Source organism: Saccharicrinis sp. GN24d3 (genome assembly GCF_052400645.1).
Classification (GTDB): Bacteria; Bacteroidota; Bacteroidia; order Bacteroidales; family Marinilabiliaceae; genus Saccharicrinis.
Window position 1 is genome coordinate 57,672 of sequence record NZ_JBQTGI010000018.1, and the last position, 57,671, is coordinate 115,342.

At 39.9% G+C, this 57,671-nt stretch carries 52 protein-coding genes (1 of these 52 only partly in view); 30 read left to right on the top strand and 22 right to left on the bottom strand.

What is annotated here, in order from left to right:
• The 5 genes from ACT29I_RS19440 to lipA all read right to left on the bottom strand — a co-directional run.
• Nucleotides 1-1,760, bottom strand: the 5' portion of a protein-coding gene (locus ACT29I_RS19440) for an ATP-binding cassette domain-containing protein (RefSeq protein ID WP_430932900.1). 1,351 nt of this gene lie to the left of the window's left edge; only the first 1,760 of its 3,111 coding nucleotides appear in the window; the start codon lies at nt 1,758-1,760; the stop codon falls past the left edge of the window.
• Between the two features lie 126 nt (nt 1,761-1,886).
• Nucleotides 1,887-2,720: a hypothetical protein gene (locus ACT29I_RS19445; RefSeq protein WP_430932899.1), complete on the bottom strand. Its 834-nt coding sequence runs from the start codon at nt 2,718-2,720 to the stop codon at nt 1,887-1,889.
• A 153-nt stretch (nt 2,721-2,873) separates the two neighbouring features.
• Nucleotides 2,874-4,607: a single-stranded-DNA-specific exonuclease RecJ gene (gene recJ, locus ACT29I_RS19450; protein ID WP_430932898.1), complete on the bottom strand. Its 1,734-nt coding sequence runs from the start codon at nt 4,605-4,607 to the stop codon at nt 2,874-2,876.
• A 150-nt stretch (nt 4,608-4,757) separates the two neighbouring features.
• A complete protein-coding gene (lipB, locus tag ACT29I_RS19455) occupies nt 4,758-5,462 on the bottom strand; it encodes a lipoyl(octanoyl) transferase LipB (protein ID WP_430932897.1) in 705 nt (234 codons plus the stop codon).
• 2 nt (nt 5,463-5,464) lie between these two features.
• Complete coding sequence (lipA, locus tag ACT29I_RS19460) at nt 5,465-6,325, bottom strand: lipoyl synthase (RefSeq protein ID WP_430932896.1); 861 nt, start codon at nt 6,323-6,325, stop codon at nt 5,465-5,467.
• A 600-nt stretch (nt 6,326-6,925) separates the two neighbouring features.
• On the opposite strand from lipA, the gene lysS reads away from it, so the two are divergent.
• The 3 genes from lysS to ACT29I_RS19475 all read left to right on the top strand — a co-directional run bounded on the left by lysS (nt 6,926) and on the right by ACT29I_RS19475 (nt 11,244).
• Entirely contained in the window at nt 6,926-8,647 is a 1,722-nt protein-coding gene (lysS, locus tag ACT29I_RS19465) for a lysine--tRNA ligase (RefSeq protein ID WP_430932895.1), read from the top strand.
• 229 nt (nt 8,648-8,876) lie between these two features.
• Nucleotides 8,877-9,872, top strand: coding sequence for an NAD(P)H-dependent glycerol-3-phosphate dehydrogenase (locus tag ACT29I_RS19470; protein WP_430932894.1), 996 nt, complete (start codon nt 8,877-8,879; stop codon nt 9,870-9,872).
• A gap of 34 nt (nt 9,873-9,906) precedes the next feature.
• Nucleotides 9,907-11,244, top strand: a complete 1,338-nt coding sequence (locus ACT29I_RS19475; RefSeq protein ID WP_430932893.1) for a glucose-6-phosphate isomerase — start codon at nt 9,907-9,909, stop codon at nt 11,242-11,244.
• Nucleotides 11,245-11,375: 131 nt separating this feature from the next.
• On the opposite strand, the gene ACT29I_RS19480 is transcribed toward ACT29I_RS19475, so the two are convergent.
• The 4 genes from ACT29I_RS19480 to ACT29I_RS19495 form a co-directional block, all read right to left on the bottom strand.
• Entirely contained in the window at nt 11,376-12,017 is a 642-nt protein-coding gene (locus tag ACT29I_RS19480) for a hypothetical protein (RefSeq protein ID WP_430932892.1), read from the bottom strand.
• Between the two features lie 99 nt (nt 12,018-12,116).
• Nucleotides 12,117-13,160: a DUF4097 family beta strand repeat-containing protein gene (locus ACT29I_RS19485; protein ID WP_430932891.1), complete on the bottom strand. Its 1,044-nt coding sequence runs from the start codon at nt 13,158-13,160 to the stop codon at nt 12,117-12,119.
• Nucleotides 13,161-13,331: 171 nt separating this feature from the next.
• On the bottom strand, nt 13,332-14,729 hold the full coding sequence (locus ACT29I_RS19490; protein ID WP_430932890.1) for a NupC/NupG family nucleoside CNT transporter: 1,398 nt from the start codon (nt 14,727-14,729) through the stop codon (nt 13,332-13,334).
• Nucleotides 14,730-14,762: 33 nt separating this feature from the next.
• Nucleotides 14,763-15,359, bottom strand: a complete 597-nt coding sequence (locus ACT29I_RS19495; RefSeq protein WP_430932889.1) for a bifunctional nuclease family protein — start codon at nt 15,357-15,359, stop codon at nt 14,763-14,765.
• 659 nt (nt 15,360-16,018) lie between these two features.
• On the opposite strand from ACT29I_RS19495, the gene rplU reads away from it, so the two are divergent.
• The 5 genes from rplU (at nt 16,019) to ruvC (ending at nt 18,925) form a co-directional block, all read left to right on the top strand.
• Nucleotides 16,019-16,333, top strand: coding sequence for a 50S ribosomal protein L21 (gene rplU, locus ACT29I_RS19500; RefSeq protein WP_430932888.1), 315 nt, complete (start codon nt 16,019-16,021; stop codon nt 16,331-16,333).
• A gap of 17 nt (nt 16,334-16,350) precedes the next feature.
• Nucleotides 16,351-16,614, top strand: coding sequence for a 50S ribosomal protein L27 (gene rpmA / locus ACT29I_RS19505; RefSeq protein ID WP_430932886.1), 264 nt, complete (start codon nt 16,351-16,353; stop codon nt 16,612-16,614).
• Nucleotides 16,615-16,721: 107 nt separating this feature from the next.
• Nucleotides 16,722-17,996: a serine--tRNA ligase gene (gene serS, locus ACT29I_RS19510; protein ID WP_430932885.1), complete on the top strand. Its 1,275-nt coding sequence runs from the start codon at nt 16,722-16,724 to the stop codon at nt 17,994-17,996.
• Between the two features lie 57 nt (nt 17,997-18,053).
• A complete protein-coding gene (locus tag ACT29I_RS19515; RefSeq protein WP_430932884.1) occupies nt 18,054-18,362 on the top strand; it encodes a DUF4286 family protein in 309 nt (102 codons plus the stop codon).
• 8 nt (nt 18,363-18,370) lie between these two features.
• Entirely contained in the window at nt 18,371-18,925 is a 555-nt protein-coding gene (gene ruvC / locus ACT29I_RS19520; RefSeq protein WP_430932883.1) for a crossover junction endodeoxyribonuclease RuvC, read from the top strand.
• Between the two features lie 9 nt (nt 18,926-18,934).
• Here ruvC and ACT29I_RS19525 read toward each other — a convergent pair whose 3' ends face one another.
• The 3 genes from ACT29I_RS19525 to ACT29I_RS19535 all read right to left on the bottom strand — a co-directional run bounded on the left by ACT29I_RS19525 (nt 18,935) and on the right by ACT29I_RS19535 (nt 20,996).
• Complete coding sequence (locus ACT29I_RS19525) at nt 18,935-19,357, bottom strand: acyl-CoA thioesterase (protein ID WP_430932882.1); 423 nt, start codon at nt 19,355-19,357, stop codon at nt 18,935-18,937.
• A gap of 42 nt (nt 19,358-19,399) precedes the next feature.
• Nucleotides 19,400-19,963: an L-threonylcarbamoyladenylate synthase gene (locus ACT29I_RS19530; RefSeq protein WP_430932881.1), complete on the bottom strand. Its 564-nt coding sequence runs from the start codon at nt 19,961-19,963 to the stop codon at nt 19,400-19,402.
• A gap of 214 nt (nt 19,964-20,177) precedes the next feature.
• The gene (locus ACT29I_RS19535; protein ID WP_430932880.1) at nt 20,178-20,996 is read right to left on the bottom strand and encodes a 2,3,4,5-tetrahydropyridine-2,6-dicarboxylate N-succinyltransferase; all 819 of its coding nucleotides are present in this window, start codon (nt 20,994-20,996) and stop codon (nt 20,178-20,180) included.
• 231 nt (nt 20,997-21,227) lie between these two features.
• On the opposite strand from ACT29I_RS19535, the gene ACT29I_RS19540 reads away from it, so the two are divergent.
• The 13 genes from ACT29I_RS19540 (at nt 21,228) to leuB (ending at nt 39,512) form a co-directional block, all read left to right on the top strand.
• A complete protein-coding gene (locus ACT29I_RS19540) occupies nt 21,228-21,989 on the top strand; it encodes a hypothetical protein (protein WP_444794180.1) in 762 nt (253 codons plus the stop codon).
• 7 nt (nt 21,990-21,996) lie between these two features.
• Entirely contained in the window at nt 21,997-22,809 is an 813-nt protein-coding gene (locus tag ACT29I_RS19545; RefSeq protein ID WP_430932878.1) for a hypothetical protein, read from the top strand.
• A gap of 167 nt (nt 22,810-22,976) precedes the next feature.
• On the top strand, nt 22,977-25,208 hold the full coding sequence (locus ACT29I_RS19550; protein ID WP_430932877.1) for a helix-turn-helix domain-containing protein: 2,232 nt from the start codon (nt 22,977-22,979) through the stop codon (nt 25,206-25,208).
• A gap of 58 nt (nt 25,209-25,266) precedes the next feature.
• Complete coding sequence (locus ACT29I_RS19555; RefSeq protein WP_430932876.1) at nt 25,267-26,154, top strand: AraC family transcriptional regulator; 888 nt, start codon at nt 25,267-25,269, stop codon at nt 26,152-26,154.
• 202 nt (nt 26,155-26,356) lie between these two features.
• Nucleotides 26,357-27,832 (top strand): ketol-acid reductoisomerase, encoded by a 1,476-nt coding sequence (ilvC, locus tag ACT29I_RS19560; protein ID WP_430932875.1) that lies wholly within the window; start codon nt 26,357-26,359, stop codon nt 27,830-27,832.
• A 682-nt stretch (nt 27,833-28,514) separates the two neighbouring features.
• Entirely contained in the window at nt 28,515-30,341 is a 1,827-nt protein-coding gene (gene ilvD / locus ACT29I_RS19565) for a dihydroxy-acid dehydratase (protein WP_430932874.1), read from the top strand.
• Between the two features lie 80 nt (nt 30,342-30,421).
• Entirely contained in the window at nt 30,422-32,155 is a 1,734-nt protein-coding gene (gene ilvB / locus ACT29I_RS19570) for a biosynthetic-type acetolactate synthase large subunit (RefSeq protein WP_444794181.1), read from the top strand.
• A 32-nt stretch (nt 32,156-32,187) separates the two neighbouring features.
• The gene (ilvN, locus tag ACT29I_RS19575; RefSeq protein WP_430932872.1) at nt 32,188-32,742 is read left to right on the top strand and encodes an acetolactate synthase small subunit; all 555 of its coding nucleotides are present in this window, start codon (nt 32,188-32,190) and stop codon (nt 32,740-32,742) included.
• Between the two features lie 190 nt (nt 32,743-32,932).
• Nucleotides 32,933-34,429, top strand: coding sequence for a 2-isopropylmalate synthase (locus ACT29I_RS19580; RefSeq protein ID WP_430932871.1), 1,497 nt, complete (start codon nt 32,933-32,935; stop codon nt 34,427-34,429).
• Nucleotides 34,430-34,540: 111 nt separating this feature from the next.
• Nucleotides 34,541-35,938 (top strand): 3-isopropylmalate dehydratase large subunit, encoded by a 1,398-nt coding sequence (gene leuC / locus ACT29I_RS19585; RefSeq protein ID WP_430932870.1) that lies wholly within the window; start codon nt 34,541-34,543, stop codon nt 35,936-35,938.
• An 18-nt stretch (nt 35,939-35,956) separates the two neighbouring features.
• A complete protein-coding gene (gene leuD, locus ACT29I_RS19590) occupies nt 35,957-36,541 on the top strand; it encodes a 3-isopropylmalate dehydratase small subunit (RefSeq protein WP_430932869.1) in 585 nt (194 codons plus the stop codon).
• 171 nt (nt 36,542-36,712) lie between these two features.
• The gene (locus ACT29I_RS19595) at nt 36,713-38,269 is read left to right on the top strand and encodes an alpha-isopropylmalate synthase regulatory domain-containing protein (RefSeq protein ID WP_430932868.1); all 1,557 of its coding nucleotides are present in this window, start codon (nt 36,713-36,715) and stop codon (nt 38,267-38,269) included.
• 184 nt (nt 38,270-38,453) lie between these two features.
• Nucleotides 38,454-39,512 carry a 3-isopropylmalate dehydrogenase gene (gene leuB / locus ACT29I_RS19600; protein ID WP_430932866.1) on the top strand — a complete coding sequence of 353 codons (1,059 nt, stop codon included), beginning with the start codon at nt 38,454-38,456 and terminating at the stop codon, nt 39,510-39,512.
• A 196-nt stretch (nt 39,513-39,708) separates the two neighbouring features.
• Here the strand turns inward: leuB and gnd are convergent, their stop codons facing one another.
• Together gnd and pdxB are read right to left on the bottom strand one after the other, a co-directional pair.
• Nucleotides 39,709-41,160 carry a decarboxylating NADP(+)-dependent phosphogluconate dehydrogenase gene (gene gnd, locus ACT29I_RS19605; RefSeq protein ID WP_444794182.1) on the bottom strand — a complete coding sequence of 484 codons (1,452 nt, stop codon included), beginning with the start codon at nt 41,158-41,160 and terminating at the stop codon, nt 39,709-39,711.
• 115 nt (nt 41,161-41,275) lie between these two features.
• On the bottom strand, nt 41,276-42,412 hold the full coding sequence (gene pdxB, locus ACT29I_RS19610) for a 4-phosphoerythronate dehydrogenase PdxB (RefSeq protein ID WP_444794183.1): 1,137 nt from the start codon (nt 42,410-42,412) through the stop codon (nt 41,276-41,278).
• 152 nt (nt 42,413-42,564) lie between these two features.
• Between pdxB and ACT29I_RS19615 the strand changes: the two genes are divergently transcribed.
• Nucleotides 42,565-44,745: a TlpA family protein disulfide reductase gene (locus ACT29I_RS19615; RefSeq protein WP_444794184.1), complete on the top strand. Its 2,181-nt coding sequence runs from the start codon at nt 42,565-42,567 to the stop codon at nt 44,743-44,745.
• Nucleotides 44,746-44,879: 134 nt separating this feature from the next.
• Here the strand turns inward: ACT29I_RS19615 and ACT29I_RS19620 are convergent, their stop codons facing one another.
• The gene (locus ACT29I_RS19620; protein ID WP_430932861.1) at nt 44,880-45,551 is read right to left on the bottom strand and encodes a DNA alkylation repair protein; all 672 of its coding nucleotides are present in this window, start codon (nt 45,549-45,551) and stop codon (nt 44,880-44,882) included.
• A gap of 47 nt (nt 45,552-45,598) precedes the next feature.
• Here ACT29I_RS19620 and ACT29I_RS19625 point away from each other — a divergent pair, with 47 nt between their 5' ends.
• Nucleotides 45,599-46,291 (top strand): SIR2 family NAD-dependent protein deacylase, encoded by a 693-nt coding sequence (locus ACT29I_RS19625; protein ID WP_444794185.1) that lies wholly within the window; start codon nt 45,599-45,601, stop codon nt 46,289-46,291.
• Nucleotides 46,292-46,353: 62 nt separating this feature from the next.
• Nucleotides 46,354-46,995 (top strand): porin family protein, encoded by a 642-nt coding sequence (locus ACT29I_RS19630; protein ID WP_430932859.1) that lies wholly within the window; start codon nt 46,354-46,356, stop codon nt 46,993-46,995.
• A gap of 54 nt (nt 46,996-47,049) precedes the next feature.
• Here the strand turns inward: ACT29I_RS19630 and ACT29I_RS19635 are convergent, their stop codons facing one another.
• A complete protein-coding gene (locus ACT29I_RS19635; RefSeq protein WP_430932858.1) occupies nt 47,050-47,565 on the bottom strand; it encodes a ComF family protein in 516 nt (171 codons plus the stop codon).
• 408 nt (nt 47,566-47,973) lie between these two features.
• Here ACT29I_RS19635 and ACT29I_RS19640 point away from each other — a divergent pair, with 408 nt between their 5' ends.
• The 4 genes from ACT29I_RS19640 (at nt 47,974) to ACT29I_RS19655 (ending at nt 51,728) form a co-directional block, all read left to right on the top strand.
• Nucleotides 47,974-48,327, top strand: a complete 354-nt coding sequence (locus tag ACT29I_RS19640) for a carboxypeptidase-like regulatory domain-containing protein (protein ID WP_430932857.1) — start codon at nt 47,974-47,976, stop codon at nt 48,325-48,327.
• 251 nt (nt 48,328-48,578) lie between these two features.
• A complete protein-coding gene (locus ACT29I_RS19645; RefSeq protein WP_444794186.1) occupies nt 48,579-49,040 on the top strand; it encodes a toxin-antitoxin system YwqK family antitoxin in 462 nt (153 codons plus the stop codon).
• Between the two features lie 157 nt (nt 49,041-49,197).
• Nucleotides 49,198-50,112: a DUF362 domain-containing protein gene (locus ACT29I_RS19650; protein WP_430932855.1), complete on the top strand. Its 915-nt coding sequence runs from the start codon at nt 49,198-49,200 to the stop codon at nt 50,110-50,112.
• A gap of 5 nt (nt 50,113-50,117) precedes the next feature.
• Nucleotides 50,118-51,728, top strand: a complete 1,611-nt coding sequence (locus ACT29I_RS19655) for a 4Fe-4S binding protein (RefSeq protein WP_444794187.1) — start codon at nt 50,118-50,120, stop codon at nt 51,726-51,728.
• 59 nt (nt 51,729-51,787) lie between these two features.
• Here the strand turns inward: ACT29I_RS19655 and ACT29I_RS19660 are convergent, their stop codons facing one another.
• Nucleotides 51,788-52,456 (bottom strand): DUF2461 domain-containing protein, encoded by a 669-nt coding sequence (locus ACT29I_RS19660; protein WP_430932853.1) that lies wholly within the window; start codon nt 52,454-52,456, stop codon nt 51,788-51,790.
• Between the two features lie 170 nt (nt 52,457-52,626).
• Here ACT29I_RS19660 and ACT29I_RS19665 point away from each other — a divergent pair, with 170 nt between their 5' ends.
• Complete coding sequence (locus ACT29I_RS19665; protein WP_430932852.1) at nt 52,627-53,298, top strand: 2-C-methyl-D-erythritol 4-phosphate cytidylyltransferase; 672 nt, start codon at nt 52,627-52,629, stop codon at nt 53,296-53,298.
• On the opposite strand, the gene ACT29I_RS19670 is transcribed toward ACT29I_RS19665, so the two are convergent.
• The 4 genes from ACT29I_RS19670 to ACT29I_RS19685 are packed head-to-tail and all read right to left on the bottom strand — an operon-like array spanning nt 53,279 to nt 56,174.
• Complete coding sequence (locus ACT29I_RS19670) at nt 53,279-54,109, bottom strand: metal ABC transporter permease (protein WP_430932851.1); 831 nt, start codon at nt 54,107-54,109, stop codon at nt 53,279-53,281. The genes ACT29I_RS19665 and ACT29I_RS19670 overlap by 20 nt on opposite strands.
• 10 nt (nt 54,110-54,119) lie before the next feature.
• A complete protein-coding gene (locus ACT29I_RS19675; protein ID WP_430932850.1) occupies nt 54,120-54,860 on the bottom strand; it encodes a metal ABC transporter ATP-binding protein in 741 nt (246 codons plus the stop codon).
• A 2-nt stretch (nt 54,861-54,862) separates the two neighbouring features.
• Nucleotides 54,863-55,747, bottom strand: coding sequence for a metal ABC transporter solute-binding protein, Zn/Mn family (locus ACT29I_RS19680; protein ID WP_444794188.1), 885 nt, complete (start codon nt 55,745-55,747; stop codon nt 54,863-54,865).
• A gap of 4 nt (nt 55,748-55,751) precedes the next feature.
• Entirely contained in the window at nt 55,752-56,174 is a 423-nt protein-coding gene (locus ACT29I_RS19685) for a Fur family transcriptional regulator (protein ID WP_430932848.1), read from the bottom strand.
• Between the two features lie 169 nt (nt 56,175-56,343).
• Here ACT29I_RS19685 and ACT29I_RS19690 point away from each other — a divergent pair, with 169 nt between their 5' ends.
• Nucleotides 56,344-56,781, top strand: coding sequence for a DUF4395 domain-containing protein (locus ACT29I_RS19690; protein ID WP_444794189.1), 438 nt, complete (start codon nt 56,344-56,346; stop codon nt 56,779-56,781).
• Here the strand turns inward: ACT29I_RS19690 and ACT29I_RS19695 are convergent.
• Nucleotides 56,778-57,635: a LytR/AlgR family response regulator transcription factor gene (locus ACT29I_RS19695; RefSeq protein WP_430932846.1), complete on the bottom strand. Its 858-nt coding sequence runs from the start codon at nt 57,633-57,635 to the stop codon at nt 56,778-56,780. The two genes, ACT29I_RS19690 and ACT29I_RS19695, sit on opposite strands and share 4 nt — an antisense overlap.
• Between the last annotated feature and the right edge of the window lie 36 nt (nt 57,636-57,671).

A 57,671-nucleotide genomic window follows, 5' to 3' on the forward strand; every position in this document is an offset into this window, starting at 1 on the left:
CATTTGGATAGGCTGTCGCGGTAAGTATAGATTAAAAACTGGCGTATCCTGCCAGGAATATTGTAAAGGTTATGTGGTAACTTCTCTCGTTCGTCAGGTTCCTCGGATTTTTTCCAGTCAAACTTGCTTTCAATGTCACTTATATAGTTTTCGTACCATTCTACCGGCTTAATCTTTCTTTCACGAATTAATCTACCGTTAGGGTTAACCATCCTACCCTCGATAATTCGCAATGGCTGTTCAACCTTTACATTACCACATAAATAGCATTCACTGTCTTCGGGATTAACATAATTCGCTTTTTGCTTAAAATATACGATGGCGTCCATAGGGTTTCCGTTGTATATAATATAACCGCCCTTGTCTATGATCAGCAGCTTATCCAATAATTTATAAAGATCGGACGATGGCTGATGTATATTAATGACCACCAGTTTCCCTTTTAATGTTTGGCGTTTTAGCAATACCATCACCTTTTCCGAGTCCATAGAAGAAAGGCCCGAAGTTGGCTCGTCAACAAACAGTATAGAGGGTTCCCGAATAAGTTCGAGGGCAATATTCAATCGTTTTCGTTGTCCTCCGCTTAGGATTTTATTTAGTGGATTGCCGACTATCAGGTCACGGGCTTCGAGCAGGTCAAAGTCTTTGATAGCATTGTTTACCAGCTCATCGATTTCTTCCTTACTGAAATCGCTAAAGCACAGTTGGGCATTAAAGTACAGGTTTTCGAAAACGGTGAGTTCTTCAATCAAAAGATCCTCTTGTGGAACGTATCCGATAACGCCTTTCAGCTCTTCCTTGTGCAGGTGCACATCAAGTCCATTAATGCGTAACGATCCGCCAGTAAGCTTGTAAGTGCCGTTAAGCACATTTAGCAGGGTGGATTTCCCGGTTCCGCTGCCTCCCATAATGCCAACCAATTGCCCCGACCTGCCGGTAAAACTAAACCGATGGATGCCGGTCTGTTTGTCGTTAAACTTGTAAACAACATCTCTGGCTTTTAGTATGATCCGGCCTTTTTCGGATTTTTGTACAAAAACCTCCGCTACCTTACTGTAATATACAGGTGACATCCGTGAAGTTTTTATAACAGAACCTACGGACAAAATATATGAGTTGTTTCTTTCAACTTTATGGCCGTTCAAATAAAGGTTTCTATCACCGGAATATCTGAAAATAAAAGTATGTGTGCTTTTAATATATAATACCCAAACATATACTTGTTGTTTAGGATTGTACAAATGTTTGAATCTAGGCATGGGAGGTTCCTCCTGGCCACTAATTACAAGTACCTTTTCCGGATCATTAACTTCCATGGGGCCTTGCAGTATAAAGGATTTTAATAACCGATAATCAACCGGGTCAATCATCATACCGCTTGATAGCTTGTCCACTACCTCGTTGGCAATTGTACTTATTTTCTCTTCTTTGCGCATGAACTCAAAAAGTTGAACGAAAAGCCATATTTTGGATTCGCTTTCAAGTTCCTTGTTTAATTCATCGCATATTGAGCTCAGCTGATTATAATTGTCTGTGGATTGTTTTTCGGCTTTGGACTTTATAGGGCTATATGTATATTTATGAAAGGACTGGATATAAAAATTGAACCGCTGCAGATATTGGTCCACGTATTCCTTATTAAAGTTGCGGAGCAATTCCTGTTCAATTAATTTCCTTGCACTATCTAACCTGCTCTCCTTGCGCACATTAGTAAGCAAAGCGTACAGTTTCATTAATGCATCCAGTAAAGTTTCACTCATAACATTATGATACTTGATTAACCGAAGTCCTTAGGTATAAAAATACAAGATACCTATAAATATACAGGTATTCATAAAAAAAAGCGACCTAAGATGATCGCTTTTAGGATATTCCGTGCGTCTTGCTTATTTGGTAGCAATAAATTTCTTTCTGATCTTTAATGATTCTTCTGCAATTTGAATCATTTGTTCTTGTGTTATGGCGGTGCTTTCTATGCCGGCATAAATATTTGCCATAGTGGATAAGTCGGCAATGGTTTCAGCAACACCCTGATCTGACTTATACTTCGCAAGAATTTCCATTAGTTTCAGTAACGGATCCTTCTGCTTTAAAACAATTTCAACCATCTCCTTGCTGTTGAAGGTCTCTTCAGAGATGTGGGTGGCAATGTAAAGTCCTTCTACCCAGGCTCCTGACATTATTAAAGCAGATACGGGAGCTCTGTTGGTTTTGTGCAAGAAATCATAGGTGTCGTAAAACGAGTTTGTTATCAGTTCCACCAACGCTTCCTTATCGTCCTCATTCGCCTCAACTTGCTCAGGTAAATCTTCACTTATTGCTGCAGACAAGTCAAGGCCTTCCAGCATTTTTCTGGACGCTTCGATAAAATTGGCAGTTTCTTGTTTCTGATTGTAAGTACTGGCATAACTTAAGTCGCCACCAAAAACGCCCAGATTAAGGGCCAACGATTTTTCGGTTGAGTACTTATCGGCATTGGCCGGATTGTTTGTCAAATCAAAAATATAGGATGCCTCGATCTCATTAAGCATTTCAACAATTTCGTAAGAGGTAGGAAGAGGATAAACGAATTCTCTAACCTTAGTTTCAACTTCAGCCTTTTCAATTTGAGCAGTTTCGGTCTGTTTGCCTTTTTTAGATGAGCTGTTGCACGACGCAAATCCAATAATTAGGGCTAATAACAATGAGGTAGCACCCCAAAATTTTAAACTATTTTTCATAAGTGTAGGTATTACTTTTTAAGTGTATCAGCTTATTCTAACTGTGGTTAACAGATGTTGAATAATTCATTTATTGCTGTCAATGGCTACAAATATAATTTATTTCAAAAAGAAATTGATTTTTGTTGTTTTATTTTTCTAACAAATTGTCAATTAATCTGAATATTCTCCCGCATAAGGGAATTTCATATCCTTAAGCATCATTTGCAAGGTTGAGCGACCGTTGTACACATTTTCCTCTATGGTGTAACATACGTCGAACGGGTTTCCGGTTTGCAGTTGATCCAGGTAATCACCCATTGAAAAAGCAATACCTTGCTTAATAGAACCTGATTTTTCTTCGATAAGTTCCACTTTAAGGTGATCTTGATCTTTGCCCACCTTTTTGCTTGTGCCGTAATCAAAAACACGCTTGGTCACAAATACCGGCCTTAGGTTACCTGGTCCAAAAGGCCGAAACTGTTTTAAAATCCTAAAGAATTTATCGTTGATGTCCTTTAGGCCAATCTCTTCGTCCACTTCGATTTGGGGTATAAGTTGGTCCGGGGTGATGTTTTCCGCAACATACTCCTCAAACCTCTTTTTAAAGGCTGGGATGTTTTCTGGTTTTAATGTGAGCCCGGCCGCATACATGTGTCCCCCGAAATTTTCGAGTAGGTCACTGCACGAATCGATGGCCTTGTACAGGTCGAACCCTTCGACTGAGCGGGCAGAGCCTGTTGCAAAACCTTTTGACTCGGTTAGGATTACCGTGGGGCGATAGTAGGTTTCGGTGAGTCTGGAAGCTACTATCCCAATCACGCCCTTATGCCACTGGGGCTCAAAGAGCACAGTTGACTTTTTGTTTTTAAACTCCTCGTTATTGGCTATTAAGTCCAGGGCCTGTTGGGTAATATCCCGGTCAAACCCTTTGCGGGTATCGTTGCACTTGTCGATGTCGATACTCATGCTGGAAGCATTTTCTTCGTTGGTGCTAACGAGCAAGTCAACGGCGTCGCCACCTGAATCAATCCTGCCGGCAGCATTAATTCTAGGCCCAATCTTAAACACGATATCGCTAATGGTGATTTCCCGGCCCTGCATTCCGGCCACCTTAATAATATGCTTAAGTCCTATGCCGGGATTCGTATTTAGCTTCTCAAGTCCAAAGTGAGCTAATACCCTGTTTTCGCCCGCAATGGGGACAATGTCGGAGGCAATACTTACGGCTACCAGATCGAGATAATCGTATAATTTGGAATGATCCAGATTTCTTCTTTTGCAAAAAGCCTGTAAAAATTTGAATCCTACGCCGCAACCGGAAAGATTTTCGTCGGGATAATTGCAATCCGGCCTTTTAGGATCGAGACATGCTGCTGCATCCGGCAGTACATCTCCCGGGGTATGGTGGTCGCAAATGATAAACTCTATGCCTTTTTTTTTGGCGTATTCCATTTTATCCACCGCTTTAATCCCACAGTCCAAAGCAATTACCAGTGTGCATTTTTCCTCGAAAAAATGATCGATACCCTTATATGAGATTCCGTAACCTTCTTCGTAACGATTAGGGATATAGAAGCTAATTTTTTTAAAATAAGGCTTCAGGAATGAGTAGACTAAAGCTACCGAAGTTGTCCCGTCAACGTCGTAGTCGCCATAAACAACTACCTTCTCCTCCTTTTCCATGGCCTGTTCCAGGCGATCAATGGCCTTGTCCATATCTTTCATCAAGAACGGGTCGTGAAGGTGCTCGTAAGCCGGACGGAAAAACGCCTTTGCCTCATCGAATGTCTCAACCCCTCTTTGCACCAGTAAATTAGAAAGGAACCTGTCGATATTTAAAACCTTCGACAGGTGTTCGACCTTTTCGTCGTCACCAGTTTCTTTAATATTCCATCTTTTCTCCATATTGTTTATGAGGCCTTTTTTGCGAGGTTAAATTTTCCCAAAAAAAATGGATTTTCAAAACCCTGTGCCGCTATTTATGCTTTATGAACTGTATAATGCGTGAATATGCTATCGTGAACAAATGCAGTATCAGCTGTTTAAGGTAAAGTACTATTTGTTTACATTTAACTGGAATACTTTTTCGAGATGTCCCAGCAAATTCTTCTTTACATTTTCAAAGTCTTGTTTTCCACCCAATTCCTTTTGCATGGAAGTTACCCCTTTGTCCACAAAGCCGCATGGGTTAATATGGTTAAAGTACGTTAGGTCGGTGTTAACGTTGAGCGCAAAGCCGTGCATGCTAACATAACGACTTGCTTTCACCCCGATGGCACATATTTTTCTTGTTTTGCCGGGCAGATCTTTGTCTATCCAAACACCTGTTGCACCATTTAACCTGGCACCATGGATACCGTATTCAGCAATGCAATTAATAATAGCCTCTTCCAGCTTTTGGATATAGGTTTTTACCGTTAGGCCCATTTCTTCCAGATCGAAAATAGGATAGCCAACAATCTGACCTGGTCCATGGTATGTAATATCTCCCCCTCGGTTGCTTTTGTAATAAGTGGCGTTAATCTGTTTTAAAAAAACATCGTTAATCAAAAGGTTGTTAACCGCTCCGCTTTTCCCTAAAGTATAGACATGTGGATGCTCGCAAAACAAAAGTTTGTGTGTAATAAGTTTGGGATTTTCGGTATTTTCCCGGTTGAAAAGCTTTGAATCGATAATGGCGTTGAAGTTTGCCTCCTGATAGTCCCAGGCTTTTTTATATTCAATCAGGCCTAAATCCTCAAATATGGTGTTTGTGTTCATGGTCAGTCTTTTAAAGCATTAATATGTTTTTCGGCATGATACGATGATCGTACCATGGGGCCACTCTCTACATATTTAAAGCCCATCTCTAATCCTGCTTTTTCGTATTTTGCAAATTGTTCTGGTGTAACGTATTCTTCAACAGGCAGATGATCTTTACTGGGTTGCAGATATTGGCCAATGGTAAACACCTTTACGCCTGCTTTATGAGCGTCCTGCATGGTTTCAAGTACTTCTTGTTCTGTTTCGCCTATGCCCACCATGATGCCCGTTTTTGCCACCACGCCTGCATCGGCGATATATTTTAGCACATCCAGACTAATATCGTATTTTGCCCTGCTTCGGATAATTGGAGTTATTCTTCTGGTAGTTTCCAGGTTGTGCGAAACCACTTCTGGTTGAGCATCAATTACTTTCTGTATTAAATGATGAAGCCCGTTGAAATCAGGAATCAGTACTTCTTGCGTTGTCTCTGGATTCATCTCTTTTACTTTCAATATCGTTTCGTGCCAAATACCGGCGCCGCCATCTTCCAAATCATCCCTATCAACAGAGGTAATTACCGCATGCTTAAGTTTCATTATTTGAATGGAACGCGCAATTCGCACAGGTTCTTTAGTGTCTACAGCTAACGGTTTTCCGGTTGCCACGTTACAAAATTTACACGCCCTGGTACATATGTTACCCAGTATCATAAAAGTGGCCGTGCCCGCTCCCCAACATTCCGCCGCATTTGGGCATTTCCCACTAGTGCAAATGGTGTGTAATTTGTTATCCCGGATAGTCTGATTCATCCATTTGTAATCAGCTGTGTTGGGGAGTTGTATTTTTAACCAGTCAGGTTTCCTTCTTGTTATTTTCATGTTCTATATATATTTTACTAAAAGTGCTGATAAGGGTCATATTTTAATCTCCAAACCATGTCTGGAGCTGGCTGTTTTTTCAGAAACAAACTATTTCACTCTTACCACGCAAATTATTACTTGTATAAATTAACTTACAATATTACATAAAATTGTCTGGTGCAACCTATGAAATTTGTTAGTTTTGACAGGATACACAATATGTGATATCACCCTAAAATATTAAAAGATAAGTTAAATCTACAAATGCCATAGTATTATAGCACTTAACGCTGGCTATTGAAATTGAGAGAAATACATTTATTTTTTTAAGAAATTCTTTTAATTTCAATATCAGGGCTCATCCTGACAAGGTTTTGATATTCATACCTTTCGTCACCTTTGATGGCGGATTATTCATTATATAATGAAAAAATTGGGATAAAGTTCAAAGCCTATGTGGTTTTATGGCTTCAATATTAACCCGTAATGATTATCTTTGCATCGATTTTTCTATAATTTTAAAGAAGGATACTATATGCTATCTTGCTGATTTTGTGTTTGTGAAGCATTGTGATTCCAGTGAGAAAACTTAAATATTTTAATAGATAATAAATTGGTATGAGTGCCGTTGAACTAAGCGAACAAGAAATTATCAGACGTAATAGTCTGGAAGAATTAAACAAATTGGGGATAAATGCTTTTCCCGCTGAAGAATTCGAAATTACACATTACTCAGAAGATGTTAAGAAACAGTTTGAGGAAGACGAGGAGGGGTTGAAGGATATTACTATGGCCGGAAGAATCATGAGTCGTAGGATTATGGGTAATGCTTCGTTTGCTGAAATCAAAGATAAACAAGGCCGCATGCAATTATATTTCCGTCGCGATGATATATGCGAGGGAGAGGACAAAACCATGTACAACACCGTATTTAAAAAATTGTTGGATATTGGTGACATTGTAGGCGTGCGCGGTTATGTTTTTAAAACACAAATGGGCGAAACATCCGTTTATGTAAAAGAATTTAAGGTATTAACAAAGTCGTTAAAACCGCTTCCCATTGTAAAAGAAAAGGATGGTAAAACATACGATGCATTTACCGATCCAGAAACGCGTTACCGACAACGTTATGTCGATTTGATAGTAAACGATCAGGTAAAAGATACTTTCCTTAAAAGAACAAAGATCATCAACACGATGCGTGATTTCTTTAACGAGAAGGGCTATCTTGAAGTGGAAACACCAATTTTGCAAGCAATACCCGGAGGGGCCGCTGCCCGTCCGTTTATTACCCATCATAATGCCTTAAACATCCCGTTGTATTTGCGTATAGCCAATGAACTATATCTAAAAAGGTTAATTGTAGGCGGATTTGACGGAGTTTATGAGTTTGCCAAAGATTTTCGAAACGAAGGGATGGACAGAACACACAATCCCGAGTTTACGGTAATGGAAATATATGTGGCTTATAAAGATTATAAGTGGATGATGAATTTCACCGAAGAAATGGTGGAAAGGGTTGCAATTGCCTTGCATGGAACAACGAAGGTACAGGTGGGCGAAAACATAATTGATTTCAAGCGTCCTTTCAAACGCATTTCGATGATTGACTCCATTAAAGAACATACCGGGGTGGATATTAACGGAATGAATGAAGAGCAGCTTTTGGCAGTGTGCGAGGATTTGGGTGTGGAGACAGATCCTTCAATGGGAAAAGGAAAATTGATTGATGAGATTTTTGGAGAGAAGTGTGAAGGTAGTTATATTCAACCTACCTTTATAACCGATTATCCTGTGGAGATGTCGCCACTTTGCAAAAAGCACCGCGAAAACCCGGAGCTGACAGAACGATTTGAGTTGATGGTAAACGGGAAAGAGCTTGCGAATGCTTACTCGGAGTTAAATGATCCAATCGATCAGTTAGATCGTTTCCAGGACCAGTTGAAACTATCCGAAAAAGGAGATGACGAGGCCATGTTTATCGATATGGACTTTGTGCGTTCGCTGGAATATGGTATGCCGCCAACCTCAGGTATGGGTATTGGTGTAGACCGGTTGGCCATGTTGATGACAAATCAACAATCTATTCAGGAGGTGCTGTTATTTCCACAGATGCGTCCGGAGAAAAAGGTAGAGGCAGATGGTGTTGAAAAATACTCGGAAATTGGAGTTCCCCAGGAATGGGCAGAGATTATCATTAAGCTGGGATATAAAAAAATTGAAGAAGTTAAAGAGGTGAAACCTACCAAGCTACATCAGGATATGTGTGGTTACAATAAAAAGAACAAGTTAGGATATAAAAATCCTTCACAAGATGAAGTAAAGGCTTGGTTAGCCTAACTTACACAAGCCAAAACCAAACAGGTTTTTGACTTATAATAAGTTAGTCGGCAAAATATTAATACATATTTTGAATTAAATAACAATCAAAATCTTACATTTTAAAAACCAATGGATTAAAAATTTTGCTTTCGTACCTTACGCCTAATGTTTTTACTTTTTCTGGAAGAATATGGGGGTAGGGTGTTAATCGGAAAACTTAATTTTAAGCAGTGAATAATCACATCTTATGGACGAATCATCTAGAATTGGTATAATTGGTAGTGGGAGTTGGGCTACGGCATTGGCCAAGATGCTCACCAACAATGTACTGGAATTTAATTGGTATTTTCGAAATTCTAAACATATAAAAAAGTTCAGGAAGTTTGGACATAACCCCAATTACCTTACTAGCGTTGATTTTGAGACAGACAAAATACATTTCTACTCTGATATTAACCATATTGTAGAAGAGAGCGATGTGCTTATTATTGCAATTCCGTCAGCCTTTTTAAAAAATACCTTAAGCGAATTATCGGTGCCGATAAAGGATAAGTTTATGGTGTCCGCGGTTAAAGGTTTGGTTTCTGAAGAAAATATGATTGTGGGTACGTTTTTGAACAAGTTTTATGATGTGCCATTGGATAGCATCGGGGTGATTTCCGGTCCCTGTCATGCCGAGGAGGTTGCGTTAGAACGACTCTCGTATTTGACTATTGCCTGCCAGGACGTAAAAAAGGCCCGGGCATTTGCTTCTTTTTTAAACTGCAGTTACATCAAGACTTCTATTTCGGACGATATTTACGGGACTGAATTTGCTGCCGTTTTAAAAAATATTATGGCGGTGGCCTCGGGTATTTGTCATGGAATGGGATATGGCGATAACTTTCAGGCGGTATTGATGTCGAATGGAATTCAGGAGATCAAGCGATTTGTGGACACGGTGCATCCAATTACCCGTGACATAAAAAGTTCGGCCTATTTGGGCGACTTGTTGGTGACGGGATATTCGCAATTTAGCCGCAACCGGACCTTTGGGACTATGATTGGAAAGGGCTACTCGGTTAAATATGCGCAAATGGAGATGTTAATGATTGCTGAGGGTTACTATGCGGTTAAAAGCATTAAAGAGATCAATGAAAAATATAAAGTGAACATGCCGATTACTGATGCGGTTTACAATATAATCTACGAGCGTATTTCACCATCCATCGAAATACGTTTGCTCACTGAGAACTTACGTTAAAATATAGTCCTTATTCATAAAAATCAATTTCACCATGGAAAATTTAAAAATTGATATCTCAAGAACTTTCGATTTTATTTCAGAAGAGAAAGTGAGCGGATACAAAAACGAGATTGCCTCTCACCTTAAATCTTTATACGAAAAAACAGGGAAAGGAAGCGATTTCCTTGGATGGGTAAACCTTCCATCCAGCATTGACGATGGTCAATTAGCCGATATTGAAGCGACTGCAGCCAGCCTGAAATCAAAAGCTGATGTTGTTGTTGTCATCGGTATTGGCGGAAGTTACCTGGGGGCCAGAGCGGTTATTGACGCTATGTCAAACAGTTTCGATCAGTTAATTACAGACAGGAAAAATCCTGTGGTAGTTTACGCTGGTCAAAATATAGGCGAAGATTATACCGCTGAATTGTTAGACCTTTTAAAGGATAAATCTTTTGCTTTGGTAGTCATCTCCAAGTCAGGAACTACCACTGAACCAGCATTGGCTTTCCGATTGTTAAAAGATTTGCTGGAAAGCAAATATTCGGCAGAAGAGGCGAAAGATCGTATTGTGGCCATCACCGACGCTAAAAAAGGTGCATTAAGAACTTTGGCAGATCAAAAAGGATATAAGACTTACGTTATTCCAGATGATGTGGGAGGTCGTTTTTCTGTGCTGACACCAGTGGGTTTATTGCCTATAGCCGTGGCCGGCATCGATATTCGTGGTTTGGTTAAGGGAGCACAGGATATGGAAAAAATTACGGCAGACGAAGCAGAAAACAGTGCTGCAGCCACCTATGCTGCCGTACGTAACGAGCTATACAAAAACGGAAAGGGAACAGAAATTTTAGTGAACTACCAGCCTAAACTTCACTTTGTAGCAGAGTGGTGGAAGCAATTGTACGGCGAAAGCGAAGGAAAAGATAATAAAGGTATTTTTCCTGCAGCTGTTGATTTTTCAACTGACCTTCACTCGATGGGACAGTGGATTCAGGAGGGTGTTCGTAACATCTTTGAAACTATTATTACAGTAACCAATGCCAATAAAACGGTTACGGTCCCAACGGATGAGGCCGATCTGGATGGTTTAAATTTCCTGGCAGGTAAACGTGTGGATGACGTGAATAAGATGGCTGAACTAGGTACGCTATTGGCGCATGTTGACGGTGGCGTGCCAAATATCAAGATTGAAATTCCGGAATTGAACGAGTATTACCTGGGTCAATTGTTGTATTTCTTTGAGATAGCTTGTGGTATCAGCGGTTATATTTTAAATGTTAACCCATTCGACCAGCCGGGAGTGGAGGCATACAAAAAGAATATGTTTGCCTTGTTGGAAAAACCAGGTTTCGAAGCAGAGACTGCAGCCATTAAGGCAAAACTATAGCTTACAGACTAAACAATACATATGGAGTTAAATAACATCTCGCCACCTGGATTTTTCAATTGGCGGTAAGATGCAATAGGCTCTAAAAAATAATTAAAGCCCGGGGATTGATTTCTTCGGGCTTTGTTTTTCTAATGATTTATCGCTTTCGGTTTTGTCACCGATGTGCTCATATAAAACCAGTCTTTTTTCAAGTAACTAAAACCTACCTTTTGGAAGAACGAAAACAGCTTTAATTTTGCTGTTTCTTCATCAAAAACGTCATCCTCGTATTTCATGGCTTTTGAAAATTCATCCAATTCACCCCCTGTTTTTCGCTTTTTCTTCATGGTGGTAATTTGGAATGGCTCCACTTCAACAGCGAGTACTGAAAACATGGATTTGAACCGACAGCAAAAATCTTCAATCACACTGGCGCCAATATTTTTTCCCCTAAACCCGGGAAGTAAATCCAGTTGGTGAATAATGCAGATGTTGCCCTGGATAACTTCTTTTAAATCGTTTTTAAATTCGCCGGTCTCCAATTTTACAAATTGTTCGCAGGGATTAATTAATTCTTCCTGTTGTTCCAATATTTTTATCAGCTGAAGACCTGCATGTCGAATCTGGTTCAAAAGTATGATGGTAAAACTGAACTGTCCAACTTTTAAATAGTCCCCGGACGATTTGTTTACCTTGATATCGGCTTTGTAATTACAAATATATTTGCCGTTTTTGTCTTCCTGTAAATCGGAAGTGAGGTGGTATGCAATGGAATAATCGAACGTGCTCATGTGAACTTGTATGTGTGTAAACACAAGATATCATTTATCTCGATTTATAACAACTTTTCTAAAGCTCAAAACTTTGGAAAAGTGCAAGGATTAAACGGATTAATAATATTTTTGTCCTCCTGATGAACTGGCGCCCGTTATCAGTATGGCCCCTTTGTTAATTTTTAGTTCCTTTCTCCCGTTGATACCTTTTGCTTGTAATCCGCCGGAAGAGGCTGTTAGGTCAAAAGAAAGTTCATCCGCGGAGTTTAATACCCCAATTTTAATGCCGCCCGATGAAGATTTAAACGACGAATTGCCCGTAAGCATGATCTCTTCGCCATATTGTCCCCCGCTGGAAGTGTAAAGATCAAGCGCCCCTGTGATGTTGTTTAGTTTAATGCTGCCGGAACTCGCCTTAGCTTTAACATGACCATGTATATCGTTAAGATGGATACTACCCGATGATGCTGTAGCTTTTATATTTCCTTTCACCAATTGTATGCTTTGGGAGCCAGATGAGCTTTCGCTAACAACATTGCCTTTAATGTCTTCCATGCTAATACTTCCAGAAGATAATTTGGAGATTACGTCTCCAGCAACCTCTACAATGGATTGGCTGCCTGACGAGGATATGCAAGTCAGGTCACCCCTTATATTATTAATTTTTAAACTTCCTGAGCTGGTTTTAGCTTCGAGATGGCTGTCAACATTTTCGACCCTAATGCTTCCGGAGCTTGCCTTGAGTTCAATCGTGCTTTGCCCGATATTGGCCACATACATGCTTCCCGATGAATTGTCGACATCTATATTGGTGTTGGTGGGCACCTTGAAATCAAGTACTCCTTTAAAAGAGCCTCTTAGCGTTTTGGGTCTTTCGATCCACACCACTAGTTTAGCGCCATTTTGTTTGTACTTGATTTTAATGTCATCACGCTGTTTGCTGGATTTAATTTCACCCTTAAAAAGAAGGTTGTCTGAGCTGTGGCTATCAATGTTTACGTTACAAAACGAACCGTTCACAACAAGGCTTGCCACGTTTTCAAAGTCTATTTCAGCTTGGTCGATAACTATATTCGCATGCCCGCTTACTTCATTGATTATGCAATTGTTCATACTTAAAAGCACAGCAGCAACGACAAAATAAATTTTTAGTTTTTGCATGATTATGAAAGTTATACTATTTGAATATTATAATGATTAAGGTATGCCGATAGATATTAGGTGAGACGCTTGTGAGTGAAGATAAGTTACAAGTACGCAAAAAAAAGTGACGGGGAAAATATTTGCACGTTGTAAATAATCTCCCTGTCGCTAAGAAAAATTTAAATGTCTTTAACCCAATATCATTCCAACAATAGTAGCAGAAAGAAGCGATGCCAACGTTCCTGCCAATAAGGCCCGAACACCTAACTGAGTTAATGTAACGCGCTGGCTTGGGGCTATTGCGCCAATACCTCCTATCTGAATACCGATGGATGCGAAATTAGCAAAGCCGCAAAGTACATAGGTAGCTATGTAAACCGATTTTTGTTGGGCAAAGGCTCCCGCCTCTTTCAATTCTCCCAGGCTCACATAACCAATAAACTCGGTCATAATCAGTTTCTCGCCCAAAACACGTCCTACCAGGTCTATATCCTCTTTGCAAACACCTATCAGCCACATCAAAGGAGAAAATAGATATCCCAGGATAAATTGCAGGTTCAATTCGGAATATTCACCATTAGTGCCATTCGCAATTATCTCGTTTAAACCGGAGTAATGACCTATTTTCAGGAAAATATAATTGGCCATTGCAATAAATGCAATAAATACCAATAGCATGGCACCTACGTTAACAGCCAGTTTTAGTCCTTCTGTGGTTCCGTTGGATATGGCATCCAGTACGTTTTTACCTATTTTCTCTTTGCCAACAATTACCTCGTTGTCAATTTTTTCTGTCTGAGGAAGCAGTATTTTTGAAATGACAACTACACCGGGTGCCGCCATAATGGAAGCAGCCAGCAGGTGTTTGGCATACATCACCTCCTGAGCAGGGTCTCCTCCGCCCAAAATTTTAATATAAACGGCCAGTACGCCTCCTGCCAGGGTAGCCATTCCTCCCGACATTACCAATAGCATCTCCGAACGGTTCATTTTATCGAGATAGGCTTTGATCATCAGTGGGGATTCTGTCTGGCCAAGAAAAATATTTCCTGCCACGGATAGGCTCTCGGCACCCGATAAGCGCATTAATTTGGTCATTGCCAAGGCTAAAACATATACCACCTTTTGAATGATACCGAAATAAAACAGAAGGCTTGTCAAAGCAGAGAAAAATACAATGGTAGGCAGAATAGTTACGGCGAAGTTCAATAGGGGAGACTCAATTTCTCCGGAACCAAAACTTTTAAATAAAAAGGCAGTACCGGCTTCTGTAAAGTTTAATACCTGAACAAAACCTCTACTAACAAACTCAAAAAAGGATTGAACAAAGGGGATGTTTAAAATAGAAATGGCCAATATCAGTTGAATAGAAACCCCGATACCAACCACCTTCCAGTTTATTGCTTTTTTATTAGTGCTGAAAACCCAGGCTATGCCAATTAAAACAATCATTCCAATAACCCCCCTGGCAACACCTGGAAAGGATATGCCACTGCCATGCGTTGTTTCAACAACCGAATTGGCCCAGGCGGGTTGTGTCACCGCCAGTAAAAGCATAGCAATGACCAGAATAAATTTTTTACTCATGAATCCCTGATGTATGAGGTTTATAATTGAATGTTAGGATGCACTTCTTTTTTGAATTTCGTCCCTTATTTCTGAAGCTTTTTCGTAATCTTCGTTACCAATGGCCTCATCCAATAGCTTATGAAGGTCGTCCAACGATTTTTTTGAATATTTTGACTCTCCTCCTTTGGCGGCATGCTCATCAACATCTAACTCCAACTCCTTGTCTTTGCTAACATCGAGCACGATACCCGCCGATTCGATAATTGTTTCGTACGTATAAATTGGACAATTGAAGCGTAAAGACAGTGCCACCGCGTCAGAAGTTCTGGAGTCAATTCTTAATTGTTCCCCATCCTTTTTGCAAACCAGCTCGGAGTAAAAAATACCTTCTTCCAGTTTATAAATAACTACCTCAATAATTTCGATGCCAAAAGCACGCGAGAAGTTTAAAAACAGATCGTGGGTGAGCGGACGGGGTGGTTCAAGTCCTTCTAATTTAATAGCAATAGATTGTGCTTCTACCCCTCCAATAATAATAGGAATTCTTCTTTCTCCTTCTTCTTCGGCCAAAACCAAAGCATACGCTCCCGATTGGGTTTGGCTATAGGACAAGCCAAGTATATTTAGTTTAATTTTCTTTTTGCTCATAGACTAACTTCGATATAGCGAAGACACGTAATGTTTATAATATTAAAACAAATATAACAAAATGTTTTTAACAAAGTTCGAACTTATATCAGCAGTTCAACAAAGCATATTGGTCAGTAGTCAAAAGTGGATTGTGATTTTGGGACAACTAACTTTTTGTAACATGGATAATGGTATAGTCAATTAAACCCGCAATATGCATTAGAAAATCTATTACACATTGAAATTGTTTTCAAAACAAGACACTCCGCTGCTTCGCTTCAACTCACCATAACGATGCGATGCCTCGTTTCAGTAAAGCCTTGTTTTATTGCACTTTCAATGTTCACGACGAAGTTCTAATGCATAATCCGGGTTAAAAGAAATATCTCATTTGTTATTATGCAGTCTTGTATGTTTTAACACGAAAGCGAATGTATCGACTAATGATACTTACAGCATTATCAGTTTTAGTATAGCCTAATTAGGTAATTTTAAGCGCTATTGGCCAATCAACTATTAACTAATCGTATTGAAATTCATGCTTTTAAATAAAATATTTTTGCAGGAATAAAATTAATGTGTACTTTTGCACTCCAATGTTTCTTGTGGGGCATGGTAAAGTGGCTGATTATGAGAGAGAAGCCCGCCTCCTGGATTAAATTTTTAAACAATTTGTGATGTACGCGATTGTAGATATTGCAGGACAGCAATTTAAAGTAGAAAAAGACAGCAAGATTTATGTACACCGTCTGGCTCAAGAAGAAGGAGCTGCTGTTGAATTTGAAAAAGTGATGCTAATCGACAACGATGGAACTGTTCAGGTAGGAGCACCAGTTGTAGAGGGGGCTAAAGTTACCGCTAAGGTACTTACACACGTTAAAGGTGATAAGGTAATCGTTTTCAAAAAGAAAAGAAGAAAAGGTTACAAGAAGAAAAACGGTCACCGTCAACAATTTTCTCAAATTCAAATTGAAGACATTTTAGTTGGATAATAAAAAATTAGAATAAGATGGCACATAAAAAAGGAGTCGGTAGTTCGAAAAACGGTAGGGAGTCCGAAAGTAAACGTTTAGGTGTTAAAATTTTTGGTGGCCAGTCTGCCAGAGCCGGTAACATCATCGTTCGCCAAAGAGGCACTCAGCATCACCCAGGTGACAATGTAGGTATGGGAAAAGACCATACTTTATTTGCACTTATTGATGGAACAGTAACATTCCGTAAAAAAAGAAACGACAGATCTTATGTTTCAGTTGAGCCTTTTGCTGCTGAATAAAAAAGATTTGTAATGATTTTAAGAGTCTCCTGTTTTTGTTACTTTCGTAACGGATTCAGGAGATTTTTTTTATCCGTAGACTAACAAACCAGAATACACGAAATATAATGCTTACGCTTAAATTTATCCGCGAGAACAAGGACGAAGTGATAAATCGTCTTAAAATAAAGCGCTTTGATGCTGCCCAGATAGTTGAATCTATCGTTGAACTTGACGATAACCGTAAGGCTACCCAAAGTGCGGTTGATCAAAAACAGGCCGAAATGAACACCTTATCCAAAGAGATTGGGATGTTGTTTAAGCAGGGGAAGGCGCAGGAAGCAAATGAGGCAAAATCAAAAACAGCCAATCTAAAAGAAGCCATCAAGGAATTAAACAGCCAGTTGAATGATACAACGGCTGCTTTAGATATTGAGTTGGTTAAGCTTCCAAATGTTCCGCATCCATCCGTACCTCAGGGAAATAGCGATGAGGATAACGAGATGGTGAAAGAAGGCGGTGTAATAAAAGAAATTGTAGGCGAGAAACTTCCGCACTGGGAGTTGATCGAGAAATATGATATTATAGATTTCAAGCTGGGTACTAAGATCACAGGGGCAGGTTTTCCCGTATATAAAGGTAAGGGCGCCCGGTTGCAACGCGCATTAATCAGTTTCTTTTTAGATGAAGGTGAAAAGGCAGGTTATTTGGAAGTGCTGCCTCCGATTGTTGTGAACGAAGATTCGGGTTTTGGTACTGGTCAGTTACCCGACAAAGAAGGTATGATGTATCATGCTACGGCCGATAATTTGTATCTAATACCAACGGCGGAGGTTCCGGTTACCAATATTTATCGCGATGAGGTTGTGAAAGAAGAGGATTTGCCCATTAAAAATATGGCCTACACGCCATGTTTTCGCCGCGAGGCTGGTTCATGGGGCGCACATGTCCGCGGATTAAACCGCCTGCACCAGTTCGATAAGGTGGAGATCGTGCAAATCTCCCATCCCGAAAAATCGTATGAAGCATTAAATAATATGGTAGCTCATGTTGAAGGATTGGTGAACAAACTAGGATTACCCTACCGTATTTTGCGTTTGTGTGGTGGCGATATCAGCTTTACGTCGGCATTAACATTTGATTTTGAAGTATATTCGGCGGCTCAAGAACGCTGGTTAGAGGTTAGTTCGGTATCCAATTTTGAAAGTTATCAGGCCAATCGTTTAAAATGCAGATATAAGGGCAAAGACATGAAAAAGCCGGAATTGGCGCATACCTTAAACGGAAGTGCTTTGGCATTACCTCGTATTGTGGCTGCTATTCTTGAAAACAACCAAACTCCTGAAGGAATTAAAATACCAGATGTATTGGTTCCGTATTGTGGGTTTGATAACATAAAATAGTAGACAATTTTATTTTTGTTCCCTGCCTGGACGGCAGGGGCAACATTCCTTAATTGAATGAATTATATGTTTATATTCAACACAACTTTTGTAATCAACATAAGCAAATTCGAAATGTGGGATAAGTGGGTCAGGGACACCTACAAGCCATTGATCAAGAACCTGATTCCTATGAGTGAGATAGGGATTTATGAAGTGATGGCAGCCGAAAAAAAAGAGGAGCGAACTGTTTCTGTGCAATGTAAGGTGGCGACACCGTCGGATCTGGAGGCTATTAACAAACAATCCCTTGTCGTACTTGGACAAATGAGCTCGGAATTTGGGCAGGATGCTTTATATTTCAGCACTATATTAAAATCTTTATAGTTAATTGAGTGGTCAAAGAACGCATTATATTAGGTGTTGATCCCGGTACAACGGTGATGGGCTATGGCGTTCTAAAGGTGCTGGGTAATAAAGCCACGTTGGTTTCAATGGGCGTCCTGGAACTGCAAAAATACGACAACCATTATATCAAACTCAAAAAAATATACGAAACAATTATCCGGCTTTGTGATAATTACCATCCCGACGAACTGGCGATAGAAGCCCCTTTTTTCGGTAAAAATGTGCAATCCATGCTTAAGCTTGGGCGTGCACAAGGGGTGGCTATGGCGGCCGCCCTTTCCCGCGACCTTCCCGTATTTGAATATGCCCCTCTAAAAATCAAACAGGCTATTACCGGCAATGGTGGCGCAAGTAAAGAGCAGGTGGCTAATTTCCTTTCGCGCTATCTTAAAATAGAATCAGAGCCTAAGTATCTCGATGCCACCGATGGTGTTGCTGCGGCACTTTGCCATTTCTTCCAGAATCAGAATCTAAAGACCGGGAAGTCGGTTAAAAGCTGGAAAGAATTCATCGGCAAAAACCCCGGAAGGATTAAAAAGTAGGGCATGGTTTTACCACCCCTCAACTTTCGCAATACTTAGTCTCCAAGTTTCCGGTATAACCCTGGAGGTATGAGTTTTAGGGTCATAGCCCACCATAACCGAACTGCATGTGGCTTTTATGGTACCCTTCTTGTCAACAATATGCTGTACCAGTTGCATACTTTTGTCACCAATCATTTTTATCTTGGTTTTTACAAACAACGTCTCATTTAAGAATATGGGCGCTAAAAAATCTGTTTTGATAGAAGCTACTACAGCACCAAATTCATTCCAGTTTACATGGTTGTCAAATACTTTATTAAAATAGCCTAATCGACCTAAATCAAAGTATTCCTGAACGGTAGCGTTATTTACATGCCCCAGGCCGTCAATATCATTAAAACGGATTTGAACCGGATCTTTGTGGTGGAATTCTATATTTTCTGTGCTCATTGAATAGTAATCCTTCGTGTTTTTTAGTGCCTTGGTGTTTTTTTATTCCCTAATAATTCTTACCTGACCATCCACTTCAAGTTTTACAATGCTTGATGGAGCAGGATTGTTGGTTTCATCCTGCCTGAACTCAACAATGTAGTCAACCCCATTTTTAACATCGTCAGAAATCTCACCAAAATGCTTAGGCGAAGGTTCCCCACTAATATTTGCTGAAGTTGAAACAATGGGTTTTTTAAATCTTTCGCACAATTTCTTTGAGAACTCTTCCTTGGTGATTCTTATCCCTACACTTTTATCTTCTGCCAATAAGTTAGCGGCCAGGTTTTTGGCATTGGGGTAGATAACGGTAATAGGTTTGGTGCTTAATTCAATCAAATCCCATGCGATCTCCGGAACTTCAGTTACATACGAATTCAGCCTGGCATCGTTATCCAACAATACCAACATGCTTTTGCTGTCTTCGCGCTTTTTGAGTTCGTACACTTTTTTAACAGCCTCTGCATTGGAGGCATCACAACCGATACCCCAGATCGTGTCGGTAGGATAAAGTATCAATCCACCCTGTTGTAAAACCTCAACGGCTTTTTTGATATCGTCTTGCATAAATGGGTCATTAGTATATTGGTTAATGGTCATTAGTACCTATTGACTAATGACCATTGACCAATTTGCTTTTTGTATAAGATGCACTGATTTCTTTGATAATAAAGTGTTAAAGACAAGGCTTATGAAGCTAGAAAAAACGTAGTTTAACATGTGTAAATGAGTATTTTCTGGCAAGCGTAACGCTGTATTTGACGCTTTATTGCAAAAAGATTTAGACTGCTACGTTGTTCTCACGCAGGGCATCATTCAACGAAGTCTTCTTGTCCGTCGATTCCTTGCGCTTTCCTATGATAAGTGCAGCAGGTACCTGGAAATCTCCAGCCGGGAATTTCTTGGTATAGCTTCCAGGTATAACTACCGAGCGTGGAGGAACGTAACCTTTGTATTCCACAGGCTCGTCACCGGTGACATCAATGATTTTGGTAGAACCAGTCAGTACTACATTGGCACCTAATACGGCCTCTTTTCCAACTCTACATCCTTCAACAACAATACAACGGGAGCCAATAAAAGCGTCATCCTCAATAATTACAGGAGCGGCTTGTATAGGTTCCAATACGCCACCAATACCTACACCACCACTAAGGTGAACGTTTTTGCCGATTTGGGCACAGCTACCAACAGTTGCCCAGGTATCTACCATGGTACCACCCTCAACATATGCACCAATGTTAACGTATGAAGGCATAAGCACAACCCCACTTGAAATATAAGCACCATAACGGGCTACAGCATGGGGAACCACACGTATACCTAGTTCGGCATAGTTCTTTTTAAGTGCCATCTTATCGTGGAATTCCATGGGGCCAGCCTCGATGGTTTCCATCTTTTGAATTGGGAAATAAAGGATGACGGCTTTCTTTACCCACTCATTTACTTTCCAATCATCACCGTTTGGCTCCGCAACCCTGATTTTGCCCTTGTCCAACATTTCCATTAACTCGCGGATAACGTCTTGCGTTTCAGTCTTGCTTAATAGATCCCTGTTTTCCCAGGCTTGCTCAACAACTTCTTTGTATTGTTCTAACATGATAGTACTTAATTTATAATTTGCTGCAAAAATATAATGAAAGCAACCTAATTGCAAATCATATGTGCCTATTGTATGATAATGTACAGGTAATATGTCTTCTGTTTTAAAATATGCTACCAATAGGTACGGTTGTTGTAACAATCCAATTAGGTTAAAGTTTTGTTAATCCCGTCTAATAAATATGTGTTGTTCCCCATTTGTTTCTATTTTTCGCTCGATTTCTGTTTTATGATGCGTTTGACTGTATTGGTTTTATTGATGCTGCCTTTTTGCTGGGCACATGCTCAAGATAGCCTGAATAACGAAGTTTGGGTGAAGCTATTTGTTTTTGACAAAACGGATGACAGGCCCATTGAGAACGCGCAGGTCATCAGTTATGAAACCATGCAGGTATTTGCTACCGATTCGATGGGTACTTTCAGGAATGTTTTTAATCCTTCAGATTCGTTAAAAGTATTTGGTTTAGGGTACGAAGCAAGGGTAGTAAAAGTGGCCAGGTTTAAAACAATGAGCGAAGGAATGGAGTTGAAATTGGCTCGGCGTACATATATGATTCGCTCGGTGGATGTTCCAGCAAAGCAAGAATTACATTTGCACTTACCCGAGGACATAAAAATGCGAAAGAAAAGTGAAACACCGATGGCGCTGCGAAGTAATGCTTTCGCGAGTAAGCCGCCAGTGTTGGCAGCGGTTATTAACCCAGTTAGTTATGTGCATTATTACACCAGCAAAAAAGAACGAAGAAAAAGAAACGCTATCAAAGAAATATCTAAAGCCAAGGATCAGGAGAAGATAAATGTTTTTTTTAATAGGGATGTTATAAAGGATGTTTCACGATACGTTGAAGGAGAAAAGCTCAACCACTTTATTGTGTATTGTAATGTTAATCTTAAAGTGACATCAAGAGATAATCCTATGATTGTAAAGCAACGTATTCATGATTTATTGAAAAAATTTGAGTCGGAGCTACAAGCCCGGAAAAATAGATAATATTAAAATGAAAACTAAATATTTTATATCAATAATTGCTTTGTTGCTAATCGTTTCTGTTTCTTTTTCGCAGGATAGGGAAGAAAAAACGTTTGGTGTTTATTTAAATGAATCGAATTCTAAAGATGCGGTGCAATACGGAGCAGTAAAAAATATAAAGACAGGGGAGGTTACCTTGTCGGATGATGAAGGATATTTTGAAATCTCAGGCACGGTTGGGGATACTTTACGTTTTCATAGTTTAGGGTACAAAGACGCCACTTGGGTAGTCCCAGGTATTTGGTTCTCAATGGAAGGGACCATAGAGTTAAAGGTGCACCCCAATATATACTCTTTGGGTGAGGTAGAAGTGGTCCGATACTACTCCTATGCGCATTTCAAGCAGGCTTTTAAAGATTTAAAGCTGGAAAAAACGGACACTGAAAAGGCGAAGGAAAAAATAGATGCCTGGCAGGATAGCTTTGCCGAAGCCGTTGCCTGGGGTAAGTCAGATGCCAAAGCAGCAAACGGTACTTTTGGTGTTGGTATTTCGTTGGGAGGCAAGGATAAGGTAGTAGAACAACGTAACTTGGTACACAGATTGGAAGATATTCAGTATAAAAGCAAGCGCTTTAATTATTTTGTTTCCCGTGAAAACATTATGCATCTGACCGATTACCAGGGTACCTGTCTGGATTCTTTTATGGTGTTTTTAAATACGGGATATAATTTAGACTATCAAATGCCCGAATATGATTTGTTGGCCTCTATTCTTCGGGCTTCTACCGATTTTAAAAATCTTAAGGGCAACGAAGAGTGGTTTCTATTTTCTGAAGATTGAGTTTTGTGTATACATGGATTTTAAAACAAGATCTACAAGAAATAATATAGCATGTCAATCCTGTCAATGAAAAGATGGATGTATATATCTGCCATACTCTTTGAGAAATTCTGTTGACCTCTCCAAAATCTTTGCTTATTTTGCGAATTGAACAAATGTAATCCAAGATGAGCCAGCAGTACGATTCGTTACCACAATTGGTGGCAAAATTTATCAATAATACCAGCCAAAATATATTTTTAACGGGTAAGGCGGGTACAGGAAAAACCACCTTTTTAAGAAACATTAAAAATCATACGCACAAAAGTGTTATTGTTGCTGCACCCACCGGAATTGCTGCCATCAATGCAGGGGGTGTTACATTGCATTCGCTTTTTCAACTACCCTTTGGTGCTTTTGTGCCAGACAACAATGGGCTGGCAAATCAAACTATTAATACACAAGTAAATACGCCTCGTACTTTGTTAAGCTCTTTTCAGATGCATAAAACCAAGCGCAATATGCTCAAGAAAATGGAGCTGTTGATTATTGATGAGGTAAGTATGTTGCGTTCTGATTTGCTGGATGCTATTGATTTGATTCTAAGGAGTGTCCGGCGACAAAGAGATGAACCGTTTGGTGGGGTTCAGGTCTTGTTTATCGGCGATTTGTTGCAGCTGCCTCCAGTGGTTAAAGATGACGAGTGGAGGGTTATTGGGGCTTATTACCCGAGTGCATTCTTTTTCCATTCGCAAGTATTAAGGCAGATGCCACCCCTGTACGTAGAACTGGAGAAAATATATCGTCAGTCCGACAATACTTTTATTGGCTTATTGAATAACCTTCGTAACAACGTAATGACAGATGCGGATGCGCAACTGCTAAACAAATTTTACAAACCCAATTACCAACAAAAAAGCGATGAGGGTGTAATATTGTTGACAACACATAATCGAATAGCCAACGACAAAAACTTAAAGGCGCTTCAAAGCATTAAAGAGAAGTCCGTTTATTTTAAAGCGGAGGTGATTGGCGATTTTAAAGAATACAGTTATCCTATAGAGCCTCAATTAGAATTTAAAAAGGGAGCGCAGGTCATGTTCACTAAAAACGATTATTCGGGCCAGCAAAAATATTTCAACGGTAAAATAGGAACAATTACCAGATTACACAAAGATGAAATAGAGGTCAGTTTTAACAACGGAGATGAACCTGCTATTGCCGAACCTTACATCTGGGAAAACAAGAAATACTCCATAGATAAAGATTCTAACGAAATTGAGGAGAGTATTGTAGGAACATTTAAGCAATACCCCTTAAAGCTGGCTTGGGCAATAACAGTGCATAAAAGTCAGGGCTTGACCTTTGATAAAGCCATAATAGATGTACAGAATGCTTTTGCACCTGGTCAGATTTACGTGGCGCTTTCAAGACTTAGAAGTCTGGATGGACTGATACTTACATCTCCCGTTCCCAAGGAAGGTTTTCAGGTGGATCCGTCTTTAAAAACATTTTCGACTTTAAAGAAAAAGCAAGCGGAGCTGGAGCCCATTCTTCAGCAAGAATCCAGAAAGTATTTTAACAGTTTTGTGATGCGAGCCTTCGATTTTTCGGGTTTAATGCAAGATTTAAGTTTTCATGTTTCTTCCTACACCAAGGATGCCAAGCGCTCTGTCAAGCAGCAATATCATTTCAAGGCATTGGAATGGATGAAAGCATCGGAACCATTGCGCACAGTAGCTGATTCTTTCAGGGCAGAGGTAAATCGTATTGTTAATTCGGGACATGCCAATTATCTTCCCCATCTGCACGAAAGGGTTAGCAGGGCAGCTGGGTACTTTGAGCCCTTGATCAAAGCCATTCACGATAACATCAGGGATCTATGTGCTGAGCTAAAAGGTGTAAAAGGGGCCAAAGCATACCACACGGAACTGGTTGATCTTTCCAATTTATTCTACGGACAATTGCAGGTAATCTATAAGGCACAATCTTTAATTAACACAGCTATTGACGGAACAGATTTTGACAGAAATGCCATTAGAAAGCCTGACTTTGCAGAATCGAGAGATAACCTGAATCCCAATAAAAAGAAAAAACTACCCAAGGATAAAAAGGAAAAAGCAGACACCAAGTTGGTGTCCTACGAAATGTACAAAGACGGTAAAAACATTCAAGCCATTGCCAAAGAAAGGTCACTAACCGAAGGAACCGTGGAAGGACATCTTGCCCACTATGTTCAGTTGGGAGAATTGGATGCGTTGGATTTTATAGGCCAGGGAAAACTGGCCATGATCGAAAAGGTTATTCATAAACTGGATACTTTTGCTCTGACTCCACTTAAAAAAGAGTTAGGGAATGGGTTTTCCTATGGTGAGCTGAGACTTGGCGTAGCTTATATGATTTCGCAGCGGAAGGATTGAAATATTACAACGAGGTATGGTTCAAATTTCCTATCTTTAGCCATAACTTTTTCTCTACGTGCCAACAACAAAACAAAACATACCAACCTACGGGTTAAGATCCTTTAGTCATCCGCAGCATGCCAGCCGGCATTTTCATGTGGAGCCTTTTGATGCCAACCGTCATTTTAGGGTGAGCTATCCGCACCGCCACGATTTTTTTGAGGTATTGTATCTCACAAAAGGTTCAGGATTTCATGTGATTGATAGTAGTGAGTACAAAATTGAGCCGCCCTGTGTATTTTATATGTCGCCCGGGCAGGCCCATAAAATCGAATTTTCAAGCGATATTGAAGGCTACCTTTTTATTTTTGCCGCCGAATTTTATCTGTTCGATAAAAACAACCAGAATCGTTTGCTCGAATTTCCTTTCTTTTTTAATATTCATCAGGACAATCCGCCGTTGCAATTGGTAGACCGATCAGATTGTGAATTTTTAAAACAATTGTTTGTTAAAGGAATTGATGAAGTGGGCAGAAAGGATGGCGGCGACATTAACCTGCTTCGTTCTCTGTTAGATACTATATTAAACTATACGGCCAGATTATATCCTACCGAAGAAGAAGGGGTGTCATCAGGGAAAGGGCATCTGATTGTGAAGCGGTTTTTTCAGTTAGTAGAGGAAAATTACCACAACAATTTAAACGTGAACCAATATGCAGAGTTATTGGCCATCACTCCCAACCATCTAACCCAAACCCTTAAGCAATTAACGGGGCGTACTTCTAACGAAATCATCCAATCGAAACAAATACTGGAAATAAAAAGGTTATTGGTCCATACTAACCTCACGGTTACCCAAATTTCCGACCAGCTTAATTTTACCGATCAATCGTATTTTACCAAGTTTTTCAAAAAGCAAACCGGTGTTACACCCATTGTTTTTAGAAGCGAATTTGAACGGTAATTTTTTATTCATTGTTTCTGTATATTTATAAATCCATGAAAAGTACCTAATAAAAGTGCTTTTTTACGATATTTGTTAATGTTTTTATCTGTTGATTTGTAATGTGAAGTTCTGTAACTTGCTAATCCGTTAAAGGGAAGCTGGTTATTTTACTCGTTTTCAGTGTTTATTCTAAAAATATTTAATATCTAAATTTATTAAAATGGCTAATTATTTTAATACTTTACCGTTGCGTGAGCAGTTGAATCAATTGGGAGTTTGCGAATTCATGGACAGCTCGGAATTTGCGGATGGAGTTAAGAAGCTTAAAGGCAAAAAAGTTGTAATCGTAGGATGTGGGGCGCAAGGTTTAAACCAGGGGCTTAACATGAGGGATTCTGGCCTGGATGTTTCATACACTTTGCGTGAAGCAGCTATCAAGGAGCAGCGACAATCGTGGAAAAATGCTACTGAAAACAATTTTGCCGTTGGAACTTACGAAGAAATGATTCCAACCGCCGATATGGTAGTAAACCTTACTCCTGATAAGCAACACACGAACGTGGTAACTGAGGTAATGCCATTGATGAAACAGGGCGCCACACTTTCTTATTCGCATGGTTTCAATATTGTTGAGGAAGGAATGCAAATCCGTAAAGACCTTACGGTTGTTATGGTTGCTCCTAAATCCCCGGGTTCGGAGGTACGTGAAGAGTACAAAAGAGGATTTGGTGTTCCAACCCTAATCGCTGTTCACCCCGAGAATGACCCGAACGGTGATGGACTTGAAATTGCAAAAGCATATGCCGTGGCAACCGGAGGTCACAGGGCTGGTGTGCTTCGCTCATCTTTCGTAGCAGAGGTTAAATCAGACTTGATGGGAGAGCAAACCATTCTTTGTGGTTTGTTACAAACTGGTTCTATTCTTTCTTTCAACAAAATGGTTGAAAAAGGAATTGAAAAAGGATATGCCTCTAAATTGATCCAGTATGGATGGGAAGTAATTACCGAAGCTTTAAAAATCGGTGGTATCACTAACATGATGGATCGTCTTTCAAATCCTGCTAAGATTGAAGCATTTAAAATTGCCGAAGAGTTGAAAGTTATCATGCGTCCATTATTTCAAAAGCATATGGATGACATCATGAGCGGAGAGTTTTCTTCTACCATGATGGAGGACTGGGCTAACGGAGATAAAAACCTATTGGGTTGGAGAGCAGAAACGGGTGAAACTGATTTCGAAAAAACGCCTGCTGGTGATGTGGAAATCAGCGAGCAAGAGTATTTCGACAATGGTACTTTGTTGGTAGCATTTGTGAAGTCTGGTGTTGAACTTGCTTTTGAAACGATGACCGAGGCAGGTATCAAAGAAGAGAGTGCGTATTACGAATCATTGCACGAAACGCCCTTGATTGCCAATACTATCGCACGTAAAAAACTTTTCGAAATGAACCGTGTAATCTCTGATACGGCAGAATACGGATGTTACCTGTTCGATCACGCTTGTAAGCCATTGTTAACCGACTTTATGAAAAAAGTGGAGACTAACATAATTGGCAAAAACTTTAACGAAGGCGTTGAGGGCAGTGTGAGCAACAAAGAGTTGGTAGATGTTAACGAAGCGATACGATTCCACGATGTGGAAATTGTGGGTGCTGAGTTGCGCGATGCTATGACTGCCATGAAAGCTATTATCTAAAATTGATAATTCATTAATGATATAAACCCTGTTTTGATGATGAATTTAAAACGGGGTTTTCCTTTATCCAAACTATTGAAAAACGATAGGAGTTTTTCATACAAAGAATGAGTGAATAATAAAAATAATAGATTCGGATTATCTATTTAATTATTCGATGATCGAATAAGTTAACAATCTGCGTCGCAATGATTTTGTCTTATGTAAACGACCACACAATCAGGTGTTTAAAAGAAGATTGGAAGGTATTGTATAAACATGCAGTTGACTTGTTTGAAAATGAAAAAATATACGTTTTGGAATTGATGTTGCGTTGAAAGCCTTGCTATTAGATGAAAGGTAAACGCATAATTTTGCGTTTATTCTTTTGGGGATTGAAAAAAAACTCTACATTTGTAATCGTTGGTTTCAACAAAAGCAAAGCGAAATGAATAATATTTTTTCACTCATTCTCATTGACGTCATTCTCTTGGTCATTACCAAGCGAACGTGAGAATGCTGTGCAAAAAATAATCATATAGGATATTTTGTATAGGCCTTTCTCACAGTGTTGAGAAAGGCTTTTTTTTTGCTAAATTTTTATGGGCATAGTTTGATTTTAAAAGTGTAAAAAGGTTGAATAGACATTAGTAAAGATGTGATGATCTTGTGTCTGGATACTTGCGATTTGATACTAAAAGAAATGAAGAATAAATTAAGAAGTGCAACAACTACCGAAGGCCGAAGAATGGCTGGCGCACGGAGCTTGTGGCGGGCAAACGGGGTTAAAGAGGAGCAATTCGGTAAACCGATGATTGCCATTGTTAACTCATTTACCCAATTTGTTCCTGGTCACGTTCACTTACATGAGATTGGGCAGGAGGTAAAAAAAATGATTGAAGCCCAGGGGTGTTTTGCTGCGGAGTTTAATACCATTGCGGTGGATGACGGAATTGCCATGGGACATGACGGTATGTTGTACTCATTGCCTTCGCGCGATGTTATTGCTGACAGTGTGGAGTATATGTGCAATGCTCACCGGGCCGATGCCATGGTTTGTATTAGTAATTGCGATAAAATAACACCCGGAATGTTGATGGCGGCTATGCGATTAAACATTCCGGCCATATTTGTTTCAGGTGGCCCTATGGAAGCGGGTAAAGTGGGCGATAGGGCGCTTGATCTGGTAGATGCCATGGTGATGGCGGCGGACGATTCGGTTTCCGATGCCGAGGTAAGTGCGGTCGAAGAAAACGCATGTCCTACTTGTGGTTCTTGTTCAGGTATGTTTACAGCCAATTCCATGAATTGTTTAAACGAGGCCATTGGTTTGGCTTTGCCAGGAAACGGTACTATAGTGGCAACGCATGCCAACAGAAAACAATTATTCGAAAAAGCGGCCAAAATAATCGTTGAAAATACGTACAAATATTATAGAGATGGCGACGAATCTGTTTTGCCAAGAAATATTGGAACATTCAACGCGTTTAAAAATGCGATGACCTTAGATGTGGCCATGGGAGGATCTACCAATACCGTACTGCACATTTTAGCCATCGCACATGAGGCAGGCGTTAATTTTACGATGGACGATATCGACCAGATTTCAAGGAACACACCCGTTCTTTCAAAGGTTGCACCAAACTCGCATTACCATATCGAGGATGTGAACCGGGCTGGCGGTATTTTGGGTATTCTTGCAGAGTTGGATAAAGCCGGTTTGTTGGAGAATTCTGTTTCCAGGGCGGATGGACTTACCTTAAAAGAAGCAGTTGCCAAATACGATGTAACTAATCCAAACGTTTCGGATGAAGCTAAGGATATTTATACGAGTGCCCCGGCAGGTATAAGAAACCTGACTATGGGATCGCAAAAAACACATTATGCCAAGCTGGATTTGGATAGGGAAAACGGTTGTATCCGTTCTGTTGAAAAAGCTTACAACAAAGATGGTGGTCTGGCTGTTCTTAAAGGAAATATTGCCGCAGACGGGTGTGTAGTAAAAACCGCAGGTGTTGATGAATCAATTTTTATATTTAAAGGAAAAGCCAGAGTTTACCAATCACAGGATGATGCTTGTGAAGGTATACTCTCAGGGGAAGTACAGGCGGGTGAAGTTGTCGTAATCATATACGAAGGGCCCAAAGGAGGGCCTGGTATGCAAGAAATGCTTTACCCGACATCTTATATCAAATCGCGTCACATGGGTGAGAAATGTGCCTTGATTACCGATGGCAGATTCTCAGGGGGAACCTCAGGATTATCCATCGGGCATATCTCACCGGAAGCAGCAGCAGGTGGTGCAATAGGGTTAGTTCAGACCGGCGATGAAATAGAAATCAATATTCCGGAACGCTCCATCAACGTGCTTGTTTCGGATGAGGAATTATCTGTAAGAAGAAAAGCCGAGGAAGCAAAAGGTGATACTGCATTTATGCCGGAGCCGCGCGAACGCCAAGTGTCAAAAGCACTTAAGGCATATGCACATTTGGTAAGCTCAGCGGATAAAGGAGCAGTAAGATTAATTTAGAAATTAGACGATTATACATCAGATAAGAGTCAGAGAAGTCGATGATCTCTTATCTCAAAGTCAATCAATCTATAAATATTATGGAACCACAAAGCCAATTACTCATGGAAAAGAACAACAAGGGAAAAGAGAGAATTTCCGGTTCGGAAGCATTGCTTCGGTCATTATTATGTGAGGGTGTGGATTTAATTTTTGGATATCCCGGAGGCGCCATCATGCCGGTGTATGATGCCCTTTACGATTATCAAGACAAACTTCACCATGTACTCACCCGCCATGAACAGGGCGCTGTTCATGCCGCACAAGGATTCGCTAGAGTTACAGGCAAGGTGGGTGTCTGTTTTGCAACTTCGGGTCCCGGAGCCACAAACACGGTAACAGGTATTGCAGATGCGATGATCGATTCTACCCCGTTAGTAGTTATCACTGGTCAAGTCGCCTCGCCATTGCTGGGTACCGATGCTTTCCAGGAGATTGATGTGGTTGGTATCACCCAGCCTATTACCAAGTGGAACTATTTGGTGAAAACTGCGGAAGAAATCCCGGAAGCTATTGCAAGAGCTTTTTTTATAGCCTCGACCGGCCGCCCGGGCCCGGTAGTAATTGATATAGCTAAAGATGCTCAGTTTGGAGAGGTGGAGTTCAACTATAAAAAGGTGAACCACATTAGAAGCTATACTCCGGTTCCACTGACCAAACCGGAATCAATACACGATGCGGTCGACATCATCAATTCTGCCAAGAAACCGCTTGCGTTGATTGGTCAGGGAGTAATCTTAGGGCATGCGGAAGAAGAGCTGAAGGCATTCCTGGACAAAACGGGTATACCTGCCGCTTGGACATTGTTAGGTCTGTCCGCTATGCCTTCCGACTATGAATTGAATGTAGGTATGTTAGGCATGCACGGTAATTATGGGCCAAACGTTAAAACCAACGAATGCGATGTGTTAATCGCCATCGGAATGCGTTTTGATGATAGGGTGACCGGTGATGTTAGTACCTATGCCAAACAGGCGAAAGTTATTCACTTAGAGATTGACCCGGCAGAGGTAAATAAAATAATAAGGGCGGATGTTGCCGTATTAGGAAGTGTAAAAGATACTTTGCCTGCCTTAACAAAGGAGGTGAATGGTAATGCATACCCGGAATGGTTGGCAGAGTTTAAAACTTGCGACAAGATAGAAAATGAAAAAGTCATTGCCAACGAGGTTTTCCCAACACAGGAAGGTTTAACCATGGGCGAGGTGGTTCATAAAGTATCCAAGGCTTTTAATGATGATGCTGTATTGGTAACAGATGTAGGTCAACATCAAATGATGGGCTCACGCTATTTTAAATTTAAGCAATCCAGAAGTAACGTAACTTCTGGCGGTTTAGGAACCATGGGATTTGGCCTTCCGGCTGCTTTGGGTGCTAAACTGGGTGCCCCGGAACGTGATGTGTGCGTTTTTATCGGCGACGGAGGTTTTCAAATGACTATCCAGGAGCTGGGAACTATTTTCCAGACTAAAGCAGCGGTTAAAATCATCGTACTGAACAATAACTTTTTAGGTATGGTACGTCAATGGCAGGAACTTTTCTTCGATAGCCGATACGCTTCAACTGAGTTGCTGAATCCTAATTTCCAGATGATTGCCAACGGATTTGGAATTGATAGTGCGTTAGTTGAATCCAGGGATAACCTGGATGAGGCGATTGACAAAATGGTAAAACATGATGGCCCGTTTTTCTTGGAAGTAAAGGTTGAGAAGGAGGGTAACGTTTTTCCAATGGTACCATCGGGTAGTTCAGTTTCAGATATTCGTTTAGAATAGTAGTATTTATTTCAGCTTAAAAAGATTGAAACATGCAACAAGAATTCACAATTACCATATTTTCCGAAAACCATGTCGGGCTACTCAATCAGGTTACTACGGCTTTTACCCGTCGTAGTATCAACATTGAAAGTTTAAATACCTCGGAATCGGCCCTTGAAGGAGTACATAAGTTTACTATCGTAGTGTTTACAACCCGCGAGCAAATGGATAAACTGGTTGGCCAACTGGAGAAAAAGTTGGATGTGCTTAAAGTGTTTGTATTTACAACCGATGAAATAATCCATCAGGAGTTGGCTTTATACAAAGTGGCTACAGCAGCTCTGCTTAATGGCAATGAGATAGAAGAAATCGTACGTAAGTATGGTGCGCAAATTATGGAGGTAACACCTGAATATACCGTAATTCAGAAAACAGGCCATAAAGCCGAAACGCAAGAATTGTTTGTGAAGCTCGATAAGTATGGCGTATTGCAATTTGTGCGTTCGGGCAGAATTGCTATCACAAAACTAAGGACGGAATTGCTGGAAAAGTATCTCAAGAAATTGAGAACTGAAAATAAAATTAGAGGAATCGAGACATATTAAAAGTTTTTATATATTGGCTTTGATCAGATGGCTTCAAAGACCTGGTTTGACAATGTTATGTAACAAGGGGTCTGGCAGCCACCGGATAAATGTTTAAAAAGGTAACGCAGTAATCGGGGTCTGGTCACAAAGTTTTAATAATAGGCAAGAGGTCTTCCCGGCTTCTTCCATTAAATACGATAATAAAGTTATGGACAATAAAATTTATATTTTCGACACCACTTTGAGGGACGGGGAACAGGTCCCGGGTTGCCAGTTAAATACTATTGAAAAGATAGAAGTAGCTAAGCAACTGGAAAAACTGGGTGTTGATGTTATAGAGGCCGGGTTTCCGATCTCCAGTCCTGGAGATTTTAATTCGGTCGTCGAAATTTCTAAGGCGGTTACCAATCCAACTATTTGTGCTTTAACACGTGCGGTAAAAAAGGATATTGAGGTAGCTGCCGATGCACTTAAATTTGCAAGAAGAGGTCGTATCCATACCGGAATAGGAACTTCGCCTTACCATATCTACCAAAAATTAAATTCTAATCCCGACGAAATTATCGAACGCGCCATTGCAGCCGTTAAATATGCCCGTCAGTTTGTGGATGATGTGGAGTTTTATGCCGAGGATGCCGGGCGTAGCGACAACGAATATTTGGCCCGGGTAATAGAAGCCGTGATAGGTGCAGGTGCTACAGTGGTAAATATTCCGGATACAACCGGTTATTGTTTGCCTAAGGAATATGGAGAAAAAATTGCCTATCTGGCAAACAACGTGCCTAACATCGACAAAGCAATTATATCAACGCACTGTCATAACGATTTGGGCATGGCAACGGCAAACTCTTTAGCGGGTATTGTGAACGGTGCTCGCCAGGTGGAAGTAACACTGAACGGACTTGGTGAACGTGCCGGCAACACCGCATTGGAAGAGGTGGTTATGGCTATCCGTAGTCATAAAGATCTTAACTTTAGGACGGATGTTGATACAAAGCAAATCATAAGAACCAGTAAGTTAGTATCTACCTTAATGCGTATGCCGGTTCAGGCTAACAAGGCTATTGTAGGCCGTAATGCGTTTGCGCACTCTTCAGGTATTCACCAGGATGGTGTGTTAAAAAACCGCGAAACATACGAAATTATCGATCCGGCTGATGTAGGTGTTAAAGAATCAAGTATTGTACTTACCGCTCGCAGTGGACGTGCAGCTCTGAAGCACCGATTAGAGGTGCTGGGATATAAACTGGAAAAAGAAAAGTTGGATCACGTTTATAAGAACTTTCTGGTACTGGCCGATTCTAAAAAAGATATCAGCGATGAAGATATCGAGGTTTTGGTGGGGCATGAGAAGAAGGAAAAACGAGTGCTGAAGTTGGATAAATTCCAGGTGATATGTGGAAAATCATGCATTCCGTCAGCGACCGTTACGATTAACCACAACGGAAAAGTGATGACGCAAAACGCCATAGGTAATGGGCCTGTTGATGCGGCATATTCGGCCATAAAAAAAATGCTTAAGGTAGAAGATGTTGTATTGGAAGAATATTTGGTTCAGGCCGTTACACGTGGCACATCAGAAATTGGCAAAGTGCACGTTCAGTTATCTCATGATGGAAGAACAGTGCATGGTTTTGGCGCGAATGTAGATATCCTTACCGCATCGGTTTGGGCATATCTGGACGCACTATCGAAGATAGTTTAACAGAGACAAAAGTATAAAGGCGAAAGTATAAAGATTACTGTTTCTGATATCTTTTGTCTTTATTCTTAATGCTTTATAATAGAATAGTAATAACATATAAATATTAGAAAATTGGCAGGGAAAACGCTTTTCGACAAGATTTGGGATATGCACGAAGTGAAGACTATCGAGGATGGTCCTTCCGTATTGTATATCGACCGCCACTTGGTTCATGAAGTAACCAGCCCACAGGCATTTGCTGGGCTAAAGGCAAGAGGAATTAAAGTATTCAGACCGCAAAATACATTTGCTACACCTGATCACAACATTCCAACGATCAACCAACACCTACCCATCGCAGATGAGATTTCACGCTTTCAAGTGGATACCTTAACGAAAAACTGCGAAGACAATAATGTAACCTTGTTTGGTTTAGGACATCCTAAAAACGGGGTTGTTCATGTTATCGGACCGGAAAATGGGATCACTCAACCGGGTATGACCATCGTATGTGGTGATAGCCATACTTCCACACATGGTGCCTTTGGTAGTATCGCTTTTGGTATCGGCACTTCGGAAGTGGAAATGGTGCTTTCTACCCAGTGCATTATGCAACCACGTCCTAAAACCATGAAAATTAACATCGATGGTGAAATGGGTAAAGGCGTCACAGCCAAAGACCTGGTGCTTTACGTTATATCAAAATTAACTACCGGAGGAGGTACGGGTTACTTTGTTGAGTTTGCAGGTTCTGCAATTCGCAGCTTAAGCATGGAAGGCCGCATGACCGTATGTAACATGAGTATCGAGATGGGTGCCCGTGGAGGATTGATTGCGCCCGACGAGAAAACCATTGAATACGTTAAAGGCCGTGAGTATGCTCCCAAAGGCAAAGACTGGGATATAGCAGTAGCCAAATGGAAAGAGCTGGTGACTGATGCAGATGCCGAATTTGATAAGGTATACAACTTTGATGCGGCAGATATCGAGCCTATGATTACCTACGGAACAAACCCAGGAATGGGAGTGGGTATCACGCAAAGTATCCCAACTTTGGATACGGTTGAAGAGTCTTCTCAAAAAACTTATTTGAAATCGCTTGACTATATGGGGTATGCTCCTGGTGAAGCTATGTTAGGTAAAAAAATAGATTGGATTTTCGTGGGTAGTTGTACCAACGGACGTATCGAGGATTTAAGAGTTTTTGCCAATGCCGTTAAAGGCAAGAAAAAAGCTGAAGGCGTTACCGCATGGATTGTTCCCGGTTCCCATCAGGTTGAAGAGCAGGCTATTGCTGAAGGGTTAAAAGATATTCTTGAAGAAGCCGGTTTTGAATTGCGTCAGCCCGGGTGTTCTGCTTGTTTGGCAATGAACGACGATAAGGTTCCTGCAGGAAAATACTCTGTGGCCACAAGTAACCGTAACTTCGAAGGTCGTCAGGGCCCGGGTGCCAGAACATTGTTGGCAAGTCCGTTGACTGCTGCGGCGTGTGCTGTTACGGGAGTAATTACCGATCCTCGAACTTTATAATTTAAAAATCAGAAGAAAATGCCAATAGATAAATTTGTAACAATAGAGTCGACTTATGTGCCACTACCCATCGAGAATGTGGATACCGACCAAATTATTCCGGCCCGTTTCTTAAAAGCTACTACCAAAGAAGGATTTGGGGATAACTTGTTTGCCGACTGGAGATACAATAAAGACGGTTCCCCTAAGGCTGATTTCGTGTTGAACAATCCAAAGTATTCCGGTGAAGTATTGGTGGCTGGCAAGAACTTCGGTTCTGGCTCAAGTCGCGAACATGCCGCATGGGCAGTTCATGGATATGGTTTTAAAGTGGTAGTATCCAGTTTTTTTGCCGATATCTTTAAAAACAACTCACTCAATAACGGTGTGTTACCGGTAGTTGTTTCGGAAAGTTTCCTTGCCGAATTATTTGCAGCCGACGAAACCAATAAGGTGGTGGTTAATCTTCAAGCACAAACCATTACCAATACTGCCTCGGGAAAAACGGAATCTTTTGAAATAAATAGCTACAAGAAAAACTGCTTGTTGAACGGTTATGATGATATCGATTATCTGATCAATTCAAAAGATGAAATAGAAGCCTACGAGCAAAGCTTAGCTTAAATTAATATAGACGGCATAAACTTTATAGGGTTTATGCCGTTTCTATACAAATTTGGCATTTTGGCCTTTAAATAATTTATTAAACACAGGTTCGTCGTTTTCGGAAGCATTACTTGTTATTATCCTCTGTGCCTCTGCGATTCTGTGTTCATCATTCTATTAAGTGCAAACATGAAGATTGAAGTAATGGATACGACGCTCCGTGACGGGGAGCAAACTACCGGAGTATCGTTTAACGAAGGAGAAAAACTGGCCATGGCCGGTTTGTTGCTTGAAGAGGTAAAAGTAGATCGGATTGAAGTGGCTTCGGCTCGGGTTTCTGAAGGTGAATTTGCAGCTGTTAAGCGAATTACCGAATGGGCAAAAAAACATAATTGCCTGGAGAAAATTGAGGTCTTGGGTTTTGTGGATGGCGATGTCTCCTTAAAATGGATTCAAGATGCTGGCGGCCAGGTTATCAACCTGCTTACCAAGGGTTCGTTAAAGCATGTTCAAAGCCAGCTCCGAAAAACACCGGAAGAGCATATGGCCGATGTGGCCAAGGTGGTTCAAACTGCCAGCGAAATGGGCATCGTTGTAAATGTTTATCTCGAGGATTGGAGTAACGGAATGCTGACTTCGCCGGAATATGTGTACTTTGTAATTGGCGAAATCAAAAAGATGAACGTGAAAAGAATTATGCTGCCGGATACCTTGGGTGTGCTGAATCCTGATCAAACCTATCAGTTTTGCTCCGACATTGTTACTCGCTTCCCGGATACGCATTTCGATTTTCATGCACATAACGATTACGACATGGCTGTGGCCAATGTTTTCTCATCATTAAAAACAGGTATTAAGGGCATACATACCACGGTAAACGGTTTAGGCGAAAGAGCCGGGAATGCGCCATTGGCCAGCGTTATCGGAATATTGAATGATCATCTTAAATTGGAAAACAATCTCGACGAATCCAATATCACGAACGTGAGTAAGGTAGTCGAACAACTTTCAGGCCTGCGAATTCCGGAGAACCAGCCTATAACCGGATATAATGTGTTTACCCAATGTAGTGGTATTCACGCAGATGGAGACAGTAAAGATAACCTGTATTTCAATAACCTCATGCCGGAACGATTTGGCCGCAATCGTAAATATGCGTTGGGAAAAACCTCGGGCAAGGCCAATATTAAAAAGAACCTGGAGGAACTGGGCATTGAGCTGGAGCCAGAGGCGATGAAAAAAGTGACCGAAAGGGTGATTGCACTGGGTGATAAAAAAGAGGTAGTAACCATTGAGGATTTACCGTTTATTATTGCCGATGTATTAAAGAGTTCATCTGTAAAAGATGCCATCAAAATAAGAAATTATAACCTTTCTTTAGCCCATGATTTGCGCCCCTTAGCATCTATTAGTGTGGAAATTAACGGTAAGCGATATGATGAAACCGCGGTAGGTGACGGTCAGTACGATGCTTTTATGAAAGCCTTATGGCGTATTTATAACAAGCTAAAAAAAGTACATCCGGTGTTGTTGGATTACTGGGTGAGTATCCCTCCGGGAGGGAAAACGGACGCCTTGGTAGAAACCATGATTACCTGGGATTACAAAGGGGTTGAAATTAAATCGAGAGGGCTTTCTGCTGACCAGACTGAAGCTGCCATCGAAGCCACTATTAAAGTGCTAAACGTAATTGAGGAAGGCACCCTAACGCGCCAGGCCGACTGGAAAGAGAAATTGGAGAAGTAAGAAACGAACACAGAGACAAAAAAGACACAGAAAAATTTTAAAGTAATGTGTTTAGTTTCTGCTAAATTGAAATATAAATTCAAAATAAATAAACGAATAAAGTAATAAACATAAAAAAGCTCAGAGCCTCCGTGCTTCTGTGTTTTTTGTCAGTTTATAATACTTTGTGATTAATTTTTAGGAAATGAAATTGAATATTGCTGTATTAGCCGGTGACGGAATTGGTCCCGAGATTGTAGCGCAAGCACAAAAAGTGATTGATGCCATTGCTACCAAGTACAACCACGAAGTAACTTACACGCCAGCTTTGGTTGGTGCTACTGCCATCGATCAGGTGGGTGATCCTTACCCTGAAGCAACGCACGAAGTTTGTATGAATTCGGATGCCGTTTTATTTGGGGCCATCGGTGACCCAAAATTCGATAACGATCCCAAAGCCAAGGTTCGTCCGGAGCAAGGTCTTTTGGCCATGCGTAAAAAGTTAGGCTTGTATGCTAACATACGTCCGGTAGCTACATTTCCTTCCTTGTTGGATAAGAGTCCATTGCGTTTAGATATTGTGGAAGGTGCCGATTTGGTGGTGGTACGTGAGTTAACCGGGGGTATCTATTTTGGCGAAAAAGGCCGTTCGGAGGACTTAAAAAAGGCTTTCGATACTTGTACCTATACCACGGAGGAAATTGAGCGTATCCTAAAACTGGCGTTTTCATATGCAGGTAAAAGAGACAAGCGTTTAACGGTTGTGGATAAAGCTAACGTATTGGCAACTTCTCGTCTTTGGAGAGAGACCGCCCAGGCAATGGAACCAGAATATAAAGATATTGCCGTAGATTACATGTTCGTTGACAATGCGGCTATGCAGTTGATCCAGTGGCCTAAAAAATTCGACGTGATGGTTACCGAAAATATGTTTGGTGATATCATTAGCGATGAGGCTTCTGTAATCACAGGTTCTTTAGGATTATTGCCATCAGCTTCTGTTGGTGTGCATACCTCCGTATTTGAGCCTATTCACGGTTCTTACCCACAAGCTGCGGGTAAGGATATTGCCAACCCGGTTGCAACGGTTCTCTCGGCTGCTATGTTACTGGAATCTTTGGATTTATTGGAGGAAGCGCAATTGGTGCGTGACGCGGTTAATAAGTCATTGGAAGAAGGAGTGGTAACAGAAGATATCAGCAAGGAAAAATCGTACAAAACATCTGAAGTAGGTGATTGGTTAGCAAAGTATATTGCGGGTTAATTGTTGAAGTTTAAATAGATATAAACCTTGATTATTAATTTAGTCAAGGTTTTTTTATGCATTTTACCCTGAAAAATTCAAATTGTATTTGAGCTATTCAGAGTAAAAAATTGTTGTTGATATAGCTGACACAACAAAGGCTGCTCAAATCAATGAACAGCCTTGTATATAAGTATCTTATCTAATGCCTGACAATCTATACATCATAAGTCGTAGAAGCCGTATCTCCACCTCGTCCGGTCCAGTTGGTATGGAAATACTCTCCTCTTGGTTTATCTACTCTTTCGTAGGTATGCGCTCCAAAATAATCGCGCTGCGCTTGCAATAAGTTAGCTGGCAAGGTCTCTGTTCTGTAACCATCAAAATAACTCAATGCACTTGAGAATGTTGGAACAGGAATACCGTTCATAACAGCTTGTCCAACTACCTGACGCCATCCTTCCAGTGCTTCCGATACCTTACCTTTAAAATAAGGGTCGAGCAATAAGTTGGGTAATTCAGGATTGTTATCGAAAGCCTCTTTTATATTCTTTAAAAATACGGAACGGATAATACATCCACCACGCCACATCAAAGCGATGCCTCCATAATTTAAATCCCAGTTGTTCTCTTTGGCTGCTTCGCGCATCAATACATAACCCTGTGCGTAAGAAACAATCTTGGAAGCAAAAAGGGCATCCTTGATATACTTGATAAATTGCGCTTTGTCACCCTCGAATTTCTTGATAGGCGAGCCCAATAATTTGGCGGCTTCAACGCGCTCTGCTTTTTGCGCTGACAGGCAACGAGCGAATACCGATTCGCCAATCAAGGTCAATGGTACTCCAAGATCCAGGGCAGAAATGCCTGTCCATTTACCGGTTCCTTTTTGTCCCGCAGCATCCAGTATTTTCTCCACCAACGGCTCACCGTTTTCTTTGTAGGCCATGATGTCGCGCGTGATCTCGATCAGGTAACTGTCCAGGTCGCCTTTGTTCCACTCTTTAAAAATATCGTGCATCTCATCATGCGACAGCCCTACATATTCCTTCATGATATGATAAGCCTCACAGATCAGCTGCATATCGCCATACTCAATGCCATTGTGCACCATTTTCACAAAGTGGCCGGCACCGTCTTGTCCCACCCAGTCGCAGCATGGTACGTTGTTTTCTACCTTGGCAGATATGTTTTGAAAGATATCTTTAATAAAAGGCCATGCTTTATCAGAGCCTCCGGGCATTATTGATGGTCCCTTTAAGGCTCCCTCTTCGCCACCTGAAACACCGGTGCCTACATATAGCAATCCTTTTTCTTCCACATATTTGGTTCTGCGGATGGAATCAGGGAAATGGGAATTGCCACCGTCGATGATGATATCGCCCTCCTCAAGATAAGGAATGATTTGGTCGATGAGTGCATCAACAGGCCCACCGGCTTTTACCAGCATCATGACTTTACGTGGGCGTTCCAGCGAGGCCACCAGTTCTTCGATAGAATGGGTTCCGATAAAGTCTTTGCCGGCACCGCGACCGTTCACAAATTTGTCGACTTTTTCGGTGGTTCTGTTGTAAACAGCTACAGTATAGCCTTTGCTTTCCATGTTTAAAACCAGGTTCTCGCCCATTACGGCTAAACCAATTAATCCTATATCTGCTTTTTTGCTCATATCAGTAAATTATTTGTAGAAGCTCAAATTTAACGTTTTAACCTGATTATTTCATAAACTTTTGTAATAGAATAATTGATGAATAGATCAGGTTAGGCCTTATTATCTAATTTATTTAAACCAATTCAATATGTTCGAAACCTATTTTGTTCAGCATTTCTTTTAATTCTTCCGTTCCGTTTTTTAAAATTACCTGGTACGCCTGAAACTCCCTCCGAATTGGATAAGATCCTCTTAGCTGTTCGAAAGTTTCTGGATGATCCCGGAAACGTGTATCATCTTCCTTGATAATGTAGGTGTGCAACACGGCTTTCGTCCAAACATCCTGATGGCTTAGGCCATACGCATCTATGTGAATAGTTGGGTTGCCAGGAGCCGGAATATTATCTGGATACCAATCCTTTAACGGTAAATCAAAAGACCGACTAATAGCCTGAACACTCATGGAAGTTCCATTAGCCTTCCCGTCGGCAGAATATCCTGCTATATGCGGCGTGGCAATAAAGCTTTTGTTCAGCAAGTCAATATTCATGTCCGGTTCGTTTTCCCATACATCCAGAATAACTTGCCCAATTAACTGATTATTTAAAGCAACTAACAAATCATTATTATTCGTAACCTCTCCTCTTGAACTATTAATAATGATCACACCTTTTTTACACTTCGAAAACAATTGTGTATTCCCCAAATGGAATGTTTTGTATTTACCCTCTCTTTGTAATGGAACATGAAAGGTGATAATATCCGATTTTGTGATCAGTTCGTCGAGTCCCACAAAATTCCCATTTCCTTCTTTTTCTGCTCTGGGCGGATCGTTCAGAAGTACTTTCATGCCTATGGCTTTCGCAAAATCAGCTACTTTACTACCTACATTACCTACGCCAACGATTCCCAAAGTTTTATCTTCCAGATCAATGTTCTGTTGGCTTGCAATGGTGGCCAAGGTAGCGGCTACATATTGTTTAACAGAGCCAGAGTTGCAACCCGGTGCATTCGTCCATTCAATTCCACTTTTTTCGCAATAGTTCGTATCAATATGATCAAACCCGATAGTGGCCGTGGCTATCATTTTGACTTTGCTTCCTTTCAGGTTTTCCGAATTACATTTTGTTCTGGTGCGAGTTATCAGAGCATCGGCATTTTTTACAACATTGGCATCCGTTTTTGCTCCCGGTAGATAAGTAACATTCGCATATGGTTCAAGTACTCCTTCCAGAAAAGGAATTTTATTATCGGCAATAATGTTGATCATAAATAATAGTTTACACAAATGTAAAAATTATTGCCGATTACCTATTTACGTATTGCAACTAAATTTCATCCATAATTTTAAGGAAATTGAGCTGTTTTGACTAATAGACTTTGTATATTTATTATTCAAATTGTCAAATAATATTTTAAACTATGAAGAACCTATTTTTATCAGCCTTGGTTTTGCTAATCTCGGCAAGTATGCTTGCCCAAAAAGCCAAAGTAATCAATAACCCTTATTATGAGTTCAGAAACACTGGTCTCAATACGATTTCTAAAATAGAAACAAGCCCGGAAGAAACCCGTGTCTATATACATTCAACTTTTATACCGAATTGGTGGGTCGACTTTAGCAATGAAGAAAAACTTATAGATTGCGATACAAAGAAGGAATATAAAATAAAAGAAGTTGTTGGGGTAAAATTCGGTCAAAAAGTAAGAATGCCAAGTTCGAGTGACAGCACCTTTGTATTGGTTTTTCCTCCGCTCGATCAAACAACCCAAAACTTTGATTTTAACGATCAAATTTTTGGTGTTTCGCTCGATGAAGGCAAAGCGGGACTGAAACCACACAATTTAACATTGCCCATTGAAATAAACGAATGGCTTAACAAAGAAGTGGATAAATGTAAGAAAGAACCTTTAAAGGATTATAACTCCAGGGATTTCTTTTTGGAAGAAGAAGGAAGGATTGTAGGTTATATAAAAGGTTACTCCGCTAAATCTGGTATAACCACTGGAATGGTATATTTGAGCAACTATTTAACAGGAGAGGATTACCCTATTGTAGTTGAAATACAACCAGATGGACGTTTTGATGTAATGCTTCCGCTCATCTCCCCATTATATTCATCCATGAAAATCGGTAAAACCTGGATTCCTTTTTACCTGGAACCTGGCCTCACTTTAGGTATGATTTTGAATTGGGAGGATTTTTTATACGCCGACCGCTATAGACATATAAACTACAAAATGTGGGATACCGGTTTCAAAGGCAAACTGGCAAAGATTAACCAACAGTTGTTGGACTTTGAGTTTGAAGACAGGAGTTACTTTAAACACAGAGAGCAGCAGAAAAAAATGACCGAGGATGAATTGGCAGAACTATATACACGTAAGAAGGAAATGGAACTGGCCAAGGTCGAGTATTATATTAAAGCATGGCGAATAAACGCTGACAAGGTTTATCCTATATTAAAAAATAAGATTATCCTAACACATGCGCAAGAATTGTATTCGTTGGCCAGGCAAAGAAAATATATAGCCAGACAAGATACGACTAATAAGGAATTACAAAAACCACTTCCCGATTCGTTTTACAATTTCTTAAGGGATATTCCATTGGGCGATCATGCTTTGTTTATCAATACTGAATTTAGATCATTTGTAAACGCTTATGAATTCAGCGAGTTGATAACCAAACACACAAGAAACATAAAAACCCAACCCCCTGTTAATGTATATCAATATTTAATCGATAATGAACCATTGTTATCCAAAGAGGACAAGGAATACGCTTTACTTGCCTCAAAAAAAGAAAAAACACCCGAAGAAATTGAGCAAATTAAAGATATGCAGTTAAGCTATAAGGTATTTAGTGAACGGTATGGCAGCACTATCCAAAAATGGCAAGAACTGGCATCGGCTCACAGATATAAAGCAGAAGTGCCAACATGGGATGATGCAGAAAAAGAACTGGCCGAAAAATATAACATCGAAAATAACCTCACGTTGGATGTTGCTAAAGTGAGGTCATTAAAGTACAAATTCGAAAATGTAGACAAGGGAGTTGCTGAGGAATTTTGGCAGGATTTAAAAGAAGGTATCGAGCATCCGTACCTAATTGCGACAGGTGATAAACTGTTTGAAAAAGTCTATGGAGATAATGCCAACCGAGCGTACGAACTGCCGGAAGGAACAGCCGCTGAAATTTTCAACAACATTATTAAACCCCACAAAGGCAAAATATTGTTTGTGGACTTTTGGGCTACCTCATGTGGTCCTTGTGTTGGAGGTATCAAGCGAATGAAAGAGACCCGAAAGGAGTATGAAAACAGCAAGGAAATCGACTTTGTATTTATCACAGATGAACAAAGCTCTCCCGAAAAAAACTACAATGAGTTTATTAAAGATCAGGAGTTAAGAAACACCTATCGCATTTCGGGCAACGATTATTTATACCTACGCCAGCTATTTAAATTCAATGGTATCCCGCGATATGTTGTTATCGACAAAGAGGGGAAAGTGATGGATGATAATTTTCGCATGTATAATTTTAAGACGGAATTAGACCATATAATGAAATCGCGAAGTGATAAATTAACCAAACAGTAGGATGAAGACTACCATAAAGTGAACGATGAATGTCAATTCCTGTTTCCAGAAGAAAGAAAGAGTTTGTGTTGGGTCAACTGAAATACAGCTAACAGGTGATACCATGTCACGTCGTTTCTAGCTCTAAAGTTCTTCTACTTTATCAATCTTAGGGCCTCTCTTTTGCTAAGTGGATGTAGAACAGTACTTTTTGAGTACTGTTCTACCCATTGCGGGTTTGTTCTGCTATATTGCCTTAGGATCCATCCAATAGCCTTGTTGATAAAGAACTCTTTCGACCCTAAAAGGTGTTTGATTACATAAGTAAGGAACTCTGTGTCCAATTGCTCTTTATAAAACAATTGACAGATAAGGCATGAACGTTTTAACCAAATATGGTCAGAGTTTAGCCATTTCTCAGTATACACATCTCTTTGTTCAGGGAATTTTAGAAAGTAATCTCCCACAAGTTTTGGGCCAATACCGTCAACGCTATCCCACCACGACTTGTTAACGATGAGGTGTTCAAACAACTTGATGTCGTCAAATTCTATTTGTTTCCGGTATTTATATAAAAGATGTATGCCGAAATATTGGTACTCTCGCTGAGGCTTGTTCCATAGCGATTTTGCTAAATTTTCGATATCCGTTTTTGGAGGTAAGAAATCTTTTTGGAGGAAAGGCTTTTCTATTTCTTTTAGCTTAGGTGCCCTGATACCATAAAACTCAAATTTGTTTTTCATATAATTCTTTTGCCATTGGGCAGTACTTGCATCGGCAAACCTTAGAAATTCAATTTCCAAAGTGTTGATGAAATCATGTACCATTTGTCACCTCATTTTTGTATTTTCACTAAAGTAAAAATATTAATTTAATGAGTAAAACTAAGATTGCAGTATTTTCGGGTGCCGGCATGAGCCAGGAAAGCGGTATCATGACCTTTCGGGATATGGGCGGGCTTTGGGAGCAATACGATATAACTGAAGTTGCAAGCCCAATTGCCTGGGCCAACACCCCTCAGCTGGTGATGGATTTTTATAATCAGCGACGAAAACAACTTTTCGAGTGTGAGCCCAATAAAGGGCACTTGTTGATTGCGCAATTAGAAAAGAAGTATGACGTACAAGTGATCACTCAAAATGTGGATGATTTGCACGAAAGGGCTGGTTCAACAAATGTGCTGCATTTACACGGTGAACTCAAAAAAGTACGAAGTACTATTGACACATCGTTGGTTTATGAAATGAAGGATTGGGAATTGAAGTTGGGTGACTTGTGCGAAAAAGGAAGCCAGTTACGGCCCCATATTGTTTGGTTTGGCGAGGCTGTTTGGGCAATGCACGAAGCGGTTGAGCTTATTCAGGAAGCTGAAATGGTGCTTGTGGTGGGGACTTCGTTAAACGTGTATCCGGCAGCAGGGCTACTGAACTACATTAAAGATACAATACCAATTTATGTAATTGATCCCGGATCGCCTGCTTTTACTCCACAAGAGAATATTACTTTCATTCAAAAAAAGGCTTCGCACGGAATGGAAGAGTTAATAGATATATTGATGTCAAATTAATAGCATGTGGTTGAATTGTTCAGTTAGTTGTGCTATCTTGACTTAAAATCGAATTCTGTTACATGTTAAGGTTTAAAATTGTCATATTATTTTTATTTCTGGTTGGGTTTTCCTCGTTTTCACAGGAGTTTAAAGCCGGTGCTATTGGAGGTGCTACCTTTAGTCAGGTGCATGGCGATAATTATGTAGGCTTCAACAAAATCGGATTGGTAGGGGGCCTGTATGTATCCAGGCAGTTTGCCGATATATGGGCAGGCCAACTCGAAATTGTATATAAGCAAAAGGGAAGCAGGCACAATCCTAATGAATCTAAAGGAGATTTTAACTTGTATAAGTTAAACTTCGATTATATGGAAGTTCCCTTGCTGGTTAAAGTAGATGTTAATGATTTTTCGTTTGAGGCAGGAGCGGCTTTTGGTGTGTTAATTAATTCCAAAGAGGAGGATCAATATGGAACATTAATCTCCGATTACCCCTTCGAGGACTATGAATTGTCAGGACTGCTGGGTGTCAATTACCAGTTTCATCCGCGTATGTTTGTGAATTTACGTTGGTCGTATGCTTTTACCAGGGTTCGTAAAGCTTATGGAGGAGCTTTTGACAACCAAAAACCACCACATTGGATGGATGGTAAATATGGTCAGTATAATCATCTGGTCAGTCTTTCATTGTACTATGAATTTGAGAGTCTCTTTGGTAATTAACCCTGGTGCAACCGTAGCTTGTTGCGTTTTTATCAACATTCATGATAAAATGAGTTAATTGGTGGCATATGCTAATGTGGCCACAAAAATCCTGGTTCCTTTAATTTTTGCCAGGTTTGAGGCACAGGCTTCAAGGGTCGCACCGGTTGTTAATACATCATCCACTAATAACACCTTTTTGTTTTCTAGTATCGAAGGATTCCTAACGTCAAAACTATTCGCAATATTTTCCCACCTTTTATATCTTCCTTTATTGGTTTGGCTGGTGGTATAAATACGCTTGTAAAGGTTGTCGGGCATTACTTTGCCCGATATGTTTTCTGCCAACCCCTTAGCTATCCATTCGCTTTGGTTATAGCCGCGCTTAGCAAGCTTTTTGGGATGTAAAGGAACGGGTATTAAATAATCAATATTATTAAAATAGTTCACTTCAAGTAGTTCCTGGCTATATAACTTGCCCAATTCATAACCCAGTTCTTTTTTATTTCCATATTTTATGGCATGCAAGATGTACTTGACCATACTTCCTTTGGTGTAAAGCATAAACGATACAACTTTTTCAATGTCCACTCTGCCCCAAAATATTTTGTTTAAAGGATTATCGTCCGCTAAATGAAAATACGAACGTGGTAATTTTTTTAAGCATTTAATACATATATTTTTTTCGTGCTTATATAAAGCTGAATTGCAAATGGGGCATATTCGGGGAAAGAACAATTGAAAAAAATCGGAGAAATAATTCATGAGGAATTAAGTTTGTTTGAAATTTAATTTAAGAAAAAATACAATCAAACAAAAGATTAATGGCGTAAGACTTACGATTTGTTAACGTACATGTAAACAGGCGGTAAGATTCAGGTAATATTAAAAATATATTTTTGTTGTGACAGAAATATAGGAATGACAAATAAAATATCATATCCAATACTCTAAAAAAGAGAACCTGTGATGACTGACTATACCACTAAAAAGAGAAAAATGAAATTCATAGTATTATTAACAGCAGTTGTTGCTATTTTATCACTGAATAGTTTTAAAGGAGAAAAGTCAAGTAAGGTAAAGGTCAAAGCGGCCGCAACAACCCATATCTGTGGTTCAGTTATCGATGAGGTCACAGGAGAAACACTTGTAGGTGTTGAAGTAGCGTTGGAAGGTACCGATTTGAAAACTTACACTGATTTTGATGGCAATTTTACTTTTGATAATGTAAAAGTAGGAACCTACAAGATGGTAGCTAAGTTGGTGTCATATAGTGAAATAAAAGGTGAAGAAGTAATAGCAAGCGCGAATGGTGAAAACACTGTTCATGTCAGGATGAAAACAGTGAATTAAAAAATATTTAACATACGAGTAAAAAAAGCCATCTTATATCCGGATGGCTTTTTTGTTGTCTATTAATAAGATAAGGTGTATATGGTTATTTCGCTTTAAAACTTAATATAGAAAATTTGCATTTAATGTAACTTTAATATTAATTTGAGGTTAAGATTACGGTACACATGAGGATTTGACCTACAAGGTGGTGCACAGCTACTTTAAATCCGGGAGGCTTTTTGATTATAAACAATTTAAAATTGAAAGCCATGAGAATATTGATGACATTATTGCTTTTTATGGGTCTGGTGACCTTCGGCCAAGCGCAGTTGATACTGAGTGAAGAGGATGGTTTGTATTACAACCAAAACGGTGAGCTTTACACCGGCACTTATGTGGAACTGTACCCAAGCGGGAATAAACGTGTTGAAATGAAAGTTGTTGAGGGGAATAAACAAGGTATTTCAACCTATTATTTCGACAATAAATTAACACAGGAAATTCGTTCATATGACAAAAACAAAATGGACGGCCTATGGGAAACATGGAACGAAGAGGGAGTTAAATTAGGAGTGGCCAGTTACAAGAAAGGTGTAAAGCATGGTGAGTGGAAAATATTCGACGAAAATGGAACCTTAAGGTACGATATGTTATATGTAAAGGGTAAAAAGTCGGGGGTTTGGAAAATTTATGACGAAAAAGGGAAACTGACGTCAAAGAAAGAGTTCTAAAAGTTTTTTGAAAAAATTATAAAAAAAAGGGAGATACTATTGTAGCGTCTCCTTTTTTTATTTATACGCTTTTTAAATTGCCGTATGCATGTAAAACAAAACCATAAAAATTATAACTTTGGTTGTGATAGCGAAATGGTTTAAATGATAGATAGATATGGAACGAAGAGACTTTTTAAGGACAGGTGTAGGATTGGGGTTGTTGACGGGTGTAGGTCCCCTTTTTGGTGGATTAGATTCCCTAATGGCAAATAATGCGGCAGTAAAATCCGATTTGGCTGCTGTAAGAGGGGGTGAACCTGAAGAGATGTTTGATAAGGCCATGGAAGCGCTTGGCGGATTGGATAAGTTCGTGTCTAAAGGACAGTCTGTTCTGGTTAAACCAAATATTGGTTGGGATGCGCCACCGGAAAGGGCTGCAAACACAAACCCCAAATTAGTGGGACATATTGTGAAGCGTTGTTTCGAGGCTGGAGCTGCCGAAGTTAATGTGTTCGATAAAACATGTAACAAATGGGACAGGTGTTACAGCAACAGCGAAATACAAAAATATGTAAAAGAGGCTGGCGGAAAAATGGTGCCAGGCAATACCGAGAGTTATTACAAAGAGGTTAGTATTGCTAAAGGTGTGAGCCTTAAAAATTCAAAGGTGCATGATCTGGTTCAGAGTTCCGATGTATTTATAAATGTCCCCGTGCTCAAACATCATGCTTCCACAAAACTTTCGTTGGGAATGAAAAACCTGATGGGTGTTGTATGGGACCGGAAATTCTACCATAGCAACGATCTGCATCAATGTATTGCTGATTTTGTTACATTCCGCAAGCCGGATCTAACCATTATAGACGGTTACAACATGATGACAAAAAACGGACCGCGTGGTGTTTCCACTGCTGATGTTGTTAATTTAAAAGCATTGATTGCTTCTGCTGATATTGTCGCAACAGATGCGGCAGCTGCAAAAATGTTCGGACTTGAGCCTGATGAGGTTGGGCACATTAAAATTGCCCATGAAATGGGGTTAGGAAATAAAAACCTGAATGAGATAAACATTCATCGTATTAAAATTTGATAGGAATGCAACATTCTAATCTTAAAAAAACAAGAGTGGCTGTGGCGCTCTTGTTTTTTTCGCTCACACTCTTTTCGTTTATTGATATTTATGAGGTGATGCCAGAAGCCTTTACCTCAAATATCATTTTTTTGCAATTTGTTCCTTCCGTACTTAAATTTATTCAAGTAGTATCGCTGTCGGCTGCAGGCTTTCTTATAATTGTTGTAGTAACGTTTTTGTTGGGGCGAATTTATTGTTCAGCCGTCTGTCCGTTAGGCATATTGCAGGATATTTTTACTTTTATTGCAAGAAAAAGAATCAAAAAGAAGGTATTCTTTAAATTTAAAAAAGCATATCCTGTTGTTCGTTACGGATTGTTAGGAATTGCGATATTGAGTTTTATTGTCGGCACTTCGTTAATCATCAACCTATTGGACCCATATAGTAATGCCGGGCGTATATTTACTTATAGTATTAAGCCAGTATTTGTTTGGGGGAATAATGTAATAGCCGGAATACTTCAGGGACAAAAGATTTACAGCTTACACGTTATCGAGTTGGTTCATGCTTCTTGGACAATAACAATTTATGTAAGCTTGTTTTTTGTTCTGATTGCTTATTTATCGTACAAACGAGGTCGTTTGTTTTGTAATTTGATTTGTCCGGTAGGTACTTTGTTGGGATTGATCTCGAAAAAGGCCTTGGTTAAGGTTCGGATATCAAGTGAAAGCTGCACTAAATGCGGAAAGTGCGCCAGTGCTTGTAAAAGTGAGTGTATCGATTTAAAAACACAAAATATTGATTATTCGAGATGTGTGGCTTGTTACGATTGCTTGCCGGTTTGTAACGACGATGCCATCAAATACACATTGTCATCTAAAAAAAAGAAAACCCAAGTTAAGGTTGTGAAGGGTGAAAAAACCGTGGATAGAAGAGGGGCTATAGCCACTTTGCTGGCCATAACGGCAAGCTCAACAATTTTAGCACAACATGGTCATGGACAAGGGCATGGTCACGGCAGAGGTAACGGAGGCTTTGGGAACCGACCACCATATAAATTATCTGAAAGGGAATATCCGGTTACTCCACCGGGATCAAAAAGTATAGAAAGGTTCAATAGTCTTTGTACCGCTTGCGGTCTTTGTATTTCGGCATGTCCTACGAATGTCCTGCAGCCTGCCGTAACCGAATATGGATTGGTGGGTTTTATGCAGCCACATATGGATTATGCCCATGCCGGCTTCTGTAATTTCGACTGTACAAGATGTAGTGATATCTGTCCTACAGGTGCCATATTGCCATTGTCATTGGAGGAAAAACAATTAACTCAACTAGGTAAGGCAGTTTTCGTGAAGCGCAATTGTGTGGTGCACCGTGATGGAACCGATTGTGGTGCATGTTCCGAACATTGTCCTACCAAAGCTGTATCTATGGTACCTTATCGGAATGGTTTGGTGATTCCGGAAGTTAACCAGGATTTGTGTATTGGGTGCGGGGCGTGTGAACATCCTTGTCCGGTAGATTATCCGCACAAGGCAATTTATATAGAGGGTAACCCGGTTCATCAAATAGCCCAAAAACCTAAGGAGGAAGAAAGTCAGCATAAGGCTTTGGATGAAGATTTTCCGTTTTAGCATAAAAAAGGCCTCGTATCATATGAGGCCTTTTTTTTCATGATCTTGTTTGACATTACTTACGATAAGGCCTTTTTAACTCCGTGGTTGATGAAATCGTTAAACGGTTTCATAATGGTAAATATCTTTTCGATTTTCTTGTCCATGTTTTTTGCTTGAATTTCTTTGTCAGAAACATTTGTCACAGCCGTGTACGATTTATTTTTGATAAGATCGATATTAGGGTCTGTCTTGTCAAAGCCTTTCGGTGCTGTTTTTAGTTTCTCCCCCCATATTTCAGGAAATACTTTTTTGAATTTAGCATCTTCAATAATTGCTCTGTATTCTTCGGGATTTTCGATAATTGACTCCCTTACTGATTTTAAAATTTTGGCTTCAGGGCAGTAGATACCCCCGCCAATGAAACTGTTGTCCGGTTCAAGGTGTAAATAGTATCCTGCGTACGGGCTTTTTCTGCCTCCATGAGAAATATATGCGCCAAAGTTATTTTTATAAGGTTCTTTGTTCTTTGAAAACCTAACATCTCTAAATATTCTAAAAATACAATCCTTTGCATGCGGATGACCAATACTTGGGTCGATGTTGTGAACTACTCCGATTAGTTGATTGATATATTCTTCAAAAGCTTCTTTAGCGGTTTGATATTTAGGTTTGTTTTCCTGGAACCATTCTCTGTTATTGTTAACACTCAGTTCAACTAAAAAATCAAATATCTCTTTGGGTATCATGATGAAGTAATGTTTAAGAATTTATACCAATTTAAAGCGAAAAGATAGCAATTGCAATAGTTTAGACCCTAAATCCCCATAAGTTGTGGTACTTTAAACCAATACTCTACCTTTTTTTGGTAATATTGGGATAAGTTAGCGTATAAATATCTATTTGTTATTTTTGCGATATGAATAAAGCTGTAATTGTAGTGGCCGGGGGAAGCGGCTCCCGGATGAAAAGCGAACTGCCTAAGCAATTTATCAGGTGGTGCGGTAAACCGATATTGATGCATACGATAGAACGATTTGCTGCCTATGATAAGCAAATGAAAATTGTATTGGTGTTACCAAAGCATCAAATTAGTTTATGGGATGAGCTTTGTGAGCAATATAGTTTTCAAATAGGATTACAAATTGCTTTTGGTGGAAAAACCCGGTTTGATAGTGTAAAGAATGGATTAGAAAAATTAACAGATGATTGTTTGGTGGGGGTTCATGATGGTGTTCGACCTCTGGTTTCGAGAGAAACGTTGGATAATTGTTATAACACCGCTGAAAAGCTGGGAAGTGCCATTCCTGTAACTGATGTGATTGAATCTATCAGAGAAGTCGGGAATTTCGGGAGTAAATCAGTTCATCGGGAGCTTTACAAAATGGTCCAGACACCGCAAGTGTTTGTTCTTTCAAAACTTAAAGAGGCATATCGTTTGCCTTATCGGGAGTTCTTTACCGATGATGCAAGCGTGTTCGAAAGTGCAGGAAACGATATAGAGTTAACAGCGGGAAATCGGGAGAATATAAAAATAACAACACCTATCGACCTGGTAATAGGAGAGGCGCTTAGGAATGTGATTTTATGAGGTTGATGGTTTTTAATAGACTTTTTAATAAAGCCCAAATCAATATTAAGGTAAAGATAATGATAGCGCCTGAAGGAAGGTTAAAGTAATAAGAGCCGATTAGTCCCGCCATAATACCCAAAAAACCAAAGCCGATAGAATAATATATCATTGTTTTGAAATCGTGGGTGAATATGCCGGCAATAGCTTGAGGGATGGTAAATAATGATAATACAAGTATTATACCGGCAATTCTAATGCTAAATACAATAGTTAATGCAATTATGGCAGCAGTTGCATACTTTATCAACTTGATATTTAAACCGGTTGTTTTGGCATACTCCGGGTCAAAAGCGGTGTAAAGAATAGGCCGATAGAAAATGGCCATACAAGCGCTAATAATTATTGCTAAACCGAACATCTGATATATATCCGTTTGGGTTACGGTTAGGATGTTACCGAATAGGAAACTCATTAAGTTAGGAGCATAACCCGGGGTTAAAAAAACAAAGATAATACCGATGGCCATGCCCAGCGACCAAAGAATGGCAATGGCACTGTCTTCCCTTATGTTGGCCTTGGAAGTAGTCCATTCTATGCCCAGCGCGGATAATACCGCAAAAACGGCAGCGCCTAAAAAAGGGTTGAGCCCTAAAAAGTAGGCCAGGCCAATACCACCAAAGGATGCGTGTGTAATTCCACCACTGATAAAAACTATTTTTCTCGAAACAATATAGGTACCGGCAATACCGGCTAGTATGCTGGTTAAGAAACCTGCGATCAGTGCATTGATAAAAAAGGAATATTGAAATATGTTAATGATGTCTTGCATTGGTTTGATATTAGTGATTGTGTAATACCCGGTGTGGTACCTTGCCATGGGTGATTAACTCAATAGGGCAATTGTACGTTTGCAATACTTGGTCGCTTATTTTATTGGAATTGTGATAATGCAGCTCTTCGTTAACACAAGCAATGGTTTTGATAAACGAAGATATGGTTCCAATATCATGCGATACCAATAAAATGGCCATTTTTTTGTTGAGTTCCTGAAGCAGTTCGTACAATTCACCCTCAAAATGTTTGTCCACAAAATTATTGGGTTCGTCAAGTATCAGAACCTGCGGGTTGTTGATAATTGCTCTGCATAGGTAGATGCGTTGCATTTGACCGCCAGACAGCTTGCCAATGGCATTGTGCGCATGGTCTTGTAGATTTACAAAACGCAACAAATCCAAAGCTTTGTTTTTCTCATTTTTAGTATATCGCTTGAATAAACCTTTTTTTCCCATTAATCCTGATAATACCACATCAACCACCTTAATCGGAAAAAATTTGTCTATTGAATTGATCTGAGGCAGGTAACCGATATCGGCCGTGGATTTTAAATGGTAGGTCAGCTTACCCGAAAAAGGTTCCAGAATTCCCAATATAACTTTTAGAAGGGTTGATTTGCCCCCTCCATTAGGGCCGATGATGCCGATGAAATCATGAGGTTTCACCTCGAAATTCACCTTTTTAAGTACAGGTTTATTCGGCGCATATCCCGCATAGATATCCCGGAGGCTTATTAATGGTTCCATGTTTATCGAAGTGTTTTTTCTAACTTGCTTAAAAGGTGGTTCATTTCAACAAACCAATCTTCGGATAGCGGATTGACCTGAATTATTGGAATGTTAAGCTCAGATGAAATAACCTCCGCATTCCGTTTGTCGAATTCCTCTTGAACAAAGATGGCCTTGATGTTCTGCTCCCTTCCATCATCTATTAGTTTTTTTATCCACTGCGCACTCGGTTCCTTGCCTTTGTGTTCAACTGAGATTTGCTCCAGGCCATAATCCCGCGCCAAATAGGTGTAGGCAGGATGAAAGATATAAAACTTACTGTTTTTAAAAGAATCGCAGGTCTGGAAAAAGGTATTGTCTAAATCACTTATCTGCCTTTTTAGTTTTTTGCTATTGCTAATAATAAGCTCTTTTTTATGAGGAAAAGCCTTTGATAATGCTTCCTCGGTATTTTTTAATACTATCATCATTGTTTTTGGCGATGTCCAGATATGTGGATCTATGCCTCCTTTATGGATGTGATCGCCGTGCACGTGATCCTCGTCCCTGATTAATGCAATACCCTTTGAGGTATCTTCTATTTTTAAATCCGGGTTTATTTCGGCAATTCTTTTGGTCCATGCTTGCTCAAAACCTATATGCCCTATTTTTAAATATAGCAACGACTGGCTTAGGTTTTTAATTTGTGACGGACTGGGGGAATAGGTCGCAGGACTTGCTCCTTTGGGTATCATTACATTAACAGGAGTAGAGTCTCCCAACAATTGCTCCACTAAATATTTTTGAGGTAAGATACTTACACTAATGTTATTTTTAGAGATTGGTTTTGATTGGCAGCTGGCTATACAAATAATGATGAGTGTAATAACCGCAGCATTAACAATTGTTCTTGAATAGTATTTCATATATTTACTTTTGGTTTTTAAGGTTGCAAAGGTTGCAGATGCCATTAACAATCAGTTTACTGCTTTGTTGAATAAAACCAGCTGGTAAATCGTATTTCGCAATCTCACATTGCGGCATACATGTTACCCGGTTGCATATATTGCAATGAAAGTGTAGGTGTTCGGCATTATATTCTTCGTTAAAAATTTTCCGGTTAATACTATACGATGTTACCGAACCGTTCACCTCAATTTTATGTATGATTTCGTTGCCAACAAGCGATTTGAGATTCCGATAAAGGGTAACTCTGTCTGTTTGTTCGGAAAGAGCATTTTCAATATCCTTTTGGTTTAAAGGATGACTGGCCTCCCCCAATGCCTCAAGCAATTCAAGTCTTTGTTGCGTTATTTTAAGTCCTTTTTGTTTTAGTATATCCGTAGTATTCATTGACTGATATAATGGTTGATCTGTATGGCAAATATAATAATAATATATCAAATGCAACACTGTTGCATTTGATATATTAAATATAAAAAAGATAGGAAAAATATGTAGTTAAGGCAGAACATTCCGTTTTGTTACGGGTTTATTCCCTAAATAGAAAGAATAAAAAGATATGAAAAATATTGTATGTCCTTTGTCAACAGAGCGTATTGACGAAAATATCCCAAGGGTTATCGGATTTTTTGTCGTAATCCTATCTATATTATATGTAATAAGTGGATTGTGGGTGATCCCCACTTTATTAGTGGTTGATTTTTATGTAAGAGCCTTTGGAAACGGGAAATATAGTTTGTTGGCCGGCATTGCCAGGGTAGTGAATACTAGTTACTTGAATAACGGAAGAAAAACTGACAAAGCGCCGAAAGTGTTCGCTGCCCGTTTGGGGCTTGTTTTTACCGTTTTAATATTGGTGCTGAATTTGGCAGGCTTTCAAATGGTGTCCAATTCTTTGGCAATTTTGCTAATAGTGTTTGCCACATTGGAATGTGTGGCTAATTTTTGTGTGGGCTGCATTGTATTTAGCTGGTTTGTAAAGCCTTATATCCGTTAATAATTGCCAAATAACTGGAAAATTTCGTTCATATATGTTTTCGAAAGAGGTACCTCTATCGGCGGGTCTGTATCCATTTCAAGCACGTGTTTGTCTCTGTCTCTGCGGACAAGCTTAATCTTTTCGAAGTTTACCATGTAGGATCGATGGCAACGTGTAATCGGTAGGTCCTTTATTTGATTTTCCAAATTTTTTATCGTGTTGCGAAGCAAGAATTTTGAGACAGTGGTTTTGCCTTTATAGTATATTGATACGTAATTGTCCGTGCTTTTTAGATAAAGAATATCGTCCAGTATCAACGAAATGCGCATGGTTCCTTTTTCATCCTTAAAGGGAACCATTCTTTTTTTATCAACCATAGGCGATTCTTCCGATTCCGTAAGCTCTTTTATCTTATGGTTCTTATCTTGCCAGGAAAAATATAGCCATAATACCGCATAGGGCAACAAAAGTACCAGGGCCGTATTTTGCAGCGAAGCATTAAAAACCTCAATGAAACTCCGATTGTCGTTTTTAATAAATGCCGATTCGTAAATTGTGTAAAACAACGACATGGAAATAACTTCTAGCCCAATAACCAAGAGAAATGCCCAAAGCTTGGTTCGTATTTCTTTTTTATTGTATTGATAAAGGATCACCCGGGAAATTACTGCCACCAGTACACCGGTTAGGATGATCAAGCTCGAATAAAACAGGAGCTCCTGGGACTTTAATTGAAGCCCAAACCAATTCCTAACATCAAAGGGGGAATATAGATTGATAAACAACAGGGCAAAACCTGCGGTAAAAAGAATTAATCTGACAATATTCTTTTTTGATATTAAATAAGCCGGTATTTTTTGGTTTAAATCCATTTCTCACGAAAGTACTTATAAAATCAAAATCTTGAA

Bases quoted from the DNA above. Each gene is read 5' to 3' on its own strand.
- ACT29I_RS19445 (WP_430932899.1), bottom strand. From the start codon at position 2,720: ATGAAAAATAGTTTAAAATTTTGGGGTGCTACCTCATTGTTATTAGCC.
- recJ (WP_430932898.1), bottom strand. From the start codon at position 4,607: ATGGAGAAAAGATGGAATATTAAAGAAACTGGTGACGACGAAAAGGTC.
- lipB (WP_430932897.1), bottom strand. From the start codon at position 5,462: ATGAACACAAACACCATATTTGAGGATTTAGGCCTGATTGAATATAAA.
- lipA (WP_430932896.1), bottom strand. From the start codon at position 6,325: ATGAAAATAACAAGAAGGAAACCTGACTGGTTAAAAATACAACTCCCC.
- lysS (WP_430932895.1), top strand. From the start codon at position 6,926: ATGAGTGCCGTTGAACTAAGCGAACAAGAAATTATCAGACGTAATAGT.
- ACT29I_RS19470 (WP_430932894.1), top strand. From the start codon at position 8,877: ATGGACGAATCATCTAGAATTGGTATAATTGGTAGTGGGAGTTGGGCT.
- ACT29I_RS19475 (WP_430932893.1), top strand. From the start codon at position 9,907: ATGGAAAATTTAAAAATTGATATCTCAAGAACTTTCGATTTTATTTCA.
- ACT29I_RS19480 (WP_430932892.1), bottom strand. From the start codon at position 12,017: ATGAGCACGTTCGATTATTCCATTGCATACCACCTCACTTCCGATTTA.
- ACT29I_RS19485 (WP_430932891.1), bottom strand. From the start codon at position 13,160: ATGCAAAAACTAAAAATTTATTTTGTCGTTGCTGCTGTGCTTTTAAGT.
- ACT29I_RS19490 (WP_430932890.1), bottom strand. From the start codon at position 14,729: ATGAGTAAAAAATTTATTCTGGTCATTGCTATGCTTTTACTGGCGGTG.
- ACT29I_RS19495 (WP_430932889.1), bottom strand. From the start codon at position 15,359: ATGAGCAAAAAGAAAATTAAACTAAATATACTTGGCTTGTCCTATAGC.
- rplU (WP_430932888.1), top strand. From the start codon at position 16,019: ATGTACGCGATTGTAGATATTGCAGGACAGCAATTTAAAGTAGAAAAA.
- rpmA (WP_430932886.1), top strand. From the start codon at position 16,351: ATGGCACATAAAAAAGGAGTCGGTAGTTCGAAAAACGGTAGGGAGTCC.
- serS (WP_430932885.1), top strand. From the start codon at position 16,722: ATGCTTACGCTTAAATTTATCCGCGAGAACAAGGACGAAGTGATAAAT.
- ACT29I_RS19515 (WP_430932884.1), top strand. From the start codon at position 18,054: ATGAATTATATGTTTATATTCAACACAACTTTTGTAATCAACATAAGC.
- ACT29I_RS19525 (WP_430932882.1), bottom strand. From the start codon at position 19,357: ATGAGCACAGAAAATATAGAATTCCACCACAAAGATCCGGTTCAAATC.
- ACT29I_RS19530 (WP_430932881.1), bottom strand. From the start codon at position 19,963: ATGCAAGACGATATCAAAAAAGCCGTTGAGGTTTTACAACAGGGTGGA.
- ACT29I_RS19535 (WP_430932880.1), bottom strand. From the start codon at position 20,996: ATGTTAGAACAATACAAAGAAGTTGTTGAGCAAGCCTGGGAAAACAGG.
- ACT29I_RS19540 (WP_444794180.1), top strand. From the start codon at position 21,228: ATGATGCGTTTGACTGTATTGGTTTTATTGATGCTGCCTTTTTGCTGG.
- ACT29I_RS19545 (WP_430932878.1), top strand. From the start codon at position 21,997: ATGAAAACTAAATATTTTATATCAATAATTGCTTTGTTGCTAATCGTT.
- ACT29I_RS19550 (WP_430932877.1), top strand. From the start codon at position 22,977: ATGAGCCAGCAGTACGATTCGTTACCACAATTGGTGGCAAAATTTATC.
- ilvC (WP_430932875.1), top strand. From the start codon at position 26,357: ATGGCTAATTATTTTAATACTTTACCGTTGCGTGAGCAGTTGAATCAA.
- ilvD (WP_430932874.1), top strand. From the start codon at position 28,515: ATGAAGAATAAATTAAGAAGTGCAACAACTACCGAAGGCCGAAGAATG.
- ilvB (WP_444794181.1), top strand. From the start codon at position 30,422: ATGGAACCACAAAGCCAATTACTCATGGAAAAGAACAACAAGGGAAAA.
- ilvN (WP_430932872.1), top strand. From the start codon at position 32,188: ATGCAACAAGAATTCACAATTACCATATTTTCCGAAAACCATGTCGGG.
- ACT29I_RS19580 (WP_430932871.1), top strand. From the start codon at position 32,933: ATGGACAATAAAATTTATATTTTCGACACCACTTTGAGGGACGGGGAA.
- leuD (WP_430932869.1), top strand. From the start codon at position 35,957: ATGCCAATAGATAAATTTGTAACAATAGAGTCGACTTATGTGCCACTA.
- ACT29I_RS19595 (WP_430932868.1), top strand. From the start codon at position 36,713: ATGAAGATTGAAGTAATGGATACGACGCTCCGTGACGGGGAGCAAACT.
- leuB (WP_430932866.1), top strand. From the start codon at position 38,454: ATGAAATTGAATATTGCTGTATTAGCCGGTGACGGAATTGGTCCCGAG.
- gnd (WP_444794182.1), bottom strand. From the start codon at position 41,160: ATGAGCAAAAAAGCAGATATAGGATTAATTGGTTTAGCCGTAATGGGC.
- pdxB (WP_444794183.1), bottom strand. From the start codon at position 42,412: ATGATCAACATTATTGCCGATAATAAAATTCCTTTTCTGGAAGGAGTA.
- ACT29I_RS19615 (WP_444794184.1), top strand. From the start codon at position 42,565: ATGAAGAACCTATTTTTATCAGCCTTGGTTTTGCTAATCTCGGCAAGT.
- ACT29I_RS19620 (WP_430932861.1), bottom strand. From the start codon at position 45,551: ATGGTACATGATTTCATCAACACTTTGGAAATTGAATTTCTAAGGTTT.
- ACT29I_RS19625 (WP_444794185.1), top strand. From the start codon at position 45,599: ATGAGTAAAACTAAGATTGCAGTATTTTCGGGTGCCGGCATGAGCCAG.
- ACT29I_RS19630 (WP_430932859.1), top strand. From the start codon at position 46,354: ATGTTAAGGTTTAAAATTGTCATATTATTTTTATTTCTGGTTGGGTTT.
- ACT29I_RS19640 (WP_430932857.1), top strand. From the start codon at position 47,974: ATGAAATTCATAGTATTATTAACAGCAGTTGTTGCTATTTTATCACTG.
- ACT29I_RS19645 (WP_444794186.1), top strand. From the start codon at position 48,579: ATGAGAATATTGATGACATTATTGCTTTTTATGGGTCTGGTGACCTTC.
- ACT29I_RS19650 (WP_430932855.1), top strand. From the start codon at position 49,198: ATGGAACGAAGAGACTTTTTAAGGACAGGTGTAGGATTGGGGTTGTTG.
- ACT29I_RS19655 (WP_444794187.1), top strand. From the start codon at position 50,118: ATGCAACATTCTAATCTTAAAAAAACAAGAGTGGCTGTGGCGCTCTTG.
- ACT29I_RS19660 (WP_430932853.1), bottom strand. From the start codon at position 52,456: ATGATACCCAAAGAGATATTTGATTTTTTAGTTGAACTGAGTGTTAAC.
- ACT29I_RS19665 (WP_430932852.1), top strand. From the start codon at position 52,627: ATGAATAAAGCTGTAATTGTAGTGGCCGGGGGAAGCGGCTCCCGGATG.
- ACT29I_RS19670 (WP_430932851.1), bottom strand. From the start codon at position 54,109: ATGCAAGACATCATTAACATATTTCAATATTCCTTTTTTATCAATGCA.
- ACT29I_RS19675 (WP_430932850.1), bottom strand. From the start codon at position 54,860: ATGGAACCATTAATAAGCCTCCGGGATATCTATGCGGGATATGCGCCG.
- ACT29I_RS19680 (WP_444794188.1), bottom strand. From the start codon at position 55,747: ATGAAATACTATTCAAGAACAATTGTTAATGCTGCGGTTATTACACTC.
- ACT29I_RS19685 (WP_430932848.1), bottom strand. From the start codon at position 56,174: ATGAATACTACGGATATACTAAAACAAAAAGGACTTAAAATAACGCAA.
- ACT29I_RS19690 (WP_444794189.1), top strand. From the start codon at position 56,344: ATGAAAAATATTGTATGTCCTTTGTCAACAGAGCGTATTGACGAAAAT.
- ACT29I_RS19695 (WP_430932846.1), bottom strand. From the start codon at position 57,635: ATGGATTTAAACCAAAAAATACCGGCTTATTTAATATCAAAAAAGAAT.